Source organism: Pectobacterium wasabiae CFBP 3304, assembly GCF_001742185.1.
GTDB lineage: Bacteria > Pseudomonadota > Gammaproteobacteria > Enterobacterales > Enterobacteriaceae > Pectobacterium > Pectobacterium wasabiae.
Genome location: NZ_CP015750.1, coordinates 3,684,932 through 3,742,602 on the forward strand (window position 1 = coordinate 3,684,932; position 57,671 = coordinate 3,742,602).

Consider the following 57,671-nt stretch of genomic DNA (forward strand, 5'->3'; position numbering starts at 1 on the left):
GAGAGAATGCGTTATCAAACTGGTCGAGATTACGTGCAACGGACTGTACGCTGCCAAAAACCACTTTTCCCTGACTTTCGCGCTGTTGCAGCCCCGCAGCGAAGATATCCGCTGCCAAATCCCAGGCGCAGTATTTGGCATGATTTTGCGCCACCAGTTCCTTGACGTGTGCGAGCACTAGCACACGGCCGCGTGCTAGCCGTGCCAGTTCGGCGATGACCAGACTTTTCCCTGCGCCAGTAGGCAAAACGATGACGGCCGGTTGGGTATGATGGCGAAAATAGTCGAGCGTGGCGGAAACTGCCTCACGTTGGTAAGGCCGTAGTGTGAATGACATCGCTAGTGCTGGCAGATTTTACTGGCGCTGGTGGTGAACCCTGCATCCTGCGGGATAAACTTTCCGCGTTCAGACAGAAATTGCACCAGCATTGAAGCCGTCATGTTTTCGGCGGAACAGGTATGGAAACGCGCTGCGCTGCCGAAACGGGTTTCTATGGTGGTAATTAACTGCTCGGTGGTAAATGATTCACCAGACGCGAGCATCATTTGCAAAACTTCATGACCGTGAATAGATGACATGGGGTTGTCCTTAAAATGTAAGAAATTGCCCCTATTATGCCTGTTGAACATACCCAGCGCGAGGGACTCTCAGCCTGAAAATGGGCTAAAAGAGCGGCGCGCAGACGGTGAATAGCAGGACGAGCGGGCAAACCCCCGTTATACTATCCCCTCACAATTTAGGGTCTCACGATTTGAGTCCGGCAGTTATTTGATATAGGTAGTCAGTTTTAATGCGATTGGACAAATTTTTATCCCAACAGTTGGAAATTAGCCGTTCACTGGTGGCGCGTGAGCTCCACGCACAGCGCGTTACCGTTGATGGTGAAGTGGTAAAAAGCGGTGCATTCAAGTTATCTCCCGAGCATAACGTTGAATTCGATGGCAACCCACTGAAACAGCAGAGCGGCCCACGTTATTTCATGTTGAATAAGCCTCAGGGCTACGTTTGTTCAACGGATGATCCCGATCATCCTACCATTCTTTATTTTATGGATGTGCCGGTGGCGTACAAATTGCATGCGGCGGGGCGGCTGGATATCGATACCACAGGGTTGGTACTGTTAACTGACGATGGTCAATGGTCGCATCGTATTACCTCGCCTAAACATGAGTGTGAAAAAACCTATCTGGTGACGCTGGAACAGCCGCTGGCAGAGGATACCGCCGCGCAATTTACGGCAGGCGTACAGTTACATAGCGAGAAAAATCTCACTAAGCCCGCTTCGCTTGAGAAGATAACGGATCATGTCGTGCGGTTGACGATTAGCGAAGGTCGCTATCATCAAGTGAAAAGGATGTTTGCTGCGGTGGGGAATCGCGTCGTTGAGCTGCATCGCGAGCGTATTGGCGGCATTTCTCTGGATAGCGAACTGGAACCGGGGGAATACCGTGAGTTGAGTGCTGAAGAGGTCGCCAGCGTAAAATAATACTATTCAGAACGACCTTCTTTCTTATCTGGAGTTATTAGTGCAATTACGCCGACCCTCTCATATCGGGCTGATTTTTATTCTTGGCCTGATTTCGATGTTAACGCCGTTAGCTATCGATATGTATTTACCAGCGTTGCCGACCATTGCTAACGAGTTTGGCGTGGGGGATGGGCATGTCCAAATGACGCTCAGCACCTATGTGCTGGGTTTTGCTATTGGCCAGATGTTTTACGGGCCGATGGCGGACAGCCTGGGGCGCAAGCCTGTCATACTCGGCGGCACACTGGTTTTTGCGTTCGCTGGCGTGGTCTGTGCGCTGGCGCAAACAGTGGAACAGTTGATCTACATGCGTTTCCTGCACGGGGTTTCCGCTGCGGCGTCTGCGGTAGTGATTAATGCACTGATGCGCGATATGTTCTCGCGGGATGACTTTTCCCGCATGATGTCGTTCGTCGTGTTGGTGATGACCGTTGCCCCCTTAATCGCACCGATTGCTGGTGGATGGCTGTTGCTGTGGTTTAGCTGGCATTCCATTTTTTGGGCGATCTCTGGGGCGGCGTTTCTCGCATCTGCGCTGATTTTCTTTTTTATCAAAGAAACGTTACCGCCTGAGAAGCAGCAGAAATTTCATCTGCGCACCACCATCGGGAATTTCGCCGTTCTGTTCCGCCACAAGCGGGTGTTTAGCTATATGGTAGCGAGCGGGCTTTCGTTTTGCGGCATGTTCTCCTTCCTGAGTGCCGGGCCGTTTGTGTATATCAATCTGTATGGCGTTTCTCCTCAGAATTTTGGCTATTATTTTGCTCTGAACATCGTTTTTCTGTTTGTGGTGACGTTGTTTAATAGCCGTAATGTTCGGCGACTGGGTGCCATGGCGATGTTTCGCACGGGGCTGGTCATTCAGTTTGTGATGGGGATCTGGCTGGTGGTTGTCTGCCTGTTCGATCTTGGCTTCTTACCGCTGGTATTTGGTGTCGCGCTGTTTGTCGGCTGCATTGCGATGGTGGCGTCGAACGCGATGGCGGTTATTCTTGATGACTTCCCGCATATGGCAGGGACGGCTTCATCGTTGGCTGGCACGCTGCGCTTTGGTCTTGGTGCGATTGTGGGGGTTCTCCTCTCACTGGCTTCATTCAACAGCGCCTGGCCGATGGTGTTATCGATGGCACTTTGTTCTATCGGTGCATTTCTGCTGTATCTGTACGCACACCGCTCCGCCCCCGCCCCGTCCTGATTTTTCCCTTCTTTTCAGGTGTAGGTAAGGTATTCCTGCACCTGAATGCGTTCTTCTGTTCTTCTTTTCCCTCTGACGGCAATAGTCCGCCATTCTCTTTTGTTTTGTTAATGTAAAGAATTTGACTAATAAGTGAATAAATAGGTCGAAAGGGGTTGAGATATTAAATGGAAAAGGTTACATATAGCCGGAAAAGAAGAGCAATTCGTGATCGGTTTGGCATTAATAGCGCTTGCAATCGGGCTTGTTAGCCACTAACACGATATGTAAAACGTGTGTTTGTTGTTTTTTTGTTCATCAAAAGTGGCGAGAAATGGTGTGAACACGCTACTATGATAAATATGTTACTATTTTGTGAATTATTACCTGAGGGAAAAGTAGTGGACAGTTTTCAACTTTCGGTAGTTCATCGCTTGCCGCAAAGTTATCGCTGGTTATCGGGTTTTGCTGGTATTAAGGTTGAACCGATTCCGCTGAGCGGCAGAGAAGAAGACAATAACCTGATTGGTCTCAAACTGTTGAGCCATGATGGCGATATCGCATGGGAAATCATGCGTCAGTTGAATCAATCCCTGTCTGAAATACAGGTTGAATGCGCCGTTCTGGAATGGGAAGGCGAACCGTGTCTGTTTTTACATCGTAACGACGAAAGTACCGCAATGTGCCGCTTGAAGAATGTCGGTGTTGCTATCGCAGAATCGGTATCGGCACAATATCCGTTTTAAACCGCAGCGTCAGTAAGGTGGCGCTGCGGTTTTCTCCCGTTTGTTTCTGCTGTTTTTCTGCCGTTCAGGATGAGAACTGTAACAATTCCCGCGTGTACTGTTCGGCAGGGTGCGTGAATACCTGTTTACATTCACCCTGCTCGACGACTTCGCCCTGTCGTAACACAATAACCTGATGACACAGCGAGCGAATAATCTGTAAATCATGGCTGATAAACAGGTAGGCGATTTTGTGCTTTTCCTGTAATGACTTCAGCAGCGTCAGTATTTGTGCCTGAACCGTCCTGTCCAGCGATGACGTTGGTTCATCGAGGATCAGCAGTTCTGGTTGCAGTATCAGTGCACGAGCGATAGCGATACGCTGGCGCTGACCGCCGGAAAATTCAGACGGATAGCGCCAGCGAGTAGTGGGATCCAGTCCCACTTCCTGCATCACCGCCACCACACGCTGTTCTCGCGCCTCTTTGCTCAACGTGTGATGGACAGTTAATCCCTCAGCAATAATTTGTTCCACATTTAGCCGCGGGTTCAGCGCGGAATTGGGGTCCTGAAAGACGACCTGAATCCGATGACGAAAGGGCAGCATTTGCTTACGGGTGAGCCCCTGCAAGGGCTGACCATCAAACCAGATATCGCCACGCGATTGAATCAGACGCAGCAGCGCTAATCCAGTTGTGCTTTTTCCTGAACCGGATTCCCCCACCAACCCCAGGCTTTCACCGCGCCGTAAGGTAAAGTTAATATTGTTAACTACCTGCTTTTCGTCAACGATACGGCGCAAAAGGCCGCGTTTGATGGGAAATGATACGTGCAACTGTTCCACCCGCAGGAGCGGTTCACCGTCATCCGCTACCGGAAGCGGCTCGCCTGATGGCTCTGCGTCCAGCAATTGGCGCGTGTAAGGATGCTGTGGTGCGCTGAAAAGCTGCTGACAGCTATTGTGCTCCACGGCCTTACCCGCTTTCATCACCGATACATTATCCGCTAACTGGCGGACGATATTCAGGTCGTGGGTGATGAACAGTAAGCTCATCCCCAGTTCCTGTTTCAGCTCGTTCAGCAATTTCAGTATTTGCGCCTGAACGGTAACGTCCAACGCTGTCGTAGGCTCATCGGCAATCAGTAAATCGGGCTGAGTCAGCAGCGCCATCGCAATCATGACGCGCTGACGTTCCCCACCGGAAAGCTGGTGTGGGAAATCATTCAACCGATTTTTAGCCTGACGGATGCCCACGCGATCCAGGCAGGAGATGACTTCGCTACGGGCTGGCTCGGTGCGCATTCCCCGGTGTAATGAAAGCACTTCAATCAGTTGCTTCTCAATACTTTGCAAGGGATTGAGCGATACCATCGGTTCCTGAAAGATCATTGCGATCCGATTACCGCGTATCTGACGTAGCGTTTTTTCATCGGCATGCAGCAGTGATTGCCCTGCGAAACGGATATCCCCTTGCGGATAAACCACGGGTGGGGAAGGGAGCAAACGCAGCACTGACAGTGCGGTGACGCTTTTCCCCGAACCTGATTCACCGACCAGCGCCAGCGTCTCGCCTGCATTGACCGCAAGTGAAAGCTGGTCGACAACGCGCTGCTCCTGATCGCCTTTGCGGAAGGCAATGCTGAGATTATCTATCTGCAATAACGGTGAACTGGACATATTAATGCGCCTTGCTGGGGTCAAAGGCGTCGCGTACCGCTTCGCCGATAAAAATGAGTAAGGAAAGCACGATGGAAAGCACCATAAACACGGTAATGCCTAGCCACGGTGCCTGAAGGTTATTTTTTCCTTCCAGCAATAAGGTGCCTAATGATGGCGAGCCCATAGGCAGACCAAAACCGAGAAAATCCAGCGACGTCAGTGTGGTAATCGAGCCGCAGAGAATAAAGGGCAAGTAGGTCAGCGTCGCGACCATCGCATTTGGCAGCATACAGCGGAACATAATGGCACGGTCGCTGACGCCCATTGCCTGTGCTGCACGAATGTAGTCAAAGTTTCGGGTACGCAGAAATTCAGCTCTGACCACACCAACCAGACTCATCCAGCCGAACAGCACGGTAATGCCTAATAGCCACCAGAAGTCCGGTTGGATCACGCTGGATAGCAGGATGATGAGAAACAGCGTCGGCATGCCAGACCACACTTCGATAAAGCGCTGGCCCCATAGGTCGAAACGTCCGCCGTAATACCCCTGTGTTGCCCCGACGATAATACCAATCACGCTGGACAGAATCGTGAGCGCCAGGCCGAATAGCAGTGAAATGCGGAAGCCATAAAGTACCTGTGCGACCACGTCTTTCCCCTGGCTGTCTGTTCCCAGCCAGTTCTGCCAGGAGGGCGCGGACGGGAAAGACGCGGTAGTTGCGTAGTTTATGGTGTCGTAGCTATAGTGAATCAGTGGCCAGATGGCCCAACCGTGGCTGTTGATACGTTCGGCGATATAGGGATCGCGGAAGTCAGTTGCGGTATCTAGCTGCCCACCGAATGTTCTCTCGCTGTGGTCAATGAGCACTGGCGTATAGAACTGGCTGTCATATTTCACCAGTAGCGGTTTGTCATTGGCAATCAATTCGGAAAATAGGCTGAGGATAAACAACACCATGAAAATCCACAGCGACCAGTAACCGCGACGATTACTTTTAAAACGCGCCCAGCGCGCCTGATTAATCGGGCTTAAGCGGCTCATTAGCGTCCCTCAAAATCGATACGTGGATCCACCAGCGTATAGGTTATGTCGCTGACGATATTCAGCAATAAGCCAATCAACGTGAAGATATACAGCGTGCCGAACATGACGGGATAATCGCGTTGCAGCGTCGCATCATAGCCCAGCAGACCCAACCCGTTGAGAGAGAACATCACCTCAATCAACAGTGAGCCGGTGAAAAACATGCTGATAAAGGTGGCGGGGAATCCCGCAATCACCAGCAGCATGGCATTACGGAACACGTGGCGGTAGAGAATGCTCTTTTCATCCAGCCCTTTAGCGCGCGCGGTCACGACGTATTGCTTACGAATTTCATCCATAAAGGAGTTCTTGGTGAGCATCGTTAAGGTGGCAAAACCACCAATCACGGAAGCCAGAACGGGTAGCGCGACATGCCACAAATAGTCGGTAATTTTGCTATACCACGGCAAGGTATCAAAATTGCTGGAAACCAACCCTCGAAGCGGGAACCAGTCCAGATAGCTGCCGCCTGCGAACAGTACAATCAAAATGATCGCAAATAAAAATGCGGGAATCGCATAGCCAATGATGATGAGCGTGCTGCTCCAGGTGTCGAATGGCGTCCCGTTCCTCACCGCTTTTTTGATGCCAAGCGGAATGGAGATCAGGTAGACAATCAGCGTACTCCATAGCCCCAGCGTAATCGAAACTGGCATGCTCTCCTTAATGAGTTGCATCACCGAAGATCCACGAAATAGGCTGTCACCGAAGTCAAAACGAACATAATCCCACAGCAGTTTAAAATAGCGCTCATGGATCGGTTTATCGAAGCCATAGCGTTTGGTGATTTCCTCGATGACTTCTGGGTCGAGTCCGCGTGAACCCCGGTAGGCGTTCTCGATATTAGGGGCACCGCTGGTGCCAGTACGGGCCATTCCGGCATCCATTCCGCTATTGGCGGTATAGCCGCTGCCGTGTCCCATTTCGATCGCCGCGATGGCCTGATCGACCGGGCCACCTGGGGCAATTTGTACAATGAAGAAGTTAATCGTAATAATCGCCCACAGGGTTGGAATGACCAGTAAGAGGCGGCGTAACAGATACGTTCCCATTTTGATTCCTTAACGTCGCTCTGCGGGCAGCGTGGCTGCCTGTTTGGTATCGAACCACCAGCCATCAAAACCAAGCGAATAAGCTGGGCGTACCGCAGGCATGGCAAACTTGTTCCAATAGGCGAAGCGGTCATGGTTGGAATACCACATCGGGATCATAAACTGATTCCAGGTCAATACCCTGTCCAGTGCGCGGCCTAATGACAGCAGTGGTACTTTTTGTCCTTGATGCTTAACGATGTCTTCGATGAGTGAATCGATAGCGGGATCGCTGACGCCAGGTCTGTTATAGGTCGAATCGATATATTGCGAGCTCCAGCGCATTTGCAGATCGGCGCTAGGGTAGAGAGAGGCGCCGTATAACGTGGCCGTCATATCGTAATCGCGCTTGCGGATACGATTATTGAACTGCGTGCTGTCGATGTTACGTACATTCATGGTAATGCCCAACTTTTTCAGGCTTTGCTGAAAAGGCAGGACATACTGCGAGTTGCCGGCGCTTGGTAGTAGCAGCTCAAACGTAAATGGCTGCCCGGTTTGGCGATTAACCAGTTTTTGATCTTTCAATTCCCAACCTGCGTCTTCCAGCAATTTGATGGCCTTAAGCCAGTTTTGTCGGTCATAGCCGCTGCCGTCGGAGGAGGGCGGTTGATAGCTGGGGCCAAAGACTTCGGCAGGGACTTTATCTTTGAGCGGCGTCAGCCAGGCCAATTCCTCGGCGCTAGGTTCACCTTTGGCGGCATACTCGGTGTTTTGGAAATAGCTGTCGGTACGTTGATAGGCGTTGTAATACAGCGCCTTGTTCATCCAGTTAAAGTCAAATGCCAGGGCGAGCGCCTGACGTACCCGACGATCCTGAAACTGCGGTCGCTGGATATTGAATGCCAACCAGCGTGTATCCTGAGCGGATTGATTGACCTGATCCTGCTTGATGATGTAGCCGCGTGCAAAATTGCCGCCCTGATATTGGGCCGCCCAGTTTTTTGGCGATCCTTCCTCACGCAGATCGAAGGCTCCGGCTTTAAAGGCTTCCAGCGCTACGCTGTCGTCCAGATAGTAGTCATAGCGAATTTTATCGAAATTATACTGGCCTTTATTTACCGGTAGATCGGCCCCCCAGTAGTCTTTCACGCGCGAATAGGTGACATATTGCCCCGTTCGATAGGCGGTGATGCGGTAAGGACCACTAGCCGGAGGCGGATAGGAGAGTGGTTCGTTGAATTTATGATTCTTCCAAAACTTCTCCGGCATGATGGGTAGCGTCAGCAGGCTGAACATACGGTTTTTGTCGGATACGGGAAAATCAAAACGCACGGTCAGTGGTGCAACAGCTTTGGCGGTAACGCCTTTAAAATAGATGCGGAACTGCGGTACACCCTGCGTCATAAACATGTTGTAGGTGAACGCCACGTCAGCGGCGGTGATCGGTGAGCCGTCATGAAAGTGGGCTTTGGGATTCATCTCTATTTCAATCCAGCGGAAATCCGCCGAATGGCGTGTCGTGAGCGCGACCAGCGGATAGTAGCTGCCGGGCTCGTCATCAGAAGACGTGAAGAGTGAATCGTAGAGTCGTTCTGTACGCGCTGCCGCTACGCCACGTAGCGCGAAACGGTTGAAATTGTCAAAAGTACCCAATGCGCTGAGGGTGATGTTGCCGCCTTTGGGGGCATCAGGATTAACGTAATCAAAATGGCTGAAGTTCTCGGCATACTTTGGTTCACCCAAAAGCGCAAAGCGGGTGCTGTTTTCAATCGTCTCGGCATGCACAAAAGGGGCCGTGCAAAGCAATACGGCAGCGATAACGCGTTTTAACATCTGACGGTAATCTCCTGCGAGTGGACGTTATCTGGTTGGGCGTTGTCTGATGCAGACATACCATACCGTAATGTCAACAATGCCGATTTCCTCGGCATAAAGTTCTTGAAATAATTAACATTCCCATCGGGAAGTTGCGTGTTTTCTTTTTATCATGAAATCAGGTGATAAACCTACCTTAATCACGGCCTGTTAATGTTTCAGGTTGTTGAGTCAGTCATATTTTGCGCAGTATGCAGAAGGGCAAGGTACGGGGGGGATACGCTGGGATAAAAAAACGCCGCTTAGGTGATAAGCGGCGTTAGTGTCGTTTCGTTGGCTAGTTAAACAATACCACAGCAAGGGACAGATATTGTTTAGCTGGTTTTTCCTTTACTCAGAACGCGGCGCCCTTCTTGATAACGCTTGTTCCAGTAGTCTTCCGTCATTTTGGAGATGATGACGCCACTGCTGGTTGATGCGTGGACGAACTGATCGTTGCCGAGGTAAATGCCAACATGGCGTCCGGTTGAACCTGCACGGAACAGAACAAGGTCGCCAACGCGCAGTTTGTTGCGCTGAATTTGCTGGCCCATCTCTTGCTGTTCATAGGTTGAACGCGGTAAATCCATGCCAAATTGTTCGCGGAAAGTGCGCTGAACGAAAGCTGAGCAGTCAATGCCACGGCGACTATCACCGCCTAAACGGTAACGAACACCTTTCCAACTGGCATATTGGTTAAGCAACTTGGACTTGATGTCCACGTTACGAACCAGTGCTTCAAATTCATCCTGAGAGGCTTGCAGTAAAAGACCATCTTTATCATTAACTGCATGCATATCAGTTTGAGCTTTATGGTTATATGCACTATTACTTCCACATGCGGAGAGCATCATTGCTACCGCTACGGCAGGCACTGCCCGCCAGATATATCTCAGAATCGGTTGAGACTTGACCATTATTGTTATGTTCCCTTGCTGTCCTTAACGATAAATATCGCTATGTAGTGTCCCCATTTCACTGGGGCATAATAAATGCCAAACGAAAACGAGATTCAGACTAAATCAGAGTTTCTTCTTAGCCAAACATTCATCAGCGAAAGTGTGCCAGAATGCACATTATTTCTCTTGCTGCGGGTAGTTCAGTGTGCGCCAAAAAGCAAACTTGAACGAGACTACCGCAACAGCAGGGGGATTGCGAGAAGTTTTAACTAATTTATTTATAAGATTTAATGATGTGTTCAGCTAAAAAATGTCGATGTAAAAAATCTGAAATCATGTGGATTTATACTGTCGATTTTTTAGGTAATAGTCGATTTAGCAAGGCAATAGCCGCATCGCTTGCTTGCGTTAATAACCACCAACTCAGGCCGACCAGAACAACCGAGAGCGAACCGACGGCAATATCGGTAAACCAATGTGCGCCGATCATGATGCGAGGTAAGGAGAAAACCACCATGATGGTCAGGCCGATAGCGAAAGCAGTGCGGGTAAAATAGCGCAGCATAAAGGCAGCAAAGATCATTAGCATCATACCGTGGTCGCCGGGGAAACTGTCCGATGAAGCATCTTTGGTCGGAATGCCCGTTAAGTCTGAAACACGGTTGACATCGCTAAAGTAGAGCGTCGGGCTGGCATGTTGAACAGGGAGCAAATGCCCTGCTTGATTCAGCACCACGGCAGTTAACAGCATGATAAAGCCAATGATCAACAAGCGGCGGCGCTCTGTGGGAGTGGCTTTCAAATAAAACGACAAATACAGTAATCCCATCGCAATGAGCGCACAGCCATCAAAGGCACGATTATTGGTAATAGCAACCAAATGTAAAAATGCCGGGCTATCAACCAAAAGATGATTGAAATAGAAGAAAACAGTACTGTCTACCGTGAACCAAAAACCATGATTTTCTGGTAAATACCAGGAAAAAAACAGACCAATGCCCAAAACATTGAGCACTAAAATAGAAGAAAGACGAGCAAATGACATAAGGCAAAGCATCCAAACAAAGACGAAAAACGCCAGTCTAGTCCACGTTAGCTAAACGAGCCTTTAACAGCGCGGTTTGTAATGTATTCCATTCTGCCGGCGTTTCATTGATGACTTCGATACGGCTATCAATCGGTGCCGCCGATCGGGTTTCTATATGCAGATCGTGTCCCTGACGATTGACGACGAGCGTTCCCTCTTTTATACGCATCACCCCTTTAACCCGGCTCACGGGTGAAAGGCGAACCCAGTCCAGCAGGGCGGCGGTGTCAAAAGCAGTGTCAGGCTCGAATATCCAACCGCAGGCGTGATAGCCCTGGCCCTGATTGAGAGAACGTCGCCAGGATTGTCCATCCGGTAGCTTCAGCGCAGCCAAACCATTTGTTGGCTTATGTGAATGGTGGTGGGTGCCATCGGGCAGTTCGCGCACGTTGTGGCGTGCTTGATCGAGTTGCTGCCGGTCAACGTTTCCCTGGCTAACTTCGATAATTTGCCGACCATCACCACTTGTCTGTTGCCACTGCTGTAATGCCGCGAGATCGTCGATGGTATAAGTATCACGCTTGTTGGCGATAATCATGTCAGCGGCAGCGAGCTGGTCGCGGAAATTTTCATTTTCCGTGTAGCGTGTGTCGCTTAATTGGCGCGCATCCAGCAGACACAGCGTAGCCTGCAATGTCAGCCAGGGCTGATAGATATCACTCGTCAGCAAGGAAAGAATTTGTTTTGGATGACCAAGCCCGGTGGGTTCGATGAGTAATCGATGGGGTTTTTTCTGTTGCAGCAGCATATTCAGGCCAACCTGCATCGGCAAACCATTTACGCAACACATACAGCCGCCAGGAATCTCTTTCAGAACTGCACCGCTATCTGCCAGTAGCGCGCCGTCAATACCCACTTCACCAAATTCATTGACCAGCACCGCCCAGACTTCGTCTTCAGGCTTTTGCGACAGAAGATGGCGAATAGTGGTCGTTTTTCCACTACCCAGAAACCCGGTGATCAAATTGACTTTTGTTAGCATGGCAGGTTCCTATGCGAATGGAAGGTTGAGATGTGCCGGATGGATCATCCGGCGACACGTGTCGTGCTGATGGCGCAGTTGATGTGGTTAGTCTGCGCGGCCCATGTAACGACGTTCTGGGATATGAATACGGATTTTTTCACCCGCACTCAGATATTCTGGAACAGGGATGACCAAACCGGTGCTCATGGTGGCAGGTTTGTTACGTGAGCTGGCAGAGGCACCTTTAATGCCCGGCGCCGTCTCGATGATTTCCAGATCTACCGTCTGCGGCAGTTCCAGCGCGATGATTTGGCCGTCCCAACTCAACACCTGAATCCCCGGCATACCACCTTCAGGGATAAACAGCAGTTCTTCTTCTATTTGATCTTTTTTGAAGAGATAAGGGGCGTAGTCTTCATCATCCATAAAGACGTATTCGTCACCGTCAATATAAGAGAAGGTCACCGTGCGGCGGGTCAGCGTGATGGTGTCGATAATATCATCGCCTTTAAAACGCTCTTCCACTTTCAAACCCGTGCGGACGTCAGAAAAACGCATTTTATACAATGTACTGGCACCGCGGGCGCTGGGGCTCTGGACGTCAATGTCCTTTACCAGCAATAATTTGTCATTATAGTTAACAACCATTCCGCGTTTAATCTCGTTCGCTCTTGCCATAAAAATTACCTGTTATAAGGAGTGTGATTTTTGTGGCGACACGTTACTCGCGCCGGAGAATTCAGGCAAGTATATACTCGTCATCCTTCAAATTTCATGTACGTTGGCTACGCTACTCGGCACACTTGCGTATGCCTCGCCCCGTTGGGGCCGCTGCAAGCAGCGTTCAAACCTGCCTCCGGCAGATTTGTCTGTCACCCGAATCACTTACTTGTGTAAGCTCATCGGGATGAAATGAGAGACATCCTGTCTCTCACCGAAGGCCAGCCGTTGGCTGGTCAAATTCGTTCCTGACGAATTTGTCCTTCGCTTGCCGCCTGCCTGAAATTCGAATTATTTAGAGTATAAGGAAAAAAGGGCTGATATTGGTTTTTTACTGTGGGGCTGCTATCGTGGCGAACTCTATCCCTTGTCAGCCCACCGAAGAGCTTACTGATGGACTGTCGCCCCCATTGCGGTGCTTGCTGCATCGCGGCATCGATTTCAACGCCAATGCCTGGCCTGCCGCACGGCAAGCCTGCCAACACGCCTTGTATTCATCTTGATGAGGCGATGCGCTGCGGGCTATTCCATTCCCCGCTGCGGCCTGCGGTTTGTGCAGGGCTAAAGCCGCGGGCGGATATGTGTTTCAGCCATCGCGATGAGGCAATGATTTACCTGCTCAAACTGGAAGCCGATACCGCACCCTAACTTGTGGTGGTCAGACATCTTTGATGCGCCACATACAATAGATGGAGCCGACTATCATCAGCAGGGCGAAGAAGAACACGGCATGATAGCTCCAGATTTCAGCAACGATCCCAGCCAGTGAACCGGAGATGATCCAGCCAACGCGCGTGGTATTGGTAAACAGCGTCGTCGCTGCACCGGCCTGTCCAGGCATTAAATCCTGAAAGTAGAGCATACCGATCCCAGCCAGAATACCGATGAAGATGGCGTTCAGCACCTGTAACGCCAGCAGCGCGATTTCACCATTCAGAAACAGTAGGCCACCGAAGAACAGTAAACCGGAGGCGACGGCAAGCCGCATTAGGAGTCGTTTACCGAAGCGTTTGGCAACGTAGCCTGCAATCAGCATCACCGGAATTTCCAGCCCGGCAGCTACGCCCATCATGATACCTGCCAGTTTTTCTGGTAGATGCAGTTCATGCACCAGATACAACGGCATATTAATGAGGTAAATCCCGTTGCAGGTCCACATCAAGGTACACGCAACGAACAGCAGGAGCGTGTCCCGGCGGTTGCGGCGCGGCGATTCCAGCGTGGAAGTCGTTTTCTCCACGGCTTTGGGCATGGATGGAAGAAAGAGTTTGACCAGGATGCCGCACAAGACAAAGACAACGGCGGCGGTCAAATACATCGTCGTGAAGCCGAATCCGAGTGCCAGCGCAAAGGCGATGGGGGGGCCGACAACCCAGGCGAGCGAAATTTGGGCACGAAGAATTGAGCTGAACATCGCTGCTTCACGACCCGTTTTATCCGCGTGCTCTCGTGCCAGTGCAAAAAGCTGCGGGTTTGCCGTCGAGCCGAAGCTGCTCAATAAGACGCCGATAAAGAGCAGAATAAAGTAGTTCCGGTTCCATGCAAACAGCATGCAGGCCAGTGCGCCGAGCAGGCAGCAGATGAATATCAGTGATTTGCGATCGCCCTGACGATCCGAGCGCGTGGCCAGTATTTGGCTAACGATAATGCCGATAACCGCGCTACCGGTATAAAACATGCCCACCATAAAAGGACGAGCCTGTACTTCGCTGGAAAGAAAAAGGCTGAGTGTGGGAAGTTGCAGGGCGCCTGCCGTTCCGGTCAGAAAGGCAATAACTAAAAATGCTGACGATGTCAGATCAAGCGAACGTCGTGTTGTGTTTGCAGGAGTGAACATAAATTGATAGCGCTTGGAAAATAGGCAGAGACTGTCGAGCGCGACATACTACTCGCGTTTATAATGAAACCGAAATCTTGTTTCATTATTTTTCGTCAGCATGACTTCAGCCATTTGAGGTTTTTTGTTGGCGGGCAGCGCGTCATCCACGTTAAAATGTGCGTTATGTCAAAATTTTGTTACGTCAGCAGCGTAGAAAGCTTGCATAAATGACGCAATAGAATGAGACTTTTGAAACGTTTCAGCGGGATTTTTTTTGAAACGCCCTAATAATCGCCACATTTTTTTCTCATAAAAGCTGAAACGATTCAACTTTCAGCGGGAGAGGAGAGCCATGTTCCAGTTGTCACAGCAAGATATTCATTTGGGCGCAGCGGCCAGCAACAAGCAGGAAGCTATCCAGCTTGTTGCTTCAGCATTGACCGATGCCGGGTGCGTTAACGCAGGGTATGTCGACGGCATGCTACAGCGCGAACAGCAAACCTCTACCTATTTGGGAAGCGGCATTGCTATCCCTCACGGCACAACCGATACCCGCGATCTGGTATTGAAGACCGGGGTTCAAGTATTTCAGTTTCCTCAGGGTATCGCCTGGGGAGAAGATCAAACCGCCTATGTAGTGTTAGGTATTGCCGCTCGCTCTGACGAACACTTGGCTTTGCTGCGTCAGTTGACTCACGTTTTGAGCGACGATCGCATAGCGGCACGTCTGGCAAGCACCACCTCAGCAGAAGAACTGCGTAGCCTGCTGATGGGCGAGCAGCAACTAGCGGAGTTCCGTTTTGACACCTCGCTGATTGCGCTGGATGTGGCGACCGATAATCTGCTGACGCTTCAGGCACTGAACGCCGGCCGTCTTCAGCAGGTTGGTGCAGCAGACGCCAGCTTTGTCAGCACCACTGTCAGCAATAAGCCACTGAATTTGGGACAGGGTGTGTGGTTCAGCGATAGCGCTGTCGGTAACCTCAGCAGCGCGGCTGCGGTGGCACGTCCAGCCGCGCCTTTCAGCGTTGATGGTGAAAACGTGGCCCTGCTGGTAACCGTTGCGGCGACTGACGATCAAGCTTTTGCACCGATTGATTACCTGAGCAACCTGCTGATTGCGCAAAAAGCGGAACGTCTGCTGACGGCTGATGCACCGACGCTGCTGGCACTCTTGACCAGCGATGTGCCGGAAGAGAGCGAAGTGCTGACGGCAGAATTTGCCATTCGTAACGAACACGGCCTGCACGCCCGTCCGGGCACCATGCTGGTAAACGTGATCAAGCAGTTCACCAGTGAAATTACGGTGACCAATCTGGATGGCACAGGCAAACCAGCAAATGGCCGCAGTCTGATGAAAGTGGTCGCGCTGGGCGTGAAAAAAGGTCACAAACTGCGTTTCACCGCCAGCGGTAGTGATGCAGAACAAGCGCTGGCTGCGATTGGCGAGGCGATTACGTCCGGTTTGGGCGAGGGGGCAGCATGAGCAGGAGAGTAGCCACAATCACCCTGAATCCAGCTTACGATCTGGTTGGCTATTGCCCTGAAGTTGAGAAAGGCGAAGTCAATCTGGTTCAGACAGCGGGTCTGCACGCCGCGGGCAAAGGTATCAACGTTGCCAAGGTGCTGAAAGACCTCGGGATTGATGTCACGGTAGGTGGCTTTCTGGGTAAAGACAATCAGGATGGTTTTCAGCAATTGTTCAGCGAGCTGGGCATTGCCAACCGTTTTCAGGTTGTGCCGGGGCGCACGCGTATTAATGTCAAATTAACCGAAAAAGATGGTGATGTAACCGACTTCAACTTTTCTGGTTTTGAAGTGACACAGCAAGACTGGCAGCGCTTCGTCAATGATTCGCTGAGCTGGCTGGGGCAGTTCGACATGGTCGCGGTGAGCGGCAGTTTGCCTGCGGGTGTCGATCCTGATGCGTTTACCGACTGGATGTCGCGTCTGCGCACGCAGTGTCCGTGCATTATTTTCGACAGCAGCCGTGAAGCGCTGGTGGCGGGACTGAAGGCCTCTCCTTGGTTGGTGAAACCAAACCGCCGGGAGCTGGAAATATGGGCTGGGCGTAAATTACCTACGCTGGCTGATGTGGTGGATGCTGCTCACGCGCTGCGTGAACAGGGTATCGCGCACGTTGTGATCTCACTGGGCGCAGAAGGCGCACTGTGGGTGAATGCATCTGGCGCGTGGTTAGCGAAACCACCGGCCTGTGATGTGGTAAGTACGGTAGGGGCGGGCGACTCCATGGTTGGGGGGTTGATTTATGGCTTATTAATGCGTGAGTCCAGTGAGCACACTCTGCGTTTGGCTACGGCAGTTTCGGCTCTGGCCGTCAGCCAAAGTAATGTAGGTATTACCGATCGTCCTCAGTTGGCCGCAATGATGGCGCGTGTCGACCTGAAACCCTTTAATTGATACAGCAGGAGACAAACAATGAAAACGCTGCTGATTTTGGATAAATCACTGGGCCTGGCGAGAAGCCAACTGGTGAAGAACCTACTCGGCGCTGCCGCTGCGAAAGCAGGGGTGACGTTTACAGAACATGCTAACGACGCTGAACTGGCGATCGTTCTGGGTGCATCCGCTGCGGCGGACAGCGCACTGAATGGCAAGCAGGTCTATGTCGGTGAGATCGAACTGGCTGTTTCACAGCCGGACGCTTTTTTAGCAAAAGCGCAAGCTGAAGCAACGACATATCAGACTGTCGCGTCAGCTTCCGTTCAGCCACCCGCGGCTGCCAAGCGTATTGTGGCGATAACGGCGTGCCCGACTGGCGTCGCGCACACGTTTATGGCAGCAGAAGCGATTGAAAGCGAAGCCAAAAAACGCGGCTGGTGGGTTAAGGTTGAAACACGCGGCTCCGTTGGTGCAGGTAATGCGATTACCCCAGAGGAAGTGGAGCAGGCCGATCTGGTGATCGTTGCGGCAGATATTGAAGTCGATCTGGCGAAGTTTGCCGGTAAGAAGATGTATCGCACTTCTACCGGGCTGGCGCTGAAAAAGACGGCACAGGAGTTAGACAAGGCGCAGGCTGAAGCCAAAGTGTATCAGCCATCCGGACAATCCAGCGTGGCAAGCGCGAGCGAGTCGGGTCAGAAAGGCGGAGCAGGCCCATATCGTCACCTGTTGACCGGCGTGTCTTACATGCTGCCGATGGTGGTGGCGGGTGGTTTGTGTATCGCGCTGTCATTTGTCTTTGGTATTGAAGCCTTTAAACAGGAAGGTACGCTGGCCGCAGCGCTGATGAAGATCGGTGGCGGTTCTGCCTTTGCGCTAATGGTGCCAGTTCTCGCGGGCTATATCGCTTTCTCCATTGCGGATCGTCCTGGCTTAACGCCGGGTCTGGTTGGCGGGATGTTGGCGGTCAGTACAGGAGCTGGCTTCCTTGGCGGGATTATTGCCGGCTTCCTGGCAGGTTATATTGCCAGAGCGATCAACAATAAACTGATTCTGCCGCAAAGTTTGACTGCGCTAAAACCGATCCTGATCATTCCGCTGTTCGCTACATTGATCACCGGTCTTATCATGATTTACGTCGTCGGTACGCCGGTGGCGAAAATCCTGACGGGCCTGACAGGCTGGCTGCAATCCATGGGCACGGCGAATGCGGTGATCCTGGGGGCGATTCTGGGCGCGATGATGTGTACGGATATGGGCGGCCCGGTTAACAAAGTGGCTTACGTCTTCGGTACGACCTTGCTCAGTAGCCAGATTTACGCACCGATGGCTGCCGTCATGGCCGCGGGTATGGTGCCACCGCTGGCAATGGGTCTGGCAACTGTGCTGGCAAGTAAGAAATTTAACCCGACCGAGCGTGAAGGGGGCAAAGCGGCGTTTGTGCTGGGCCTGTGCTTTATCTCCGAAGGGGCAATTCCTTACGCCGCGCGCGATCCAATGCGCGTTCTGCCTTGCTGTATCGTCGGTGGGGCACTAACTGGCGCACTGTCTATGGCGGTAGGCGCTAAGTTAATGGCACCACACGGTGGTCTGTTCGTCCTGTTGATTCCAGGCGCGATTACCCCGGTTATCGGCTATCTGTTAGCGATCATTGCGGGAACGGCGGTAGCGGGCGTGCTGTACGCTCTGCTGAAACGCTCTGATGAACAACTGGCGAAAGCTGCATAAGTCTGATTATCGTTATAAATTTCACGATGCAGGCGGGGACGGGGACGTTAACCGTCACGCCAGCAAAATTGAAGAAAGTGTAATGCCATAACACAGGGATGTGGATGAGATAGCGCCAGTTGGTATTCACCATCTGGCGCTTTTTTTACAGGATAAAAAGACTAATCAGCACTGGGCTTCAGACTTGAGCCAGGCGATTTCGTCGGTCCAGATATCGGGATTGACCGTTTCCAGAATCATCGGGATACCGTCAAAACGGGGATCTTTCATGATGTAGCTGAAAGCGGTTTTACCGATATTACCTTCTCCCAGACTGTGGTGTCGGTCAACGCGGCTACCGAACGTGCTTTTCGCATCATTCAAATGCATGCCGCGCAGATAGCGGAATCCAACAATACGGTCGAATTCAGCAAAGGTCGCTTCACAATCCGCTTCCGTTCGCAGATCGTAACCGCCAGCGAAAGCGTGGCAGGTATCGATACACACGCCAACGCGGCTTTTATCTTCCACGCCATCAATGATGGCCGCCAGATGTTCAAAGCGAAAGCCCAGGTTACTGCCTTGTCCGGCGGTATTTTCAATCACGGCGGTGACACCGTCCGTTTCCGCCAGCGCGATGTTGATGGATTCGGCAATACGTGCCAGACAGTCCGCTTCCTCGATCTGTTTCAGATGGCTACCGGGGTGAAAGTTCAGCAGGCTCAGCCCAAGCTGCTGGCAGCGGGACATTTCATCAATAAACGCGATGCGTGATTTTTCCAATGCTTCCTCTTCTGGGTGACCCAGGTTAATCAGGTAGCTGTCGTGGGGCAGAATCTGTGCTGGTGTATAGGCATACTGTTCACAGGCAGTTTTAAAACGGTCAATGACCTCTGTGCTGAGCGGTGCAGCCTGCCATTGGCGCTGATTCTTGGTAAATAAAGCGAAAGCCGTCGCTTTTATCTCATGCGCGCGGATCACGGCCTGATCGACCCCGCCTGCTGCGCTAACGTGCGCCCCGATGTATTTCATGTTGGTCTCCTCTGATCTCGGGGACATTATGGCATCGTCGCGTATACCCGTCATACTTCAAGTTGCATGTGTGTTGGCTGCGCTCACTCACCCGAATCACTTACTTGAGTAAGCTCATCGGGATTCCCTCACTTGCCGCCTTCCTGAAACTCGAATTATTTAGGGTATAGGTTAATCAGACGTTAATGGGTAAATAATTTATCGTTAGCGGAATAAGTGTTCGAAGAACAGATTGATTCCCGCCCCACCGATTATCAGCCAGATAAACAGAATCAGTGCCAGCAGCAGTGGTTTTGCCCCTGCCTGACGGATGGCACTGAATCGGGTCGTCAGGCCGAGAGCCACCATCGCCATGGTCAGCAGCACATTATCCAGTTGGATCAGTTGTGTGACGAGGACGGGAGAAAGTAGCGGGAAAGAATTGAACCCAGCCACGGCGATAAACCCCAGCGCAAACCACGGGAACATCAGTGGCATGCTTTCTTCCACATCACTTTTTGGCATCGCTTTCTTCAGGCAGAACCCAAGAATGAGAAGGAAAGGTGCCAGCATCATCACTCGCAGCATTTTGCTGATAACAGCGATGTTTTCCGTCGCACCATCGACGGCATGCCCTGCGGCAACGACCTGAGCCACTTCATGTATCGTTGAGCCAAAATACAGGCCGACGATCTGCGGCGTGGCCTCAATCCAGTGATGTTCGAGATTGAGCTGATAGAGCCATGGATACAAAAACATAGCTGTCGTACCGAAAATCACCACGGTGGAAACCGCGACAGCAGTCGCATTGCTGGATGCTTTGACGACGGGGGCTGTCGCCATGATCGCCGCCGCACCACAGATACTGCTGCCCGCACCGATGAGAATCACGGTTTCATTGTCGAGCTTCAGACAGCGCTTGCCTATCCAGCAGGCGAGCAAGAACGTCAGCGTGACGACGGTGAGATCGACGGCAATGCCGGTAACGCCCACGGCAGCAACCTGCTGAAAGCTGAGCCGAAACCCATAAAGTATGATGCCCCAGCGCAATAAATGCTGCTTGGCCCACTGTACGCCGGGGTCGCATAGAGGATGAATTCGCGGATACACGCTATTCCCCAGCACGATCCCCATTAGGATCGCTAATGTCAGTGAGCCGGGTCCCCAGTGGGCGATTTTCGGAATATTTGCCAGCCAGAGAAGTGAAAAAGTTATTAAACTGATTAACAGCAGGCCAGGTAATCGCGCTTTTGCTCCATGGTGTGGGGTTATCGCTTGTAATGTTGCAGGAAGAGCCATGAGTTTGGTGCCTATTCTGACCGTACCGATTGAGAAGCCAGCTTATAATCCATGAGATTAAAAGAGAAATTGATTATATATTTATAACCTATAGGTATTTCAGATAAAGAGCGCACTATGCATATCACGTTACGTCAGTTGGAAGTCTTTGCCGAAGTCCTGAAAAATGGTTCAACGACACAGGCCTCCGTTGTGCTTGCACTTTCTCAATCGGCTGTCAGTGCCGCTTTGGCTGATTTAGAAGGGCAATTGGGGGTTCAACTCTTTGATCGCGTGGGTAAACGTCTGGTTGTCAATGAGCATGGTCGCTTGCTTTACCCCAAAGCGCTGGCGTTGCTTGAACAATCGATGGAGATTGAACAGCTCTTCCGGCGTGACAATGGGGCGTTGCGTATTTATGCCAGCAGCACTATCGGTAACTATTTATTGCCTGCGATGATTGCTCGTTATCGTCATGACTATCCTGACATTCCACTGGAACTGCACGTTGGCAATACTAAAGATGTCATAACCCGCGTGTCCGAATTTAGTGTTGATTTGGGCTTGATTGAAGGGCCTTGCCATCACCCTGATTTAATTACGCAACCCTGGTTGGAAGATGAGTTAGTGGTGTTTTGCTCCCCGGAACACCCGCTTAGTCGGGGGGCAGTGTCACTAGCCGCGCTGGCGGATGCGCATTGGATCTTGCGTGAACGCGGTTCGGGCACGCGCGAAGTGCTGGATCATTTGCTGCTGACGCACCTGTCGCATTTTCATCTGGTCATGGAGTTAGGCAATTCGGAAGCAATTAAGCATGCGGTTCGCCACGGAATCGGCATCAGTTGCCTGTCGCGGCATGTGATTGCCGAGCAGTTGGCGGCGGGCACGCTGGTGGAATTGAAGGTGCCATTGCCTAAGCTCACGCGTACCTTGTATCTGGTTCATCACCGACAGAAGCATCTTTCGAATGTATTGCGGCGTTTCCTGAGTTATTGCTGCGAAACGGTATAGCGGAGCTATTTTCTGCTGCTAATAATCGGGCGTGAGTTATTAAGCTCTCTTATAACTCGACGATCTTAACTATCCAGAGCAAGTCTATTTGTTACAATCCCGCCTCGATTTTTAGCACGAGCACGCGGGATAACAATGGCTCAGCACGATATTCAACAAACTACACAGGGCGCACCGACCCTGCGCCGTGAACTGAAAGCACGGCATTTAACGATGATCGCGATTGGCGGATCGATTGGCACCGGGCTATTTGTCGCTTCGGGCGCAACGGTTTCACAAGCGGGCCCGGGTGGCGCACTCTTGTCCTATGCCCTGATTGGGCTGATGGTTTATTTCCTGATGACTAGTCTGGGCGAACTGGCGGCATTTATGCCAGTTTCCGGTTCATTCTCTACCTACGGTTCCCGCTATGTTGAAGAAGGTTTCGGCTTTGCGTTGGGCTGGAACTATTGGTACAACTGGGCGGTAACCATCGCAGTCGATCTGGTTGCGGCGCAGTTGGTGATGGGATATTGGTTCCCCGAGGTATCGGGCTGGATCTGGAGCGCCCTGTTTCTGGCACTGATGTTCCTGCTTAACTACATTTCCGTGAAAGGGTTTGGCGAAGCCGAGTACTGGTTCTCACTGATTAAAGTGACGACGGTCATTATTTTCATCGCCGTTGGCGTAATGATGATTACGGGCATTATGAGCGGTGCGGAAAATGCAGGGTTCCACAATTGGCAAATCGGTGATGCACCGTTTGCAGGGGGATTCTCCGCCATGATCGGTGTGGCGATGATTGTTGGTTTCTCTTTCCAGGGTACTGAACTGATTGGTGTCGCTGCCGGTGAATCTCAGGATCCGGGGAAAAATATCCCCCGCGCGATCCGCCAGGTTTTCTGGCGTATCCTGCTGTTCTACATCTTTGCGATTCTGATTATCAGCTTAATCATTCCTTATACCGACCCGAACTTGCTGCGTAATGATGTAAAAGACATTACGGTAAGTCCGTTCACGCTGGTGTTTGAGAATGCGGGTCTGCTGTCTGCTGCTGCGGTCATGAATGCGGTGATCCTGACGGCGGTGCTGTCGGCGGGTAACTCCGGGATGTACGCCTCTACGCGTATGCTGTTTACGCTGGCGTCGGAAGGTAAAGCGCCGCGCATTTTCGCCAAGCTGTCAAAAGGCGGCGTGCCGCGCAATGCGTTGTACGCAACAACCGTGGTGGCGGCGTTGTGTTTCCTGTCTTCTCTGTATGGCAACCAAACGGTTTATTTGTGGCTGCTGAATACCTCCGGTATGACAGGCTTTATTGCCTGGCTGGGGATCGCGATCAGCCATTACCGTTTCCGTCGTGGCTATGTGATGCAAGGTCATGACCTGAATCGTCTGCCTTATCAGTCGCGTTTCTTCCCATTAGGGCCGATCTTCGCGTTTGTGCTCTGCCTAATCATCACGTTGGGACAGAATTATCAGGCGTTCCTGGAAGATAAAATCGATTGGTATGGTGTGACGGCCACGTACATCGGTATTCCGCTGTTCCTGCTGATTTGGCTCGGCTATAAGGTGTATCGCGGAACGGGCTTCATTAAATATCAGGATATGACGTTCCCGGATCATAAAGACTAATCGTGATAATGCGGTCAACGTGGCCGCTTTTTACCTTGTCATTTATTTTCACGCCGCTGATGAAATTTTTATCAGTGGCGTTTTTTTTCTTCAAAATCGCCTTTCTATATCAAATATTTTGAATTTAATTGCCGCAGCGTATGGCCTGCTGATTGTTTCTTATTCTTCTTAGTGAATGCGTTATTACTACGAAAATCGGCATTTATAAACGGAAGTTAAACGAAAGATAAAATGCTAATACTTATCATTTACGTTTCAATGCATTCCTTTACACTATTTTTTGCAAAAAAACTCAATAAAATAACGAGGGATCATGAAAGGGCGTTCTTTGATTAATCTTAAGAGTGCAGTGGCTCTGGCTCTAGCAGCAACAGCAACAAACGCAGCGGTCGCAGCAGGTAATAATGATGTTTTGGTGGTCACTGCGAGTGGCTATGAGAAAAAATTAACGAATGCGCCAGCTTCCATCTCGGTCGTTAGCGAAGAAGAACTCTCGCAAAAAAGTTATCACGATCTGGGCGAGGCGTTAAGCGGCGTGGAAGGCGTTGATGTACGCAGCGGAACGGGTAAAACCGGCGGCCTGGACATCAGCATCCGTGGCATGCCCAGCAAATATACGCTGATCCTGATCGATGGCGTGCGTCAGAATGCCAGCAGCGATACCACGCCGAACGGCTTTGATACCATGAATACGGCGGTGATGCCGCCGCTGTCAGCGATTGAGCGTATCGAAGTGATTCGCGGGCCGATGTCGACGCTCTATGGCTCTGATGCGATTGGTGGCGTGGTTAACATTATCACCAAGAAAGACAGCAAGCAGTGGCGCGGCAGCGTTAACCTGTCACATACAGTGCAAGAACACCGCAAATGGGGCGACAGCTCCACGCTGGGGATCTATGCTTCTGGGCCCTTGGCGAATGATAAATTTAGTTTGGCGGTGCGCGGCAATCTGGAGCATCGGCAGGGCTCCAGCGTAACCTCGCTGAGCGATAGCGGTGACACCCGTGTTCCGTTCCCGACCAAAACCGATAACTATAATGTCGGCGCTAAGCTGAGCATGAAGACCAGCGAGGCTAATACGCTGTGGATTGACGGTGATGTATCACGTCAGACTTACGATAACCGCAGTAGCCAACTGGGTCCGATTGGCGTGGGTGGCGGTGGATACCGCGATGAACTGCGCTTTGAGCGTAATAAACTGGCGGTTGGGCACGATACCGATCTGTCATTTGGCCGCTGGAGCTCAAACCTGTCATATGCCACCACGGAAAATACGGGACGTATACTGACACCGCGCCTCTTAAATTCTGCTAACGCAGGCTTCTCTGGTAGCGATCGTGAATTGAAAAATACCAACACTATCTTTGATACGATGCTGGTGTCACCGGTAGGGGACGACCATTTGCTAACTGTCGGTGGACAGTTCTGGGATGCACGCCTTAAAGATGGCATCGTGCTGGTAAACAGTGGTGAAACGTTCGAACAAAAAAGCTGGTCGCTGTATGCGGAAGATGATTGGCAGTTACTTGAACCATTGTCTCTGACGCTAGGTGCCCGCTATGAGAAACACGATAGCTTCGGTGGTCATCTGAGTCCGCGCGCCTATCTGGTATGGAATGTGGCGGATGACTGGACGGTAAAAGGTGGCGTCAGCACCGGGTACAAAACGCCTTCTCTGGCACAATTGCATAATGGCGTCAGCGGCGTGGCAGGGAATGGATGGACGACAGTCTTGGGTAACCCCGATCTGAAGCCGGAAGAAAGTACTAACTTTGAGACAGGCCTGTACTATGAGAATGCCGCGAACGTAAGAGCGAACATTACTGGTTTTGTGAACCATTACAAAAACAAAATCGACAGCTATACGATTAGCAGCAATAAAATTACGTTGCCAAATGGTAGGGAAGTTACGGAACGCGTTGAGTCCAGCCGCAACATTGGTAAAGCCAGAACGCAAGGTATTGAATTCGCAACCTCTTTCCCTGTAGTTGTTCCTGAATTAACGCTGGGGCTGAATTACACCTATACGCACAGTGAACAAATCGGTGGGGATAACCCCGGAGCGGCCTTCACTAACACGGCTAAACATATGGCGAATGCCCGTCTGAATTGGCAAATTGACGAGCAGTGGGCAACTTGGCTGGCCGCTGAATATCATGGCAAAACGCCGCGTTTTCTCAGCAATTATGCCAATCTGAGCGATGATGAGAAACTGGTGAATAACGCGCGTGGTTCCGAACTGAAGGCGTGGACAGTGGTGAATTTGGGTGCCTCCTACAAAGTGACAAAGGATGTTACGTTGAATGGTACGGTAAACAATTTACTGGATAAGGACTTCTCCCAGGTACAATCGTATAACGGGTACTATGCGGGTGATTACTTCGACTCCAGTCGTTCTACGACGGGTTATGTCACTCCGGGGCGTAACTACTGGATGTCAGTCAACGTCAACTTCTGATAGTCATTCTGCCCCGAAACGGGTTCCTATCCGTTTCGGGGGGTTAACATATCCCACCTATCTACCTACTCATCCACATTTCTGATTCATTCCGCTGACGCTAATTCTGCCCACGTTTCACTGTACGTTTATCTTTTCTATTTTGATTATGGCTTGCGGCCCTATTTTTTGTGATATTTCTGAATATCGCCGCTAACAATGTCGATGAGTGAAATTCATTATATTAGGTATTGTTAATTGCTTTAATGCTGACTACGCTTCACGTTACGGAGTGATGGATTTCCGATGAGGCAGGAAGAGTAACGTTATTAATGCGTTCGTTGTTCTGCGTCACACAGGGAATTTAATTCATTAGTTTTTGTATGAGAATACCTGTCGTGATTGCCGATTGTGGAGAACCTTGATATCTGCAATCGAAAATCAGTGTATGAATAGCAACCAGGGCGCGATGATGTTAAAAATTACATTTTTGGATAAAGGCTCTCTGCCTGAAACCATTTTCCTGAAAAAGACAAATTTTAGGCGTCCACAATGCCGCCATGAATGGATTGAATATAGCTATACTTTGCCCGAGCAAGTTATCGATCGAGCAAAAAACACCCACGTTATCGTCACAAATAAAACCCTACTAACGCGAGATACTTTGGCGGCGTTACCTGCGCTGAAACTGATTGCCGTGACGGCAACGGGAACTGACAATATCGATCTGGCTGCCGCCAAAGAGTTGGGTATCACGGTCAAAAATGTACCGGGCTATTCTACGCAAGCGGTGTCTGAGCACGTTATTGCCATGATGTTCGCGCTGAAACACAGCCTTATGGCGTGGTATCGCGATCAACTGAGCGATCGCTGGGCCAGCCAGTCGCAATTTTCTTACTTTGATCATCCGGTTAAGGATATCGCGGGCTCTACGTTGGGCATCATCGGTGCGGGTACGATTGGGCAGGAAGTGGCGCGTATGGCCCAGGCGCTGGGAATGAAGGTGATTTTTGCTGAGCACCGAGGCGCCTCGCCGTGTCGTGCGGGATATTTGCCGTTTGAGGACGTTCTGCGACTGGCGGATGTGATTTCACTTAACTGCCCGCTAAAGGCGAGCACGCGACATCTGATCAATGCGGAGACGCTCGCGCTGTGTAAGCCAACCGCGTTTATTATCAATACCGCCAGAGGGGGGCTGATTGATGAGAGTGCACTGGCTGTAGCATTGCACGAGCGCAGTATTGCCGGTGCTGCGTTAGATTGCCTGACGCAGGAGCCGCCGGAAAAAGACAACCCGCTGATGGTGGCGGCGAAAACCCTGCCTAATCTTCTGATTACGCCACATATCTCCTGGACGTCGGCTTCATCGCTGCAACTGTTGATGGAAAAGACGATTGAAAATATTGATGAATATGCCCAGCAGAACGGACACCGATAATAATGTGTAATTTGATTCAGTCAGGTATTTGAGGATATTGCCGGTAGCGAAAATATGATATTCATCAATTTTAACTGATTATCAAAATTTATTGTTCCATCGCGTATGTCATTCGCGCTACACCATAAAAAACGAAAGTAGTACATACCGACGTAAAGCAAAACGTTATTATTCTCGTTACACTTCAAGCGACCTGCACATTGGCTACGTTCAGTCACCCGAATCACTGACCTGCATCGGTGGTTCGGGATTAAATGAGAAACATTCGAACGCTTATCTTAGTTTTTCATCTTCCTGAAAATGGAATTACTGAGGATGTTTCTGTGATTATTCTTATTTCTGATGGAAATATTTATTTATTAATAATAACGACCGTACATATACCCTAAATAATTCGAATTTCAGGCCGGCGGCAAGCTGCGGTCCTTTAGGGCGAAGTCCACGACGGGCCGAGTATTTGAGCGCAGTCAACGCACATGCAACTTGAGGTATGACGGGCATAACGTAATAAGCTGAGTAGATGAGGGACGGCGATCCGCCCCAAATTCTGATGAAAGGGGCGGACACGAGCAGTACTAGCGTTTCTGGATATACGTCATTGCCAGCGCGAGCGCCAGAACCAGACCTTTGATGATATCCATGGCGTAATAAGGAACGGAGAGCATTACCAGTCCATTCTGTAGGACGCCAAGTATGACGGCTCCGAGTAGCGTACCCAGCGCATTCGGTTTGCCGGACCCCGCTAGCGAGAAACCGATGTAGGCTGCGGCAACCGCATCCATTAAATAGCCGCCGCCAGCATTGACCTGTGAAGAGCCGATGCGTGATGCGAGTAAGATGCCGCCCAGCGCCGCGAGTAGTGAAGAGAACACATATGCCTGTACCCGATAACGCGCCGTGCGAATGCCCGCCAGCCGGGCTGCTTCTGGGTTGCCGCCAATCGCGTACATCCGGCGACCGTGCTTGGTAAGGGACAGATATAGCTGCACCAACACCGTCACTGCCAGCATGATGACAACAATCACTGGCACTTGGCCCAACGTGGCAAAGAATTCGGGAATGATGCCTTCTGCCATTTCGCCGCTGGGCAACACCATGTTCTGCGTGATGGATCCACCATAGCTATACGTCATTGCCACGCCCTGAATGACGAACAGGCTGGCGAGCGTCGCCAGCATATCGGGGATCTTCAGTACGACGATGAGAAAAGCGTTGAATAGCCCGACCAGTGTACACAGCAGAAGCGTCAGAACAATCGCGCTAGTGGTGCCAAACCCGTGCCAGACAAAGAGGGAGATCACTAACGCATTCGCTAATGAGGCCGTTGATCCCACGGAAAGATCAAACCCGCCTACAGAGAGCGAGATAGAAACACCAATCGCAATCACCGTCACAATGGCGATAGAACGCAGGATATTAATGATGTTATACGGGTCGAGAAAGTTGTCCGATGCGAGTCCGAAGAGGGCAATCAATGCAACAACCGTGATCAGCATGCCCCACTTGTAGAGAAACTCGAAAACGTGGTGACGGAAGGGGAGCGCCCCGTTAGATGAAAGTGGGTGACTCACGTGGGAGTTCCTCCAGTTGAATATAAAAGTAGGGTTTCTTCGTCAATGTCAGCGGCGTCTAGCTCTGCGACAATGCGTCCATCCCATAGCACGCAGATGCGATCGCAGAGTCCGACCAGTTCGGAGAACTCGCCCGACGCATAAATAATGCCTTTGCCCTGACGGGCGAGGTTGTCAATCAGCGTGAACAGATCCTGTTTGGCCTTGATATCCACGCCTTTGGTGGGCTCATCAAAAATCAGAACCTGTGCTTCGCTCCGTAGCCACTTGCCGATGGCCACTTTTTGTTGGTTACCACCCGATAGGCGCGCTAGTTTTTGCGCCGGGCCAGTGGTGCGAACCGCAAGCCGTTCAACGATCTGTTTCGCCCAGCGCAACGCTTTGCCTCGGCTGAATAAGCCCCAACGGGAAAAGCTGTCGGTGGCGGTGATGCTGAGATTCATGGTGACGGATTCATCAATAAAAATGCCTTCCTTGCGCCGCTCTTCAGGAACCAGCGCCAGACCTTGCTCGACGGATTGATGAGGTGACTGCGGCTTCCAGGGTTTACCGCGATATTCTCCCTGCACGATCTGGCAGGGTTCTGCGCCGAACAGCGCTTTACACAACTCGGTTTTACCCGCACCCGCCAGCCCGGCAATCCCCAGAATTTCCCCTTTGCGCAGCGTGAGAGAAATATTGTGCAGCAGCGTTTCGTCGTGCAAACCCGTGACCTGAAGCAGCGTTTCGTTTGAAGGCGTGGTACGGCGCGCTGGGAAGATATCGTCAAGTCGATGTCCCAGCATTCTTTCTACAATTTCCTCGCCGCTCAGCCCCTGCATCGCGCCGCTGCTGACAAACTCGCCGTCACGCAGAACGGTCAACGTATCGCAGATTTCGCTCAATTCATGAATACGGTGGGAAATAAACACGATCCCGATGCCCTCTGCCTGTAACCGACGCACCACCTGGAAGAGACGTGCGCTTTCGGCCTGATCCAGCGGAGCGGTAGGCTCATCCAGAATCAGGAAACGACATTCGTGGGATAACGCGCGGGCGAGCAAAATTTGCTGTTTCTCAGCCAGTGAGCAAGTATCCAGCCGTTGACGAACATTAAGGTGAACGCCAAGCTGATCGAGCAGCACCTGCGCCTGACGATATATCTGCGGCCAATTCAGCAGGTGTCCGTCCTGTGCCAACGTGTCCAGCATAATGTTTTCCGCCACGGACAGTGTGGGAACCAGCGCGACATCGACTTCCTGCTGCACCAGATGAATGCCGTATCGCTTGGCATCTCGCGGCGAATGGACATCGGCCTGCTTGCCATTGATCAGAATATCGCCCTGATAGTGATCGTAAGCACCCGACAAGATCGTCATGAGCGTGGATTTACCCGCACCGTTTGCGCCAGTCAGGGCGTGAATCGAGCCGCCTTCCAGAGTGAAATTAACCTGCTTGAGGGCGTGGAAGCCAGAAAAGGAGATGGAAATATTGCGCATTTCCAGCCGACTTTGGGAGGTAGAGGTCATGGTCGGTAACGCTCTTGGCGGTTAAGGTCATGAAATAACGGAAAAGAAAGGTAGCATATATCCCAGAGAATTTAATACCGCTTCAAGTGTTTGAGAGTCGTTGGCTATGAACGAAAAGGCATAAATTAAGTAAAAAAGTTCTTAAGCTGCCGCAAGCAAGTGAATAAGATGGGATTATCAACAGGGTAGCCCAGCAGCAAACATTAGACGAGAGCCGTGTCCAAGATAAGGGGCGGCGAGGAAGATTTAAACATGCACACCACGACAGTTCGCGTACAGGTTGGTCCCGCCAACTATTTCTCTTTTCCCGGCGCTATCGATAAGCTACTGGAGTTTTACCCACCGGACGTGCTGAAAAATGCGCTGTGGATCTACGGTGAGCGTGCGATCGCCGCGGCTCGACCTTATTTACCGATCGAGTTCGATGCGCCGTCAGCCCGACGCGTTCAGTTTGGTGCACATTGCAGCGAGGGGGAAGTCGCAAAGCTGGTGGCGCAAGCAGGCGAGGCATGTCAGGTCGTCATTGGCGTCGGCGGTGGGGCAGTGCTGGATACTGCGAAGGTTGCCGCGCGCCATATTGGTGTGCCGCTGGTGGCAATTCCGACCATTGCGGCAACCTGTGCGGCCTGGACGCCGCTGTCCGTCTGGTATAACGATGCCGGGCAGGCATTGCGCTTCGAGATTTTCACCGATGCTAACCATTTGGTGTTGGTTGAACCGCGGATTATGCTAGCCGCTCCGGTAGAATATCTGCTAGCAGGGGTAGGGGATACGCTGGCGAAGTGGTATGAGGCTGTTGTTCTCAGTCCCCAGCCTGAAACGTTGCCTCTTTCTGTCCGTCTTGGCTTACAGACTGCGCTGGATATTCGCAATGTATTATTGCAACAAAGCGCAGCGGCATTAGCCGCCGTCAAGCGTGGCGAGCTAACACAGGATTTTCTGGACGTCGTGGATGCGATCATTGCCGGGGGCGGGATGGTTGGCGGATTGGGTGAGCGATACACCCGCGTAGCGGCGGCGCATGCGGTTCATAACGGCTTGACGGTGTTGCCGCAAACCGAACGTTTCCTGCACGGCACCAAAGTGGCCTATGGCATCCTGGTACAAACTGCCTTGTTGGGTGATCGCGAAACGCTGCGCCAGTTGAAGGCGGCGTTCAAGGTGTTTGGTTTGCCGACATCGCTGGCTGAATTGGATGTGGATATTCACGATCGCGCGGCACTTCAGGCGGTTATTGCCCGAACTTTGCAAACGGGTGAATCTATTCATTATCTGCCGTTGACGCTCAATGAAGACGTCCTGCTGGCGGCGTTTAACACCGTTGAGTTGATTGGGGAATAATCGGGTAGAAAGAGAAGGGCGGAGAGTATTCTCCGCCCTAAGGACTATTTTTTATCTTTAAAAACCAGGGCTATTTATCTTCAAAAACTACTGCGTTTTCTCGTAGGGGAATGAATTTTTTATAAAGTTGGCGTAGTAACGGTACTTCGTCTTGCTTGCCAGCAGTTCTTCATAAATCATGCGTGCTACGCCGCTATAGAGATAGATGCTTCCATTGAGTAATTCGACTTCTAACTGACTTTTTTCTGCATCGTATCCGACTGAAAACAACTCTGTTGATGAAACACGTTTTCTCTGCAAAATTAATCACTCCCAACATATCAATGCCGCATCCTGACGCTATATCCTCCTCTCGAATGCCATAACTATATCGTGTTATAGCTCGAAGTCTATCGGAGTAAATTGCAGCATATCGTTATTAGATCGTGAATAACCAGTAAACGCTCACAGAATTTCTGCTCCGTCGCTTATTTAACAATCTGTTATTCATCGTCGATGAAGCGGTGTCTCGATCGCACCGTTAATCCTGAGCCAGAGCCCGTTGAAAACTTGGCTGGTTTTCTATCCGCGCAATGTATTGTTGGATATGTGGATAACGGCTGAAGTCCAGACGCGTCTTCGCCAAAACCAGCGGAACTGCCATTTGTATATCGGCCCCGCTGAGCGACTCTCCTGCAAACCAATCTTGTGTACTCAAATGTTGTTCGATGAACTGAAGTTGCGTCGTGAGCCGCGGCACAATAAAGGCCAGTTCGATGCTTTGCACAATTTTTCGTGCCACAGGGCGGATGAAGAATGGCATCGGCGCAGACTCTGTTTTCGTCAATACCAGGCGCATCACCAGCAGTGGCATGAGCGAGCCTTCGGCAAAATGCAGCCAGAAGCGATAATCCAGCAGCGCTTGCCCGCTCTGTGGGCGAAGCCTGCCGTTGCCGTAAGTCTCAATCAGGTATTCCACAATGGCCCCGGATTCGGCAACCGTTAGTTCGCCATCGGTAATCACTGGCGATTTCCCTAACGGGTGAATCTGTTTGAGCGAGGCGGGCGCGCTAAACGTTTTTGGGTCACGCGCGTAGCGAACAATTTCATAGTCAACGCCCAACTCTTCTAGCAACCAGGTCACGCGAGTCGAACGGGATTTTTCGAGGTGATGAATCTGTATCATCAATATTTCCTTTTTTGTTTGTCTTGGTTCTGTCATTCAGCACGGGCAGGCGCAATAGTTTTTACTGCGAATTGCTGTAACAGGGAAGGGAGATCGCACTCGGGAACGTTTGTACCCCGAGTGCGGTTATCAACTAGACGAGCATAGCACCTTTATTAGTATCGCTATTATGCGTACAAATAGTGGGCGTGGAAGCGCAGGTGATCTTCGATGAAACTGGCGATGAAGAAATAACTGTGATCATAACCGGACTGGGTCCGCAGCGTCAGCGGCCATGCATACTGGCTTGCCAGTGCCTCCAATTTTGCCGGTTGCAATTGGTCAGGTAAGAACTGATCGCAATCGCCCTGATCGACCAGTAGTGGCAGTTTCTTCTGGCTATTGGCCAGCAGATGACAACTGTCATACTGCAACCACTGCGCTTCATCCTCGCCAAGGTAAGCGGTAAGCGCTTTACGCCCCCACGGAACCTGGCTTGGGTTTACGATCGGTGCGAATGCCGAGGCCGACAGGTATTTCTCTGGGTTGCGCAGTGCCAGCATCAGCGCACCGTGTCCACCCATCGAATGCCCACTGATGGACTGACGGCTATTGACGTTAAAATGCTGCTGGATCAACGCCGGTAATTCGCTGCTGACGTAGTCATACATCCGGTAGTGTGCCGCCCAGGGAGCCTGCGTGGCATTCACATAGAATCCCGCGCCCTGACCCAGATCGTACCCGGCATCGTCTGCTACGCCATCACCGCGCGGGCTGGTATCTGGCATCACCAGCACCAGACCCAACTCGGAGGCAACGCGTTGCGCGCCCGCTTTCGTCGTAAAATTTTCGTCGTTACAGGTTAATCCAGACAGCCAGTAAAGCACGGGTGGTGGCGTGTCATCCTGCGGCGGTGGCAGATAAATGCTGAACGTCATAGCGGTGTTCAGCGTCTCTGACACATGGCGATAGCGCTGTTGCCAGCCGCCAAACATACGGTGTTCTTCCAGCAGTTCCAGTGATGAGTTCATCGCTGTACAGCCTCCTTTCTATTTCTGACAGTGGCGCAATTAACCGAAATGAATCACAGAGCGAATCGATTTGCCTTCGTGCATTAAATCGAATGCCGTGTTGATGTCGTCCAGCCCCATGGTGTGGGTGATGAAGTCATTCAGCGGGAACTCGCCTTTCAGGTAACGATCGACAATGCCCGGCAGCTCGCTGCGACCCTTCACACCACCGAAAGCAGAACCGCGCCATACGCGGCCGGTTACCAGTTGGAACGGACGGGTCGCGATCTCTTCGCCTGCACCTGCCACGCCGATGATGATGGATTCACCCCAGCCTTTATGACAGCACTCTAGCGCGGAACGCATGACGTTAACGTTACCAATGCACTCGAAGGAGAAGTCCACGCCGCCATCGGTCAACTCAACAATGACATCCTGAATCGGCTTATCGTAATCCTTCGGATTGATCAGATCGGTGGCACCCAGTTTGCGCGCCAGATCGAATTTGCTGGTGTTGAGATCGATACCGATGATGCGTCCGGCACCGGCCATTTGCGCGCCGATAATCGCCGATAAGCCAATGCCGCCGAGGCCGAAAATAGCAACCGTATCGCCAGCTTTAACTTTGGCGGTATTCAGTACGGCCCCCATACCGGTGGTGACACCACAGCCCAACAGGCAGATTTCTTCCAGCGGCGCGTCTTTATTGACTTTCGCCAGCGAAATTTCAGGCACGACGGTGTGCTCTGCGAAGGTGGAGGTTCCCATATAGTGGAAAATGGGTTGGCCATTTTTGGAGAAGCGGGTGGTGCCATCCGGCATCAGGCCTTTGCCCTGCGTGGCGCGAATGGCCTGGCATAGATTGGTTTTGCCGGAGCGGCAGAATTTACATTCGCCGCATTCTGCGGTGTATAGCGGAATGACGTGATCGCCAACGGCGACGCTGGTTACGCCTTCGCCAATGGCTTCCACAATCCCGCCGCCTTCATGACCTAGGATCGCCGGGAATATGCCTTCAGGATCTTTGCCGGACAGTGTATAGGCATCCGTGTGGCACACGCCGGTTGCGACGATACGCACCAACACTTCACCTTTCTGCGGTGGCATCAGGTCGACTTCTTCAACTGACAGGGGTTGGTTTGGACCCCAGGCGATGGCGGCGCGGGTTTTAATCATTTGCATGGTGGTGGCTCCTACTAGCATACGGTTATGGGTTGTAAGTTGAATGATAGGACGCGGTGATTCATCACGGTGTCGTCCCTCTTGAAAATGGTCGCTCAGGGAAAATAAGGCGTTATTCCTGCTGAGCCGATTGTTCAATAATGAGCTTTTTCAATGCTTCAACATTGGGGCCGAAAGCATCGCGCCGCCATATCAGCCAGGTGGAAACGGCCGCGATGTCGGGTGGTAATTCATGCACCTGAACGCGTGTACCAGCGGGCAGCGATTCGAGGACGGCATAGGGGAGCATAGCGAGTCCGGCTCCGCTGGTGACACAGGCAAGCATGGCGTGGTATGAGTGAATTTCCATGATAGTACCGGGCACGATGCCATCTTGTTTGAACCAGTTTTCGAGGCGCTTTCTATAAGCGCTGCCAGGGCGAAAGGCAAACAGCGTATCCTGGCTGGCACCCCGCGCATGGGTAATCAGCGAGTGCGCAGTGTCGGATATCAGCACTAATCGTTCCGCAAAACATGAACACCCATTTAGCTCATCATAGACAACAGGGCCATCGACTAGCGCTGCTGCCAGCGTTCCCGCCCGCACGCGCTCGATAATTTCCCCTGATGTTCCAGTATTCAGGGACAAAGAGACATTGGGGTAGCGTTGATGATAAGCCGCTAATAGCGTAGGCAAACGTGTCGCCGCTGTGCTTTCTGTCGAGCCTAGCGCGAAATTACCCGCGGGCTCGCCAGTGCGCGTCATGCTGATGGCTTCCTCGCTGAGCGCCAGAATGCGTTGTGCATAACATAAGAAATTGTGCCCAATCGGGGACAAACGTAGACGCTGTTTCTCACGGATAAACAGATCGGTGCCCAACTCCAGCTCTAACTGGCGTAGCCGTGTGGTCAGATTTGAGGGCACCCGATGGAGCTGCTCTGCGGCACGCGCAACGGAGCCCGTTTCGGCGACGAGACAGAACATGCGGAGCTGGGTCAAATCCATGGTTTTCTCTTTTTGTAATGAACTGCTATCTGATTATTCACTTTTTGTGAAGTGTAGCGGTAAGCCATGCATTTCGCAACTGGCTTACACCATGCTGATGCTAAGGCAGCGGAAACCCAGCGAAAGGAAATGTGTTCTGGAGGATGAAAATGACGGCCGTAATTATCATCAGGATTAATATCTGGGCGTAGAAAGAGAAGAAAGCGATAAAATGATCGCGGCCTAAATTAATAGCACTGCAATCAACGCTTGCAGCCAATAGGGACATATTTTCGAGGAAAGAGGGTAGAATGAAAAAATAAGAATAATCACAGAAAAATAAATTTGGATTTACCGCCGATGGAATAGCGGAGGAGAGAAAATAAATAGATAATTAAAATAAATAGTTAAATGCATAAGTAAATGCTTGTAACCAAGCAATAGCCAAAAACTATCATCATTCTTTTTTTTGATCGCATTTGTTGATGGGAAAGCGTAAAGTGCCCGCCCAAAGTGCCGATAATGATAATGTATGGTAGGAATATCTTATCGTTATTGTAACTAAATGTATCTTTTTGTCATTAAAAGAAAATAACTCTACCTAATGAGAGCCTCTGCTCTTCATTAAATGACGTAACACCCGGCGTATTTCCAATTAAAAATGTGCAGCCATGTTGCAGAAAGCGCAGAGGAAAATCGCCAGATAATTTATAGGAGTTTTCTGTGAACTTTTTAAAAAATATCACCATCAGGGCAATGCTTTTAACAATATTGGGGCTGTTTCTGATTGTATGGGGTGGAGCGGCTTTCTTTACTTCCACGTCATTAAACAGCATGACCAAACTATTGGAATCCGGTGAAACTCAACGTAAGAACGTCGAGATACTGGTAAAAGGCAATGACCAATATTTTCGTACGGTTACTCGCTTGTTACGCTCGATGGATTTCCAGCAAACGGGTGAAACGGCAGATGCAGAAAAAGTATTTACGGCAGCGACAACCGCGTTAAAAAACACCTCAGATCAACTGAGTGCGTTTAAAACGGTGGGGCATGACGGTGTTGATAAAGCAACGGCGGACAACATGATCGCCGCGTGGACTCAACTGCTGGATAACGGGTTGACGCCGATGCTGAACGCCGCGCGTGATAATCGTCAGGAGGAGTTTCGTCAGCTTTTCCGTACCGCGTATCCGCCGCTGAGTGTAGCGTTTGGCTCTAATATGGAGAAATATCAGACCGCGATTATGTCATCGTCAGAGACGTCAATGAGCAAGGTCTACGGTCTGGTTAACTGGAGTAACTATATTCTGCTGGGTGCAGTGGTTCTTGGGTTGTTGATTCTGCTGGTGACGGATCGCTATCTGGTTCACTATCTGGTCAAGCCGTTGAATATGATCAAAGGATATTTTCAGGTGTTGGCAGCCGGGCAGCTTGGTCATCCACTTGACGAATTTGGCCGTAACTGTGCTGGGCAACTGATTCCTTACCTGAAAGAGATGCAGGGGAGTCTGGTTAATACCGTTTCCATCATCCGTGACAGTTCTGCATCGATTCATCAGGGATCGAGTGAAATCAAAAGCGGTAATAACGATCTGTCTGCGCGCACTGAGCAGCAGGCCGCGGCGCTGGAGCAGACGGCTGCCAGTATGGAAGAGCTGAGTGCGACGGTGAAACAGAATGCCGATAACGTTCATCAGGCCACTAAGCTGGCGCAGGATGCTTCTGTTGCGGCGAAGAAGGGCGGCGACGTTACGGCCGATGTGATGGCAACGATGGCGAGTATTACGACGAGCTCGAAGAAAATTGCCGATATCACGAGTGTGATCAACGGCATTGCCTTCCAGACCAATATCCTGGCGCTGAATGCGGCGGTAGAAGCCGCTAGAGCCGGTGAGCAAGGTCGCGGTTTTGCGGTGGTAGCGGGTGAAGTCCGCAATCTGGCGCAGCGTAGTGCTCAGGCGGCGAAAGAAATCGAAAGTCTGATTACGGAATCGGTTCAACGTATCAACGTAGGGTCAAATCAGGTTACACAAACTGGCGAAGCGATGGATTCCATCATTTCCGCGATTACTCGCGTGAATGACCTGATGGGCGAAATTGCATCGGCATCGGACGAACAGAGTCGCGGTATTACCCAGATCGGTCAGGCGGTTACTGAGATGGATGGCGTCACGCAGCAGAACGCCTCATTGGTACAGGAGTCTGCGGCGGCGGCGGCATCGCTGGAAGATCAGGCTCGTCAGTTAACTGAGGCGGTATCGGTGTTCCAACTGTCAGGCTCAGAGGCGCATCGTCGTCCACAGCAACGCCTGGCGGAGAAAACGCCAACTGCGCAGAAGCCGATGTTACTCGCTGCTGCTGGCGGTAAGAAAGGCAATGCCAACGACAACTGGGAAACCTTCTGATAAGCCGTGTCGGGGCGTTGATGCTATAGAAATCAGGTGATTTATCGTTAAAAGCACTGGGATTATTTTCTCAGTGCTTTTTTATTTATCGCTGCTGCGTTGTTTTTCTGTGTGTATTCTTTGACCTTCGTTACTGCGTACAGACACACCCACCGTGCTTGATAACTTGAATCTATTTCAACAATCATGACATACAATCGCTGGATAATCGTTACTCTCTCAACTAGAGTGTTGACGGCGCTAGGGTCTGACCAAGACCGTGATAGCGCGATAGGCATAGTTACACCTGCAGGAGAATAATAATGTCATCATTAAGTAAAGAAGCCGTTATGGTCCACGAAGCATTGCTGGCACGCGGTCTGGAAACGCCACTGCGCGGGGCATTGTTGGATCGGGATACGCGTAAGCAACGTATTGCCGAGCACATGACGGAAATTATGAATTTGTTGAGTCTCGATCTGAGCGATGACAGTCTGGCTGAAACGCCGACGCGTATCGCCAAAATGTACGTTGATGAAATATTCTCCGGTTTGGACTACGCCAACTTTCCCAAAATCACCATCATTGAAAACAAAATGAAGGTCGATGAAATGGTCACCGTGCGGGATATCACGCTGACCAGCACCTGCGAACACCATTTCGTGACGATCGATGGGAAAGCCACGGTCGCATATATTCCGAAAGATGGCGTCATTGGTTTGTCGAAGCTTAATCGCATCGTCCAGTTTTTCTCCCAGCGTCCCCAGGTGCAGGAGCGCTTAACTCAGCAAATTTTGGTCGCGCTGCAAACGCTGCTGGGCACCAATAATGTTGCCGTCTCGATTGATGCCGTGCACTACTGCGTGAAGGCGCGTGGTATTCGCGATGCGACCAGCGCCACGACCACGACATCGCTCGGTGGGTTATTCAAATCCAGTCAGAACACGCGTCAGGAATTCTTGCGCGCGGTACGCCACCATAATTAAGCCACCTCTCATTGGCGATGATGAAGCAAATACATGCTGTCATCGCCAAATGGGTCGTTGCCAAATCAGCAAGTCTCTTCGCTTTTTCTCCATTTGTGCATACAATCGCTACTTCGATGATTTTAAAATGTAATTTGTATGCCTTCTCATTCTCTATCGTCATCACATTCTGCTTCTTCACGGATCGTTACGCTAGATTTTGCACGCGGCGTCGCTATTTTAGGCATTTTACTGCTCAATATTACGGCGTTTGGCTTGCCCCATGCCGCCTATTTAAACCCCGCCTGGCACGGTGAACCTGCGTTATCTGATGTTTTCATCTGGGCCGCACTGGATCTGCTGGCGCAGGCGAAATTTCTGACGCTGTTTTCCCTTCTTTTTGGTGCCGGGTTGCAACTGCTGCTATCTCGGGGATGTCGTTGGATACACGCACGGCTATTTTGGTTGCTAGTCATCGGTTTTATTCATGCCATTTTTCTGTGGGATGGCGATATTCTGTTTGATTATGCCCTGATCGGACTGGTGTGTTACCACATCATTCGTCATGCGACGAGCAGTCGACAACTCATTATCATGGGCTCGCTTCTCTATCTGGTGGCGATCGTCGTCCTGTTTGTGTTGAACCATATTTTGACTCTGCAACCGGGGCGGTTCTGGTTGCCGAGCGTGGCGGATATCACCTATGAAACTTACTGGCGGACATTAGGTGGGCCCGAAGCATGGAAAAATCGTTTTGATCTCTTAACGGAAAGTCTTTTGTCGTTGGGAGTGCAATATGCCTGGGTATTAGCAGGAACGATGCTGTTGGGGGCCGGGTTGATGCGCAGCGGCTGGCTGAAAGGTGAGTCCAGTACCGCACACTATCGCAACGTTGCCCTGTGGCTGATTCCGCTTGGTGTGGCAATTAACAGCATTGGCGTGGTTAGCCAGTGGCTGGTGGGGTGGGAGTATCGCTGGAGCGGGCTGTTATTGCAGATTCCGCGCGAACTCAGTTCGCCATTGCAGGCGATAGGGTATCTCGCACTGTGCTATGGTTTTTGGTCCACACTGTGCCAATGGCGAATCACGTATTGGATTACGGATATCGGGCGTATGGCGTTAACTAACTACTTGCTGCAAACGCTGATTTGCGTGGCGTTGTTTAACCAGTTTGGCCTGTTTATGGCCTTCAACCGCCTGCAACTGCTGGCATTGGTCCCCGCCATTTGGGTCATCAATCTGGTGTTTTCCCACTACTGGCTGCGCTATTTCCGTCAAGGGCCGCTTGAATGGTTATGGCGCAAACTCACCAATGCGGCAGGGAAAACGGCGTAAGAAGGCAGGCTACGGTGTGGCTTGCTCGCTTTGTGGCACGAGTTCCGGAACTATACCCGCCGGTTGGTCAGGTTTGAGCTGATTAACTGGCGAGGCCAGCACCTGTTCCGGCAGGACGGCAGGGTAATCTGGGGTATCTTCCGGGATCCTATGCTCTGCTGGGATCGGTACTTGTGGTCCTAAAAAGCGCGGCTCGCGCTTGAGAATATACAGATCGAACAGTGCACCCAAACGCGCGCCAAATTCACGAACCCGCACGATCATCATATTTTTGGGAGAAGGCACCGCGTAACACTGTGCCTGAATACCGAGGTGCAGCGCGATGAATAACGCACGCTCGCAGTGAAAGCGCTGGGTGATGATGGTGAAATCGTTGGTATCGAACACCTTGCGCGTTCTGACGATGGAATCCAGCGTGCGGAAGCCGGCATAGTCCAACACGATATCTGAAGGTGGCACGCCTGCGGCGATCAAATCGCGGCGCATTGTCATCGGCTCATTGTAACTTTGCAGCGCGTTATCACCGCTTAATAGTAGATAGCTGACTTTACCGCTGTTATAAGCGTTAATCGTTCCTTGTATACGGAACTGGTAATACTGATTGAGCACACCGGTACGGTAGTACTTTGCGGTCCCCAATACCACGCCGACCTGACGTTTCGGCAAGCTCTGAAGCTCATCGTAAATGAATGGTGCTGTTTTCCAACTAATCCAGCGGTCGAGCGCAAAAGCAGAAAGCATCAGCACGCCAATGAGGGCTAACAAACTAAGTGTCAGGCGTTTCCACATGCTTATGCCTCGGGTAAGGCGAATATATTTATCATGCCTCAAGGCTACTTTACCTGACAGGGGGACGCAAGATGCAGGCGAAGAACGGGCGGTTTATTGATTGAATTTTCAGCATTCAGGCTGAGATGAGGTGAAAATAAACGCCAGCCTTTCGGATAGAAAAGCTGGCGGGGTGAGAACATTAAACGCGGCTGCCCCAGAGATCGTACTCGTCTGCGTGCTCGATTTTCACTTTGATGATGTCACCGACTTTCACGCCCGTTTCGCCGTTCAGGTAAACCGCGCCGTCAATTTCGGGGGCGTCAGCCATGCTACGGCCAATCGCGCCTTCTTCGTCGATTTCATCGATCAGCACCAGCACTTCACGGCCAATTTTATCCTGCAAACGCTGGGTGGAGATCGCCTGCTGAAGTTGCATGAAGCGGTGGAAGCGTTCTTCTTTAACCTCTTCCGGCACCTGATCGGGCAATGCGTTTGCCGATGCGCCTTCGACTGGACTGAATTTGAAACAGCCCACGCGGTCGAGTTTGGCTTCCTGTAGGAAATCGAGCAGCATCTGAAAGTCTTCTTCCGTCTCGCCGGGGAAGCCGACAATGAAGGTTGAACGCAGCGTTAAGTCCGGGCAGATTTCGCGCCAGCGCTTAATGCGCTCCAGCGTTCTTTCTACTGCGCCGGGGCGCTTCATCAGTTTGAGGATCTTCGGGCTGGCGTGCTGGAGCGGGATATCCAGATACGGCAGGATTTTGCCTTCCGCCATTAATGGGATCACATCGTCTACGTGCGGGTAAGGGTAGACATAGTGCAGACGCACCCACACGCCCAGCGACGCCAGTTGTTCACACAGGCTGGCCATGCTGGTTTTGACCGGTTGCCCGTTCCAAAAGCCGGTTCGCTGCTTCACATCTGCGCCGTATGCTGAGGTATCCTGAGAGATCACCAGCAGTTCTTTTACACCAGCATCCACCAGACGCTTCGCTTCATCCAGCACCGAACCGATTGGGCGGCTATCGAGATCGCCACGCATGGAAGGAATGATGCAGAACGTGCAGCGGTGGTTACAACCTTCTGAAATTTTCAGATACGCGTAATGGCGCGGCGTGAGTTTTACGCCCTGTTCGGGGACCAGGCTGGTAAACGGGTTGTGTGTCGGTTTGGGGACGTATTGATGTACGTGCGACAGCACTTGCTCGTAGCTGTGTGGGCCAGTAATTTCCAGAACTTTGGGGTGCACTTCGCGTATTTGATTTTCTTTGGCACCCAGACAGCCCGTTACGATAACTTTACCGTTCTCATTCAGCGCTTCGCCGATGGCTTCCAGCGACTCTTGTACGGCGCTGTCAATAAAACCACAGGTATTGACGATCACCAGCTCAGCGTCATCATAACGTGGCACGACCTGATAACCTTCAGTACGCAGTTCGGTCAGGATCCTCTCGGAGTCGACGAGGTTTTTCGGGCAGCCGAGGGAAACAAAGCCGATACGGGGTTGTTGCATATTATTCGCTCACAAAATAAACAGAAAATAAAAACCGGAGGATTCTACACCATAGTTGATTATCCTTACAGTCAGTGGTGTAAAACTCAGCATTTTATCGCTATTAGGGTGGCGTTTTCGTGGAAGGCGCTTCGCAAAGAGGCGCTAAATAACAAATGTGCGTAGAACGTTATGGTATACTTTTCCGTCATTACCCTGATTCAGGAGGCATGATGATGCAGCGAATTAAAGTTGTGCGAAAGCATCAGCGCAAAAGCAAAATTGATGATAATCGAACCTTGATGCAGGTCGGCGTCCGTGCCTCAAAGCAGGCGATTAAAGAAGCGTTAGATTCCGGTGTATCAATCGCTTATATCAAGGATGGACGACTGGTCAGCCAAGCCCCTGATGGCACGCTCTCGGAAATTAAACCTGTAAACGGTCAGCCGCCTCTCAAGCTCAGGGAACTACTTTGCCGAGCTTGAGATTGGTTGCAGGCCGAATGGGTCGGGTAAAACGACACTGACGAAAGAACTGCGAGAAACGTATGCGGTTCCTCTGGGGCAATACCTTAACCCCGATGATATTGCAAAACACATTGATCTACCGGCATTACTGAGCGGAAAAATTGATAAGACGCTGTTGCCTGATGAATCTGCTGCCAGACTGGCGCAGAAAATTTCCTTAGGTCTGAGAGAGGACTGGATTCGCGATCGACTTTCTTTTACCTATGAATCAGTGATGAGTCACAAAAGTCATCTTGAGTTTGTAACGTTGGCGAGAAAAAACGGCTATAAACCCTACCTCTACTACGTTTGTACATCAGACCCAGCACTCAACGGGGAGCGAGTTACTCAGCGTGTTGCATTAGGTGGACACAGTGTTCCAGAGGAAAAAATTTTTAGTCGTTATCAGCGTAGCTTAGAAGTTCTTTCTGAGATGATTAAGCTCTGTCATCGTGCTTACTTTTTCGATAATTCAACGACGACGCTGACGTTTCTTGGTGAGGTGACGCCGGATGGCTTCCTTGATGTCGTCGAAGAGTCGTTTGATAACGTGCAGCCTATGTGGTTGTACAAGAATGTGATGTCATCGTGGGATGAAAACAAAATCAGGATGATTCAGCCGAGATAATCTAACTTATTCATTTCCGCTGTTTTAGCGCCTGGCCCCTCTAAATTTCTTCAATAAATGTAAACCTTGCCCCGTTTTTTTGCACAAACATCGCCTGCGGCCTAAATTTACAGGACTTTTGTTGGATGGAGACAACGCGATGCCCTCTTGCTTGATGCCTAGTCATTCTGCTTCATACACCGTGTTACGACGATTTTCTACTGCGCCACATTGGTTGCTGCTTAGCGCAACGTTGCTGTTTTCCAGCCAGCTATGGGCGGCGGAACCAAAGGTGACGGAATTACAGGATAAGCTGGATCACCCGTGGTCATTGGCATTTTTGCCGGAGGATCAGGGGATTCTGATTACGGAACGTGCCGGGAATTTACGCTTATGGAAAGCGGGCAGCGTGCTGTCTGCACCGATAACGGGTGTACCGAAGGTTTTCGCGAAATCACAGGGTGGATTACTGGAAGTCGCACTATCACCGGATTTTGCGCAGAATCGACGTATCTACCTGAGCTTTGCTGAAGAGGGGAGCGATGGCAAAGCGGGAACCGCTGTCGGTTATGGCAAACTTTCTGAGGATAATAAACGGTTAGAGAATTTCACAGTCTTCTTCCGTCAGGAACCGAAACTGTCGACGGGTAATCATTTCGGCGGCAAACTGGCTTTTGATCAACAAGGGCATCTGTTTATTGCGCTGGGCGAAAATAACGAACGCCCGACTGCACAGGATCTGGATAAATTACAGGGTAAAATTGTTCGCCTGACAGCGGATGGCAAGGTGCCGTCCGATAACCCGTTTGTGAATACGCCTAACGCACGGCCGGAAATCTGGTCTTACGGGCACCGTAATCCACAGGGGTTAGCGATTAATCCGTGGTCTGGCGTGCTGTGGGAAAATGAGCATGGCCCGAAAGGCGGCGATGAAATTAACATCCCCAAAGCGGGCGCAAATTACGGCTGGCCGATTGCGACACATGGCATTAACTATTCCGGGTTGAAAATTCCAGAAGCGAAAGGAAAAGAGATCGCAGGGATGGTAAATCCTGATTTTTATTGGGAAAAGTCACCGGGCATCAGTGGAATGGCGTTCTATAACAGCGATCGTTTCCCGCAGTGGAAAAATTCAGTCTTTATCGGCGCGCTGGCAGAAAAGAACCTGATTCGCCTGACGCTTGAGGGCGACAAGGTCGCGTCACAAGAGCGTTTGCTGAGCAATCGTGGTGAACGTATCCGCGACGTAAGGCTGGGGCCTGACGGCTACCTCTATTTGCTGACCGATCATGACAATGGCAAATTACTGAAGGTCGGGCTGGAGTAAAAACACAGGCACCTTGCGGTGCCTGTGTTCACTCAAGACAGCGGGATCATGACGTGTTTCTGATACGCCGGGCGTTCGGTGAGTTGCTGATACCAGCGTTCCAGATGAGGATGTGCCTGCCGTTCAATCGACATATTCAGCCAGCCGTAGACAACGCAGCCTAACGGAATATCGCCAACGCCAAACCGATCGCCAGATAGCCACGGCTGATTAGCCAGAACGGTATCGACAATACCGAACAGACGTTCGCATTCAACGATGCCTTTCTGTACCAACGCCATATCGCGTTTTTCTGGCGCGACGCGCACCATATTGATGAATACTGGGCCGAAAGACGCCGCAAGCGAGCTGGTCCAGTCCATCCACTTTTCAGCATTTGCACGCTTGCCCGCATCGGTGAGATACAGCGAGTTTTGACCGTACTGCGCCGCCAGATAACGCACGATGGTATTGGATTCCCACAGCACCAGATCGTCGTCCTGCAAGCAGGGGATAAGGCCATTAGGGTTCATCGCCAGATAATCAGCATCATGGTTACGACCGAATTGTCCGCCAGCCGCGACATGTTGATAAGGCAGCGCAAGTTCTTCTGCACACCACAGGACTTTCTTTACGTTGGTCGAATTATCACGACCCCAAATCGTTATCATAGCTACCTCTTTCTTCGTTAAGTCATGCACGGTTATCCGCGACAGCCGATGAGAAATAATGATATGCCTTTTTAGTCTTTATGATTTAACTTGTCATTCTTAATAATGACAGCAAGTTACATTCAGACAGGAAAGTTACACCATGAAATTGACGCATTCTGTTCGTGTTGCACTGGGTATCACTCTGCTTGCCGCCGGTATGCAACTTGCTGTGGCAAGCAGCGATCCGCAGACGATCACGTTTGGCGTGGCACCGGGGCCGTATGGTGACATGGTGAACCTGGCGATCAAACCTGAGCTGGTGAAAAAAGGCTACAAGGTCGTGGTGCGTGAGTTCAGCGATTACGTTCAGCCTAATCTGGCGCTGGCCAACGGCAGCATCGACGCCAACCTTTTCCAGCATACGCTCTATTTAGAGAAATTCGCCGCCGATAAAGGGTTAAAAATTTCTCCGCTGATTATCGTACCGACGGCCAGCATGGGTTTCTATTCGAAGAAGATCACATCGCTGGATGAGCTGAAAAAAGGGGATGTGGTCACGCTCTCTAACGATGCCACCAATCTGGCGCGCGGCCTGCGCTTCCTGCAATCGATCGGGCTGGTTACGATTAAGGCCGATATCGATCCGACTAAGGCTTCAGAGAAAGATATTCTTGAAAATTCACGCGGGCTGGTCTTCAAACCGATGGAAGCGGCGCAACTGCCGCGTACCCTGGATAGCGTGACGGCATCGCTGGTGAACGGTAATTTTGCGCTGGCATCCGGCATGAAACTGTCGTCGGCCATCAAGCTGGAAACGCTGGACGAGAACCTGAAAAACATTATTGCCGTGCGTACCGACGATCTCGATAAGCCGTTCGTTAAAGACACTAAAGCAATTGTGGAGTCACCCGCTTATGCTGCGGTGATCAACGATCCAGCATTGATGTATAGCCAATTCCAGAAACCGGAGTGGATGCAGGCGAAAACGCCAGCGCCCGCCCAGTAAAGCTTCAGGTTGCACAACATACCATTTAGCCGGTCTATGACCGGCTTTCTTCCTGTGCGCTCTGGTCAGGAGTTTGCGGATAATGATTCAGTTAGAAGAGGTAAGCGTTGACTTCTCTCACGGGAAGCAGCCAGAAAATCGTGCGGTAGATAACGTATCGCTGCACATCCAGCGCGGAGAGGTTTACGGTATTGTTGGCACCAGCGGTGCGGGGAAAAGCACGCTGCTGCGAACCATCAATCTCTTGCAGCGACCGACATCAGGACGTGTACGTGTCAACGGTATACTCATCAGCGAATTAGTTGGGCAACCGCTGCGAGAACAGCGGCAAAAAATCGGCATGATCTTCCAGCATTTCAACCTGATGCAAACACGTACCGTGACAGAAAACGTCGCGTTCAGCCTGAAAGCCGCCGGAAAATCCAATGCAGAAATCGCTGTGCGCGTGCCGGAAATTCTGAATCTGGTTGGGCTGGTGGATAAAGCGTCGTCTTACCCGGCGCAGCTCAGCGGCGGTCAGAAACAGCGCGTGGGTATCGCCAGAGCGATTGCCAACGATCCTGAAGTTTTACTGTGCGATGAGCCAACCTCGGCGCTCGATTTGGAAACGTCAGCCGCTATTTTGGCGTTACTGAAAGAGATTAATGAGAAACTGGGTATTACCATCGTACTGATTTCTCATGAGATGAGCGTGATTAAGGCTGTCTGCGATCGGGTGGCGGTGATGACGGGCGGCCGCGTTGTGGAAGAGGGCGAGGTTTTCGATATCTTCGCTACGCCGCAGCACGCCTTTACACGCCAACTGGTGTCTCATACGTTGGATCTCGCGTTGCCGCCGCGTTTGCTGGTGGATTTGCAGGGCACATTATTGAAGATTCTGTTCGTTGGTGAATCGGCGGAGCAACCGGTGTTGTCGGATGTGGCGACGCGTTTTGGCGTATCCGTCAATATCCTGCATGGTAAGATCGAATACATCGGCAACCGTGCGTTAGGCATACTGGTTGCGCTATTGACTCATCCTTCCGACCTCGGAAAAGTGGCAGAAGCGGTGGAACATATTCAGGTAAGAACGGCGCATGTGGAGGTGTTACATGGCTGATTTATGGATCGATCTGGTCGCCGCGTTCGGTGAAACGTTCCAGATGGTAGGGATCTCCACGCTGTTTGCCGTGATCGGTGGTTTACCGCTGGGGCTGCTGATCTATGTTACGGACAAGAATCTGTTCTGGCAAAACCGCGCCGTCTATCTGTTTGGCACGGTGTTGGTGAATATCATTCGTTCTATTCCCTTCGTTATTCTGCTGGTGTTGCTGTTGCCGCTTACGCAGATTTTGTTGGGCAATACCATTGGTCCAGTGGCGGCGGCGGTGCCGATGTCGGTCGCGGCGATCGCATTCTATGCCCGTCTGGTGGATAGTGCGCTGCGTGAAATTGATCCCGGCATCGTGGAAGCGGCTGAAGCGTTCGGTGCCAGCCCAATGCGTATTATCGGCACGGTGCTGCTGCCAGAGGCAAAAGCGGGACTACTGCGTGGCCTGACAATTACGTTGGTAAGCCTCATCGGCTATTCGGCGATGGCGGGCATTGTCGGCGGCGGTGGCGTGGGTGATTTGGCGATCCGCTTCGGCTATTACCGATATGAAACCGAGGTCATGGTGATTACCGTGATTGCGCTGGTTATTCTGGTGCAGGTAGTACAGACATTGGGTGACGGATTGTCGAAACGTGCAGATAAGCGCGAACGCCGTTAAGGGTATTTTTCTGCGAGGCGCGAGGAAAGATTGCACTGCTATAGATCCTCGTGCCATTTGCTACTTCTTTGATAGGCGTGCCGCCTGAATTTTCAGATATTCCTTACTTGTCCCTAAGTCCTTTTTTTCTCTGCACTTTTTTAGACGCTTTCATTTCTTTGACTATCTTTACAGAATGAACGGTTTTCATCCTCGAGATGACGCGTTACTTTTGTATGTTACTAAAGTTTTCAAAATATATGAAAATTAAGAATTTTTAACGACTGATGGACATCGCGGCGAACTCATGAAAACAACCCCTTTTCTGACCAGACTCACGTCTTTTTCTGTAGGTACGGTATTGCTTGTTGGTTTGGTGCCATTTACCTATGCGGAACAGTTGCCTGCGGTGCCGCAGATTGACGCCAAAGCCTTTATCCTGATGGATCATGCCAGCGGTAAAGTGCTGGCGGAGAGCAACGCCGATGAGCGCCTTGATCCTGCCAGCCTGACCAAAATCATGGCGAGCTATGTGATTGGGCAGGCGATTAAATCCGGTAAGATTCGTCCGACGGATGAAGTGACTGTCGGAAAAGATGCCTGGGCAACCGGTAACCCAGCGCTGCGCGGTTCGTCGCTGATGTTCCTTAAGCCGGGCGATCGCATCCCCGTTTCTGAGTTAAATAAAGGTATTGTCATTCAGTCAGGTAATGATGCCAGTATCGCATTGGCGGATTACGTGGCGGGCAGTCAGGATGCGTTTGTCAGCCTGATGAACAATTATGCGAAAGCGCTTAACCTGACGAATACGCATTTCCTTACCGTACATGGCCTCGACGCGGCAGGGCAGTACAGCACCGCGCGTGACATGGCGCTGTTAGGACAGGCACTGATTCGAGATGTGCCAGAAGAGTACGCGCTGCACAAAGAAAAAGAGTTTACCTTTAATAACATTCGCCAGCCCAACCGTAATCGTCTGCTGTGGAGCACCAATCTGAATGTGGACGGCGTAAAAACCGGCCATACCAACGGAGCGGGGCACAATTTAGTGGCCTCGGCAACGGAAGGCAATATGCGCTTGATTTCCGTGGTGCTGGGGGCGCAAACGGATGCCATTCGTTTTCGTGAAAGCGAAAAACTGCTTACATGGGGCTTCCGCTTTTTTGAAACGGTAACACCTATCAAGGCGGATGCGCCTTTCACTACGCAACGGGTGTGGTTTGGTACTGAGAAAGAGGCACGGCTTGGCGTGGCGCAGGATGCCGCGTTGACCATCCCAAAAGGGCAGATGAAGAATCTGAAAGCCAGCTTCACGTTGAACCAACCGCAACTTTCTGCACCGCTTACCAAGAATCAGGTGGTTGGCACTATCGATTTCCAACTGGACGGAAAAAGCATTGGACAGCGTCAACTGGTGGCGATGGATGATATCCCCGAAGCGGGTTTCTTTAGTCGCCTCTGGGATACGGTGATGATGAAGGTTCAGCAGTGGTTCGGTGGGTTATTCGGTTAATTTCCTGGATGGATTAACTGAATGCCGTTGTCAGAGATGTAGCGTAGGTACTGTTCGTCCGGGGCGCTGTTGGAAATGATCGTATCAAACAGCGTCATCGGGCCGATACAGGCGCGTTTTATCTGACCGAACTTACTGCTATCTGCCACAATAATGATGCGTTGTGCGGTCGCCATCGCGCGTTGCTTCATGCCCAGCTCGGCAAAGTTAAAGCAGGTCGCTCCTGCGTTAAGCTCAATACCCGCCGCAGAAATAAACGCTTTATTTGGGCAGATGTTGTCCAGTTCACAGCGCTGGTTAAGCGGAGTAAAAATCGCGTTATCAGGATGATATTCCCCACCGCATAAAATCACTCGACATGCCTTTTTTTCCTGAAGCGCCAAAAAGGTGTTCAGAGAGTAGCAGATCGCGGTAAAAGGCAGCTCATCAGGTATCGCATCAATGATGAAGGGAATGGTGGTGCCACAATCAAAAAAAACGGTATCGTTTGCCTCCACCAGATGGGAAGCGGCAACACCGATAGCCTGCTTTTCTTTTACGTGCTTGGTCTGTTGGTCGGAGACAAAATAGTGAGTGGCTCCGTTATTCTTCAGATCGCTAACAACGTAGCCGCCGAGCAGTATGACGTTGGTGGAATCTGCATTCAGATCGCGGCGCACGGTCATCTCTGATACGCCGAGTAGCTGCGCGGCGTCTTTAAGATGGAGTCTATCGGTTTTCTTTAATGCCTGAGCCAGTCTGCCGATTCGTTCGTCGCGCCGCGTTTCCATAAAATTCCCTGCTAATAAGCTATTTTTCGTTGTTAGTAGTTTCCTGCTGCGGCAGCGTCGCCTGAAACGATAGCAACGCCTGAACTCGTGCCGATACGCGTAGCACCAGCTTCAATCATTCGTTGTGCCGTTTGGCGATCGCGAACCGCACCGGATGCTTTTACACCCATCTCGCTGCCGACCGTATTGCGCATCAGTCGAACATGTTCTTCGCGTGCGCCGCCGGTGCTGAAACCGGTAGACGTTTTGACGAATGCGACATTCAACTGACGGCATATTTCACACACCAGCACAATTTGTTCGTCATCAAGCAGACAGGTTTCCAATATTACCTTCAACGGTATAGCGGCGCAAACCTCACGCACGGCCTGAATATCTGCTTTGACGGCGTCAATCTTTCCGCTTTTCAGCCAGCCGACGTTAATCACCATGTCGATTTCCTGAGCGCCAGCGTCAATGGCTGACTTGGCCTCAAAAGCCTTGCTGGAGGTCAGGCCGGCGCCGAGAGGGAAACCGATCACGGAACACACTTGTACCTCTGAATCTTTCAGTTTCTCAGCGACTAAGGGAACGTAACCGGAATTAACACAGACGGCATAAAAACGGTGCGCTATCGCTTCTTCGCACAGCGTGATGATTTGCTGTTCGGTGGCATTGGCTGCCAGCAGTGTGTGGTCGATATAGCGTGCATAGTCAGTCATGGCGAATCCTTGGTGATGTCGATAAAAAATCGGATGCAATGATTATGACACTCAATGATTTTAATGTCGCAAAAATAACAAAGAAATTAACTTTTGTTATTTTAATAACAAAAAATGAAGCGAATGTGATGATGGTTGCATGAGGACGGGAAGAGGAAACGGCTTTGAATAGTGTATACCAGAAAAGAAAACGCCCATCGTTCTTGAACCTCAAAGGCGGGAACGATGGGCTTCCTCAATAAGGGGAATCAAAGAAAAGCAGTGGCACTTATTCAGACTATAGGCCAAATAAAAAGTTCTGACCTTTCTCGAAAAAATTCACAATTTTTTACCGGTTTTTAACCGGGTAATTCAGGCCAGATAACCACGATAAGTGAGCCTGCTAATGTGAATAGCACGTTAGCGATGGCATAGGTACCCGCATAGCCGAGTGCGGGAATATTACTGCGTGCCGTATCGCTGATGATCTCCATGGCTGGCGCACAGGTGCGAGCGCCCATCATGGCACCAAACAGCAGTGCCCGGTTCATTTTCAATACATACGCGCCGAACAGAAAACAAATTACCACCGGCACCAGGCTGACAATCAGCCCTGAAGCCAGCATCTGGATGCCGACTTCTCCCAGGCTGCTGTTGATGGTGCTACCGGCACTCAGACCAACCCCCGCCATAAAGACCATCAAGCCAAATTCTTTGACCATATTGAGGGCACCTTGCGGAATATAGCCGAAGGTAGGGTGGTTGGCGCGCAGGAATCCCAGCATAATACCCGCGAAAAGCAACCCGGCAGCATTACCGATGCCGAATGTGAAATTGCTGAATTGGATGGTGATCAGCCCGACCATCACGCCGATAACGAAAAAAGCGCAGAAGGCCAAGAGATCGGTGACCTGACTGTGGATAGAAATAAACCCGATTCTGTCGGCAATGCTTTTCACCCGGCGGGCGTCACCGCTGACCTGCAAGATATCACCTTTATTCAGCACGACGTTATCGTCAATCGGCATTTCGATCTGGCTGCGGACGATACGGTTAAGGAAACAGCCGTGATCGGTCAGCTTCAACTGGCTCAGGCGCTTGCCGACGGCATTGTGATTCTTGACGACGACCTCTTCCGTCACGATGCGCATGTCCAGCAAATCGCGGTCGAAAACCTCCTTACCATCGCGGAAATTGGAGTTCAGACGAGAGTGCGCATCGGGATAACCGACCAGTGCGATCTCATCGCTGATTTGCAAGACGGCATCACCGTCGGGGTTTGCCAGGATTCCGTTGCGTCGAATGCGCTCAATGTAGCAACCGGTCTGACGATAGATCCCCAGTTCGCGCAAATTTTTGCCCGCCGCCCAGTCAACCAGTTCTGGCCCGACGCGATAGGCGCGAATCACTGGCAAATACACTTTTCTTTGGCTGTCTACATCCAGCCCGCGCTCGCGCGCAATTTGCTGCGCACTAGTAGGGAGATCCTGATGTTGGAGTTTGGGCAGATAGCGTGCACCAAAAATGAGGCTGACCAGCCCAACCAGATACGTTAGCGCATAGCCTAGGCTCAAATGATCTTGTTCAATACCGAGTTGACCACCCAGGCTGGCGGTATTGCGCAACGTGTCACCTGCACCGACCAATACCGGCGTTGATGTCATAGAGCCGGCCAGCATCCCTGCTGTCAGGCCGATTCCCCAGCCAAAGAGTTTGCCTAAGCCTAATGCCAGTAACATGGCGCTGCCGACCATCACCAGCGCCAGCATGAAATAATTTTTTCCGTCGCGGAAGAAAATGGAAAAGAAATTCGGCCCAGCTTCCACTCCGACACAAAAAATAAATAACATAAAACCGAGACTCAGCGCTTCGGTATTAATCGAGAAATGTTGTTGCCCGAGTAATAAAGAAACCACTAAAACGCCAATGGAATTACCGAGTTGTACTGGGCCGAAGCGCAACTTCCCCAGACAGAGTCCTAATGAAAGAACTACAAATAAAAGCAGGATGTAATTACCGTTTAACAAATCAGCGACGTTTATATTCATGAAATGTAACTTGTTGTTTACCAGTAAGTTCTTGATGTTATTCATTATAGCGGCTAGATTTAGCCATGAAATACATGAATTCCCGTGACGGTATGCAATACACGTCAGCTGAAAGGAATCAGCCTCACCAAGTATAATTTATCCGATAAAATTGTTCAGTGTAATTATTGTTTAATTTAATGATTGTGGTGTCGCTATTGATGAAATATGGCGGGTTATCGTCTTTTTCTGCGAGCAACCTGAGCGTCGAATAAATCGTAGCGAAGCCTCATGTTTTTCATATCGGGGAATAGATACACCTTAAATAATTCGAGTTTCAGGCAACCAATGTCCATGCAACTTGAAGTATGACGGGTATAACCAATCATTTTTACCATACCGCATGTTCTTGGTATCGGATTGATGCAGGTTGGGAGGCATATTGAGAGGGGCGGTTTATGACACGAAATAAAGGTTGGATCAGCGCGATCTGCTGTTTTCTATTATTCACCATAGTGTTTCTCAGTCAAAAAATTGACGTATCGGATGTCGCGGTGAACGACGGATTGCGCGGTAGTCCTGGTATGCTGCTCTTTCTGCTGCCGGGTATGGTTGCCTGTCTTCTTTCTGCACGTGGCCGCTTGCTTTACCCGCTGTTTGGCGCACTGGCGGCGATGCCCGTGTGCTTACTGGTGCTCCATCTGTGGAATACGCCGATGCGTTCTTTCTGGCAAGAACTGGCTTATGTGATGAGTGCGGCCTTTTGGTGCGTATTGGGTTCGATGGGCGCACTGTGTTTGCGTAGCTTATATCGACGCTATCTTCGTTGAATTAGAGCTGAAGACGACCTATAAAATAAAAAAGCGCGGACGTTCGCCGCGCTATCGTCCGGCCAGTCTGATGATTATGACTGAAACAGGGATAGATGCTCTTTGGCATAGGCTTCAAAATCGGTGCAGCCGCCAATGTGTTTTTCATCCAGGAAAATCTGCGGTACGGTTTCAACTGGTTTACCTACCGTTTTGGACAAATCCTCTTTTGAGATACCTTCTGCGTGGATGTCTACATAGCGGAAGCTGAAATCATCACGTTGCTCGGTTAGTTTCTCTGCCAGTTCTTTCGCACGTACACAATAAGGGCAAGCTGGGCGCCCGAAAATTACAGCGAACATGTAAACTCCTTTGTAAAATTAGAAAAATGCTCTCATTCTGGAAACGTGTAGCGTGACGCTGGTTGCACATAAGGTCACGGCCAAAAGTGTTACGGTTAATGAGGTTACTGCGAATGGCGTTACTATGCCCGCATTCATCGATGAAAAAAAGTAGTCATTACCTGTTACAACGATTTGTTCAATCTATTAGGTTACACCCAATGAACCAAATAGATGTACTTTACTGACCCAAGGATGCCAGCGTGACACCGACCATTGATTTACTAAAACGCCACCGTTCTATCCGCGCGTTTACCTCTCAGACCGTGACAGATGAACAACGCCACGCCATCATTACTTCCGCACAGAGCGCGTCTAGCTCCAGCTTTTTACAATGCAGTACGATTATCCGCATTACCGATCCTGTCGTGCGTGAAACGCTGGTTCACTATACTGGCGAGCAAGGTTATGTGGCTCAGGCCGCGGAGTTTTGGGTCTTTTGTGCCGATTTTCATCGGCATGTGGAAATCTTCCCACAGGCTGAAACCGGGCTGGCCGAGCAGTTGCTGATTGGCTGTGTCGATACCGCTATCATGGCGCAGAACGCACTAGTCGCTGCTGAATCGCTAGGGCTCGGTGGGGTTTTTATCGGTGGGATCCGCAATCGCATTGCTGACGTGACGCGGTTACTGCAATTGCCGACGCAGGTGATACCGCTGTTTGGCTTGTGTCTGGGGCACCCGGACGCCGAACCGTTGCTGAAACCGCGCATGCCAACGGCCATGATGCTGCATGAAAATGTTTATCAGCCGCTCGATCGTGATGTGTTGGCACAATACGATAAGCAAATGGTGGAGTATTACCTGCAGCGCACCAGTCGCCGTCGTGAAAGCTGGAGTGAACACGTTGAACTGACGCTGAAAAAAGAGTTGCGTCCATTCATGCTGGATTACTTACATCAACAAGGATGGGCGATACGCTAGTATCGGTAGGATATTTATGAAGATAGCCATTCTGTCTCGTGATGGAGCGTTATATTCCTGCAAACGCCTGCGTGAAGCCGCCGAGGCGCGTAAGCATAGCGTTGAGATTATCGATCCGCTTTCCTGCTATATGAATATTAATCCGGCGGCACCGTCGGTGCATTACCGTGGACGCCGGCTGGATAAATACGATGCGATTATTCCGCGTATTGGCTCACAGATTACATTTTATGGCACGGCGGTACTGCGCCAGTTTGAAATGCTGGGGAGTTACCCGCTGAATAATTCTGTTGCGGTGATCCGCGCCCGTGACAAACTTCATTCACTGCAATTGCTTGCCCGTGAAGGGATTGACCTGCCGATTACCGGATTTGCTCATTCACCGGATGATACTGGCGATCTGATCGCGATGGTGGGTGGAGCACCGCTGGTCGTGAAGCTGGTAGAGGGTACGCAGGGGATTGGCGTGGTATTGGCGGAGACACGTCAGGCGGCGGAAAGTGTGATTGATGCCTTTCGCGGGCTGAATGCGCATATTCTGGTGCAGGAATATGTGAGTGAAGCGCAGGGTAAAGATATCCGCTGCCTGGTGATCGGTAATCGGGTGGTTGCGGCGATAGAACGGCAGGCGAAGGCGGGGGAGTTCCGTTCAAACCTGCATCGTGGCGGATCGGCGAATAACGTGAAAATTACCGCACAGGAGCGTGCGATTGCTATCAAGGCGACGAAAACGCTGGGGCTGAATGTGGCGGGTGTCGATATTTTGCGCGCAGAACGCGGGCCGCTGGTAATGGAAGTGAATGCTTCGCCGGGGCTGGAAGGGATTGAAACGACGACCGGGTTCGACATTGCGGGCATGATGATTGAGTTTATTGAGCAAAATACTCAGAGGCGTGTCGCAACATCGGCAACAATAAGTAAAAGTTAGCTTTCTGAAACCGAGACTGCGCCGTAAAATACGGCGTTTTCCATTGGCGCGTGGGCATTGGCGGCGGTCATGACGGTGCGACGTCGTGTGGCGGAACGAGGAAAACGGGCCGTGGTGCGCTTTTATCATGGCATCGTTGCATAATATTCCGTAAGCTATGTGCCGTTTTTAAGATGGTTTCTGTTTTGAGACTGTCTCTGTTTTAACATCGCTTCTGTGCGAGTGGTGTTCTCTTTTCAACAACGCTGTCTTTACGGTGGCAAGTATGAGGCAAACATGATGGATTCACTCATCGTCCCGGATTTGGCTATGCTACGGCGGTGGCTGGATCAACTAAACATTCTGTATTTCGAGTGTGATTCCTGTCAGGCGCTCCATCTTCCTCATATGCAAAATTTTGATGGCGTGTTCGATGCGAAAGTTGATCTGGTAGATAACGTGATCTTGTTTTCCGCACTTGCCGAAGTGAAGCCCAGCGCACTGATCCCTTTGGTTGGCGATCTGAGCCAAATCAACGCCAGCTCCTTGACCGTCAAGGCGTTTATCGACGTTCAGGACGATAACCTGCCGAAGTTGATTGTTTGCCAATCGGTTAGCGTTGCCGCAGGTATGGCGTTGGAACAGTTCAGACATTTCATGCAGCAATCTGAAGAGCAGATCTCAATGGTGATCCTTGAGGCTAGTGCTAATAATCTG

Annotated in this window: 53 protein-coding genes (2 of these 53 running past the window's edge); 26 read left to right on the plus strand and 27 right to left on the minus strand. The window is 51.0% G+C overall.

Annotation, left to right across the window (positions count from 1 at the left end):
• Both A7983_RS16810 and A7983_RS16815 read right to left on the minus strand, forming a co-directional pair.
• Window positions 1–337, minus strand: the beginning of a protein-coding gene (locus A7983_RS16810; protein ID WP_005967247.1) for a DEAD/DEAH box helicase. The gene continues 1,424 nt to the left of window position 1, outside the view; only the first 337 of its 1,761 coding nucleotides appear in the window; it begins with the start codon at window positions 335–337; the stop codon falls past the left edge of the window.
• A 2-nt stretch (window positions 338–339) separates the two neighbouring features.
• Window positions 340–579, minus strand: coding sequence for a YecH family metal-binding protein (locus A7983_RS16815; protein WP_005967249.1), 240 nt, complete (start codon window positions 577–579; stop codon window positions 340–342).
• Between the two features lie 212 nt (window positions 580–791).
• Between A7983_RS16815 and rsuA the strand changes: the two genes are divergently transcribed.
• The 3 genes from rsuA (at window position 792) to A7983_RS16830 (ending at window position 3,449) form a co-directional block, all read left to right on the plus strand.
• Window positions 792–1,487, plus strand: coding sequence for a 16S rRNA pseudouridine(516) synthase RsuA (gene rsuA / locus A7983_RS16820; RefSeq protein ID WP_005967251.1), 696 nt, complete (start codon window positions 792–794; stop codon window positions 1,485–1,487).
• A gap of 40 nt (window positions 1,488–1,527) precedes the next feature.
• The gene (locus tag A7983_RS16825) at window positions 1,528–2,724 is read left to right on the plus strand and encodes a Bcr/CflA family multidrug efflux MFS transporter (RefSeq protein ID WP_005967253.1); all 1,197 of its coding nucleotides are present in this window, start codon (window positions 1,528–1,530) and stop codon (window positions 2,722–2,724) included.
• Window positions 2,725–3,104: 380 nt separating this feature from the next.
• Entirely contained in the window at window positions 3,105–3,449 is a 345-nt protein-coding gene (locus tag A7983_RS16830; RefSeq protein WP_005967255.1) for a YejG family protein, read from the plus strand.
• A gap of 64 nt (window positions 3,450–3,513) precedes the next feature.
• Here the strand turns inward: A7983_RS16830 and yejF are convergent, their stop codons facing one another.
• The 8 genes from yejF to yeiP all read right to left on the minus strand — a co-directional run bounded on the left by yejF (window position 3,514) and on the right by yeiP (window position 12,691).
• Window positions 3,514–5,106: a microcin C ABC transporter ATP-binding protein YejF gene (gene yejF, locus A7983_RS16835; RefSeq protein ID WP_005967257.1), complete on the minus strand. Its 1,593-nt coding sequence runs from the start codon at window positions 5,104–5,106 to the stop codon at window positions 3,514–3,516.
• A gap of 1 nt (window position 5,107) precedes the next feature.
• Complete coding sequence (locus A7983_RS16840) at window positions 5,108–6,133, minus strand: ABC transporter permease (RefSeq protein ID WP_005967259.1); 1,026 nt, start codon at window positions 6,131–6,133, stop codon at window positions 5,108–5,110.
• A complete protein-coding gene (locus A7983_RS16845; protein ID WP_005967261.1) occupies window positions 6,133–7,227 on the minus strand; it encodes a microcin C ABC transporter permease YejB in 1,095 nt (364 codons plus the stop codon). The genes A7983_RS16840 and A7983_RS16845 overlap by 1 nt, the downstream gene beginning before the upstream one ends.
• A gap of 9 nt (window positions 7,228–7,236) precedes the next feature.
• Window positions 7,237–9,042 (minus strand): extracellular solute-binding protein, encoded by a 1,806-nt coding sequence (locus A7983_RS16850; protein ID WP_005967263.1) that lies wholly within the window; start codon window positions 9,040–9,042, stop codon window positions 7,237–7,239.
• 356 nt (window positions 9,043–9,398) lie between these two features.
• Window positions 9,399–9,980, minus strand: a complete 582-nt coding sequence (mepS, locus tag A7983_RS16855; RefSeq protein ID WP_005967268.1) for a bifunctional murein DD-endopeptidase/murein LD-carboxypeptidase — start codon at window positions 9,978–9,980, stop codon at window positions 9,399–9,401.
• Window positions 9,981–10,305: 325 nt separating this feature from the next.
• The gene (locus A7983_RS16860) at window positions 10,306–11,007 is read right to left on the minus strand and encodes a phosphatase PAP2 family protein (RefSeq protein WP_005967270.1); all 702 of its coding nucleotides are present in this window, start codon (window positions 11,005–11,007) and stop codon (window positions 10,306–10,308) included.
• A gap of 37 nt (window positions 11,008–11,044) precedes the next feature.
• A complete protein-coding gene (locus A7983_RS16865; protein WP_005967272.1) occupies window positions 11,045–12,031 on the minus strand; it encodes a CobW family GTP-binding protein in 987 nt (328 codons plus the stop codon).
• 87 nt (window positions 12,032–12,118) lie between these two features.
• A complete protein-coding gene (gene yeiP, locus A7983_RS16870) occupies window positions 12,119–12,691 on the minus strand; it encodes an elongation factor P-like protein YeiP (RefSeq protein ID WP_005967274.1) in 573 nt (190 codons plus the stop codon).
• A gap of 435 nt (window positions 12,692–13,126) precedes the next feature.
• Here yeiP and A7983_RS16875 point away from each other — a divergent pair, with 435 nt between their 5' ends.
• Window positions 13,127–13,381, plus strand: a complete 255-nt coding sequence (locus A7983_RS16875) for a hypothetical protein (RefSeq protein ID WP_005967276.1) — start codon at window positions 13,127–13,129, stop codon at window positions 13,379–13,381.
• Between the two features lie 10 nt (window positions 13,382–13,391).
• Here A7983_RS16875 and setB read toward each other — a convergent pair whose 3' ends face one another.
• Window positions 13,392–14,570: a sugar efflux transporter SetB gene (gene setB, locus A7983_RS16880; protein WP_005967277.1), complete on the minus strand. Its 1,179-nt coding sequence runs from the start codon at window positions 14,568–14,570 to the stop codon at window positions 13,392–13,394.
• Between the two features lie 334 nt (window positions 14,571–14,904).
• Here setB and fruB point away from each other — a divergent pair, with 334 nt between their 5' ends.
• Genes fruB through fruA form a run of 3 tightly spaced genes read left to right on the plus strand, consistent with a single transcriptional unit; the run spans window position 14,905 to window position 18,683 of the window.
• The gene (gene fruB, locus A7983_RS16885; RefSeq protein WP_005967279.1) at window positions 14,905–16,038 is read left to right on the plus strand and encodes a fused PTS fructose transporter subunit IIA/HPr protein; all 1,134 of its coding nucleotides are present in this window, start codon (window positions 14,905–14,907) and stop codon (window positions 16,036–16,038) included.
• The gene (gene fruK / locus A7983_RS16890; protein WP_005967280.1) at window positions 16,035–16,973 is read left to right on the plus strand and encodes a 1-phosphofructokinase; all 939 of its coding nucleotides are present in this window, start codon (window positions 16,035–16,037) and stop codon (window positions 16,971–16,973) included. Before fruB ends, fruK begins: the two co-directional genes overlap by 4 nt.
• A gap of 18 nt (window positions 16,974–16,991) precedes the next feature.
• Entirely contained in the window at window positions 16,992–18,683 is a 1,692-nt protein-coding gene (gene fruA, locus A7983_RS16895; protein ID WP_005967281.1) for a PTS fructose transporter subunit IIBC, read from the plus strand.
• A gap of 165 nt (window positions 18,684–18,848) precedes the next feature.
• On the opposite strand, the gene nfo is transcribed toward fruA, so the two are convergent.
• Window positions 18,849–19,694, minus strand: coding sequence for a deoxyribonuclease IV (gene nfo / locus A7983_RS16900; protein WP_005967282.1), 846 nt, complete (start codon window positions 19,692–19,694; stop codon window positions 18,849–18,851).
• A 204-nt stretch (window positions 19,695–19,898) separates the two neighbouring features.
• Window positions 19,899–20,972, minus strand: a complete 1,074-nt coding sequence (locus A7983_RS16905) for a YeiH family protein (RefSeq protein WP_005967284.1) — start codon at window positions 20,970–20,972, stop codon at window positions 19,899–19,901.
• A gap of 117 nt (window positions 20,973–21,089) precedes the next feature.
• Here A7983_RS16905 and yieE point away from each other — a divergent pair, with 117 nt between their 5' ends.
• From yieE to A7983_RS16925, 4 genes are all read left to right on the plus strand, one after another.
• Window positions 21,090–21,962, plus strand: a complete 873-nt coding sequence (yieE, locus tag A7983_RS16910) for a DNA-binding transcriptional regulator YeiE (protein WP_005967286.1) — start codon at window positions 21,090–21,092, stop codon at window positions 21,960–21,962.
• A gap of 135 nt (window positions 21,963–22,097) precedes the next feature.
• Complete coding sequence (locus A7983_RS16915; RefSeq protein ID WP_005967288.1) at window positions 22,098–23,573, plus strand: amino acid permease; 1,476 nt, start codon at window positions 22,098–22,100, stop codon at window positions 23,571–23,573.
• 313 nt (window positions 23,574–23,886) lie between these two features.
• Window positions 23,887–26,031 (plus strand): TonB-dependent receptor, encoded by a 2,145-nt coding sequence (locus tag A7983_RS16920; protein WP_005967291.1) that lies wholly within the window; start codon window positions 23,887–23,889, stop codon window positions 26,029–26,031.
• 427 nt (window positions 26,032–26,458) lie between these two features.
• A complete protein-coding gene (locus tag A7983_RS16925) occupies window positions 26,459–27,448 on the plus strand; it encodes a 2-hydroxyacid dehydrogenase (protein ID WP_039477220.1) in 990 nt (329 codons plus the stop codon).
• Between the two features lie 575 nt (window positions 27,449–28,023).
• Here A7983_RS16925 and A7983_RS16930 read toward each other — a convergent pair.
• Both A7983_RS16930 and A7983_RS16935 read right to left on the minus strand, forming a co-directional pair.
• Window positions 28,024–28,944: an ABC transporter permease gene (locus A7983_RS16930; RefSeq protein ID WP_235778027.1), complete on the minus strand. Its 921-nt coding sequence runs from the start codon at window positions 28,942–28,944 to the stop codon at window positions 28,024–28,026.
• Window positions 28,945–29,015: 71 nt separating this feature from the next.
• Window positions 29,016–30,527 carry a sugar ABC transporter ATP-binding protein gene (locus tag A7983_RS16935; protein ID WP_005967297.1) on the minus strand — a complete coding sequence of 504 codons (1,512 nt, stop codon included), beginning with the start codon at window positions 30,525–30,527 and terminating at the stop codon, window positions 29,016–29,018.
• A gap of 252 nt (window positions 30,528–30,779) precedes the next feature.
• Here A7983_RS16935 and A7983_RS16940 point away from each other — a divergent pair, with 252 nt between their 5' ends.
• Window positions 30,780–31,868 carry an oxidoreductase gene (locus tag A7983_RS16940; protein ID WP_005967299.1) on the plus strand — a complete coding sequence of 363 codons (1,089 nt, stop codon included), beginning with the start codon at window positions 30,780–30,782 and terminating at the stop codon, window positions 31,866–31,868.
• Between the two features lie 87 nt (window positions 31,869–31,955).
• Here the strand turns inward: A7983_RS16940 and A7983_RS16945 are convergent, their stop codons facing one another.
• From A7983_RS16945 to ptrR, 5 genes are all read right to left on the minus strand, one after another.
• Window positions 31,956–32,168 carry a KTSC domain-containing protein gene (locus A7983_RS16945; protein ID WP_005967301.1) on the minus strand — a complete coding sequence of 71 codons (213 nt, stop codon included), beginning with the start codon at window positions 32,166–32,168 and terminating at the stop codon, window positions 31,956–31,958.
• A 220-nt stretch (window positions 32,169–32,388) separates the two neighbouring features.
• Window positions 32,389–33,033 (minus strand): glutathione S-transferase family protein, encoded by a 645-nt coding sequence (locus A7983_RS16950; RefSeq protein ID WP_005967303.1) that lies wholly within the window; start codon window positions 33,031–33,033, stop codon window positions 32,389–32,391.
• Window positions 33,034–33,200: 167 nt separating this feature from the next.
• Window positions 33,201–34,043: an S-formylglutathione hydrolase gene (gene fghA, locus A7983_RS16955; RefSeq protein ID WP_005967305.1), complete on the minus strand. Its 843-nt coding sequence runs from the start codon at window positions 34,041–34,043 to the stop codon at window positions 33,201–33,203.
• A gap of 39 nt (window positions 34,044–34,082) precedes the next feature.
• Complete coding sequence (locus A7983_RS16960; protein ID WP_005967307.1) at window positions 34,083–35,204, minus strand: S-(hydroxymethyl)glutathione dehydrogenase/class III alcohol dehydrogenase; 1,122 nt, start codon at window positions 35,202–35,204, stop codon at window positions 34,083–34,085.
• 112 nt (window positions 35,205–35,316) lie between these two features.
• The gene (ptrR, locus tag A7983_RS16965; RefSeq protein ID WP_005967309.1) at window positions 35,317–36,189 is read right to left on the minus strand and encodes a putrescine utilization regulator PtrR; all 873 of its coding nucleotides are present in this window, start codon (window positions 36,187–36,189) and stop codon (window positions 35,317–35,319) included.
• Window positions 36,190–36,891: 702 nt separating this feature from the next.
• Here ptrR and A7983_RS16975 point away from each other — a divergent pair.
• The 3 genes from A7983_RS16975 to yeiB all read left to right on the plus strand — a co-directional run bounded on the left by A7983_RS16975 (window position 36,892) and on the right by yeiB (window position 40,853).
• Window positions 36,892–38,574, plus strand: a complete 1,683-nt coding sequence (locus tag A7983_RS16975; RefSeq protein WP_005967311.1) for a methyl-accepting chemotaxis protein — start codon at window positions 36,892–36,894, stop codon at window positions 38,572–38,574.
• Window positions 38,575–38,876: 302 nt separating this feature from the next.
• Window positions 38,877–39,539: a GTP cyclohydrolase I FolE gene (folE, locus tag A7983_RS16985; RefSeq protein WP_005967317.1), complete on the plus strand. Its 663-nt coding sequence runs from the start codon at window positions 38,877–38,879 to the stop codon at window positions 39,537–39,539.
• Between the two features lie 138 nt (window positions 39,540–39,677).
• Window positions 39,678–40,853 (plus strand): DUF418 domain-containing protein YeiB, encoded by a 1,176-nt coding sequence (yeiB, locus tag A7983_RS16990; protein ID WP_005967318.1) that lies wholly within the window; start codon window positions 39,678–39,680, stop codon window positions 40,851–40,853.
• A gap of 9 nt (window positions 40,854–40,862) precedes the next feature.
• Here yeiB and sanA read toward each other — a convergent pair whose 3' ends face one another.
• Together sanA and rimO are read right to left on the minus strand one after the other, a co-directional pair.
• Entirely contained in the window at window positions 40,863–41,642 is a 780-nt protein-coding gene (gene sanA, locus A7983_RS16995; protein ID WP_005967320.1) for an outer membrane permeability protein SanA, read from the minus strand.
• A 181-nt stretch (window positions 41,643–41,823) separates the two neighbouring features.
• Complete coding sequence (gene rimO, locus A7983_RS17000) at window positions 41,824–43,137, minus strand: 30S ribosomal protein S12 methylthiotransferase RimO (RefSeq protein ID WP_005967322.1); 1,314 nt, start codon at window positions 43,135–43,137, stop codon at window positions 41,824–41,826.
• A 209-nt stretch (window positions 43,138–43,346) separates the two neighbouring features.
• Here rimO and A7983_RS17005 point away from each other — a divergent pair, with 209 nt between their 5' ends.
• The 3 genes from A7983_RS17005 (at window position 43,347) to A7983_RS17015 (ending at window position 45,556) form a co-directional block, all read left to right on the plus strand.
• Window positions 43,347–43,601 (plus strand): hypothetical protein, encoded by a 255-nt coding sequence (locus tag A7983_RS17005; RefSeq protein ID WP_133169869.1) that lies wholly within the window; start codon window positions 43,347–43,349, stop codon window positions 43,599–43,601.
• A 1-nt stretch (window position 43,602) separates the two neighbouring features.
• Window positions 43,603–44,250, plus strand: coding sequence for a zeta toxin family protein (locus tag A7983_RS17010; protein WP_328286672.1), 648 nt, complete (start codon window positions 43,603–43,605; stop codon window positions 44,248–44,250).
• 139 nt (window positions 44,251–44,389) lie between these two features.
• The gene (locus A7983_RS17015) at window positions 44,390–45,556 is read left to right on the plus strand and encodes a PQQ-dependent sugar dehydrogenase (protein ID WP_005967329.1); all 1,167 of its coding nucleotides are present in this window, start codon (window positions 44,390–44,392) and stop codon (window positions 45,554–45,556) included.
• A gap of 32 nt (window positions 45,557–45,588) precedes the next feature.
• Here A7983_RS17015 and A7983_RS17020 read toward each other — a convergent pair whose 3' ends face one another.
• Entirely contained in the window at window positions 45,589–46,206 is a 618-nt protein-coding gene (locus A7983_RS17020; RefSeq protein ID WP_005967331.1) for a glutathione S-transferase family protein, read from the minus strand.
• 142 nt (window positions 46,207–46,348) lie between these two features.
• On the opposite strand from A7983_RS17020, the gene A7983_RS17025 reads away from it, so the two are divergent.
• The 4 genes from A7983_RS17025 to A7983_RS17040 all read left to right on the plus strand — a co-directional run bounded on the left by A7983_RS17025 (window position 46,349) and on the right by A7983_RS17040 (window position 50,437).
• Entirely contained in the window at window positions 46,349–47,194 is an 846-nt protein-coding gene (locus A7983_RS17025; protein ID WP_005967332.1) for a MetQ/NlpA family ABC transporter substrate-binding protein, read from the plus strand.
• A gap of 82 nt (window positions 47,195–47,276) precedes the next feature.
• Window positions 47,277–48,293 (plus strand): methionine ABC transporter ATP-binding protein, encoded by a 1,017-nt coding sequence (locus A7983_RS17030; RefSeq protein ID WP_005967333.1) that lies wholly within the window; start codon window positions 47,277–47,279, stop codon window positions 48,291–48,293.
• The gene (locus A7983_RS17035) at window positions 48,286–48,945 is read left to right on the plus strand and encodes a methionine ABC transporter permease (RefSeq protein ID WP_005967334.1); all 660 of its coding nucleotides are present in this window, start codon (window positions 48,286–48,288) and stop codon (window positions 48,943–48,945) included. Before A7983_RS17030 ends, A7983_RS17035 begins: the two co-directional genes overlap by 8 nt.
• 286 nt (window positions 48,946–49,231) lie before the next feature.
• Window positions 49,232–50,437 carry a serine hydrolase gene (locus A7983_RS17040; protein WP_005967335.1) on the plus strand — a complete coding sequence of 402 codons (1,206 nt, stop codon included), beginning with the start codon at window positions 49,232–49,234 and terminating at the stop codon, window positions 50,435–50,437.
• On the opposite strand, the gene deoR is transcribed toward A7983_RS17040, so the two are convergent.
• The 3 genes from deoR to A7983_RS17055 form a co-directional block, all read right to left on the minus strand.
• The gene (gene deoR, locus A7983_RS17045) at window positions 50,434–51,207 is read right to left on the minus strand and encodes a DNA-binding transcriptional repressor DeoR (RefSeq protein ID WP_005967336.1); all 774 of its coding nucleotides are present in this window, start codon (window positions 51,205–51,207) and stop codon (window positions 50,434–50,436) included. The two genes, A7983_RS17040 and deoR, sit on opposite strands and share 4 nt — an antisense overlap.
• A 32-nt stretch (window positions 51,208–51,239) precedes the next feature.
• On the minus strand, window positions 51,240–51,908 hold the full coding sequence (gene deoC / locus A7983_RS17050; RefSeq protein ID WP_005967337.1) for a deoxyribose-phosphate aldolase: 669 nt from the start codon (window positions 51,906–51,908) through the stop codon (window positions 51,240–51,242).
• Between the two features lie 338 nt (window positions 51,909–52,246).
• Window positions 52,247–53,935 carry an aspartate:alanine antiporter gene (locus A7983_RS17055; protein ID WP_039477396.1) on the minus strand — a complete coding sequence of 563 codons (1,689 nt, stop codon included), beginning with the start codon at window positions 53,933–53,935 and terminating at the stop codon, window positions 52,247–52,249.
• A 437-nt stretch (window positions 53,936–54,372) separates the two neighbouring features.
• Here A7983_RS17055 and A7983_RS17060 point away from each other — a divergent pair, with 437 nt between their 5' ends.
• Entirely contained in the window at window positions 54,373–54,744 is a 372-nt protein-coding gene (locus tag A7983_RS17060; protein WP_005967339.1) for an inner membrane protein YbjM, read from the plus strand.
• A 74-nt stretch (window positions 54,745–54,818) separates the two neighbouring features.
• On the opposite strand, the gene A7983_RS17065 is transcribed toward A7983_RS17060, so the two are convergent.
• Window positions 54,819–55,085 carry a GrxA family glutaredoxin gene (locus A7983_RS17065; RefSeq protein WP_005967344.1) on the minus strand — a complete coding sequence of 89 codons (267 nt, stop codon included), beginning with the start codon at window positions 55,083–55,085 and terminating at the stop codon, window positions 54,819–54,821.
• Between the two features lie 242 nt (window positions 55,086–55,327).
• On the opposite strand from A7983_RS17065, the gene nfsA reads away from it, so the two are divergent.
• The 3 genes from nfsA to A7983_RS17080 all read left to right on the plus strand — a co-directional run.
• Window positions 55,328–56,047, plus strand: coding sequence for an oxygen-insensitive NADPH nitroreductase (gene nfsA, locus A7983_RS17070; protein ID WP_005967345.1), 720 nt, complete (start codon window positions 55,328–55,330; stop codon window positions 56,045–56,047).
• A gap of 16 nt (window positions 56,048–56,063) precedes the next feature.
• On the plus strand, window positions 56,064–56,975 hold the full coding sequence (gene rimK, locus A7983_RS17075) for a 30S ribosomal protein S6--L-glutamate ligase (RefSeq protein ID WP_005967346.1): 912 nt from the start codon (window positions 56,064–56,066) through the stop codon (window positions 56,973–56,975).
• Between the two features lie 279 nt (window positions 56,976–57,254).
• Window positions 57,255–57,671, plus strand: the 5' portion of a protein-coding gene (locus A7983_RS17080; protein WP_039477206.1) for a type III secretion system chaperone family protein. It continues 63 nt past the right edge of the window; the window shows 417 of its 480 coding nt (coding positions 1–417); its start codon is at window positions 57,255–57,257; the stop codon falls past the right edge of the window.

Excerpts from the sequence above, each read along its gene's own strand:
- A7983_RS16815 (WP_005967249.1), bottom strand. The coding sequence starts at position 579 with ATGTCATCTATTCACGGTCATGAAGTTTTGCAAATGATGCTCGCGTCT.
- rsuA (WP_005967251.1), top strand. The coding sequence starts at position 792 with ATGCGATTGGACAAATTTTTATCCCAACAGTTGGAAATTAGCCGTTCA.
- yejF (WP_005967257.1), bottom strand. The coding sequence starts at position 5,106 with ATGTCCAGTTCACCGTTATTGCAGATAGATAATCTCAGCATTGCCTTC.
- A7983_RS16840 (WP_005967259.1), bottom strand. The coding sequence starts at position 6,133 with ATGAGCCGCTTAAGCCCGATTAATCAGGCGCGCTGGGCGCGTTTTAAA.
- A7983_RS16845 (WP_005967261.1), bottom strand. The coding sequence starts at position 7,227 with ATGGGAACGTATCTGTTACGCCGCCTCTTACTGGTCATTCCAACCCTG.
- A7983_RS16850 (WP_005967263.1), bottom strand. The coding sequence starts at position 9,042 with ATGTTAAAACGCGTTATCGCTGCCGTATTGCTTTGCACGGCCCCTTTT.
- mepS (WP_005967268.1), bottom strand. The coding sequence starts at position 9,980 with ATGGTCAAGTCTCAACCGATTCTGAGATATATCTGGCGGGCAGTGCCT.
- A7983_RS16860 (WP_005967270.1), bottom strand. The coding sequence starts at position 11,007 with ATGTCATTTGCTCGTCTTTCTTCTATTTTAGTGCTCAATGTTTTGGGC.
- A7983_RS16865 (WP_005967272.1), bottom strand. The coding sequence starts at position 12,031 with ATGCTAACAAAAGTCAATTTGATCACCGGGTTTCTGGGTAGTGGAAAA.
- yeiP (WP_005967274.1), bottom strand. The coding sequence starts at position 12,691 with ATGGCAAGAGCGAACGAGATTAAACGCGGAATGGTTGTTAACTATAAT.
- A7983_RS16875 (WP_005967276.1), top strand. The coding sequence starts at position 13,127 with ATGGACTGTCGCCCCCATTGCGGTGCTTGCTGCATCGCGGCATCGATT.
- setB (WP_005967277.1), bottom strand. The coding sequence starts at position 14,570 with ATGTTCACTCCTGCAAACACAACACGACGTTCGCTTGATCTGACATCG.
- fruB (WP_005967279.1), top strand. The coding sequence starts at position 14,905 with ATGTTCCAGTTGTCACAGCAAGATATTCATTTGGGCGCAGCGGCCAGC.
- fruK (WP_005967280.1), top strand. The coding sequence starts at position 16,035 with ATGAGCAGGAGAGTAGCCACAATCACCCTGAATCCAGCTTACGATCTG.
- fruA (WP_005967281.1), top strand. The coding sequence starts at position 16,992 with ATGAAAACGCTGCTGATTTTGGATAAATCACTGGGCCTGGCGAGAAGC.
- nfo (WP_005967282.1), bottom strand. The coding sequence starts at position 19,694 with ATGAAATACATCGGGGCGCACGTTAGCGCAGCAGGCGGGGTCGATCAG.
- A7983_RS16905 (WP_005967284.1), bottom strand. The coding sequence starts at position 20,972 with ATGGCTCTTCCTGCAACATTACAAGCGATAACCCCACACCATGGAGCA.
- yieE (WP_005967286.1), top strand. The coding sequence starts at position 21,090 with ATGCATATCACGTTACGTCAGTTGGAAGTCTTTGCCGAAGTCCTGAAA.
- A7983_RS16915 (WP_005967288.1), top strand. The coding sequence starts at position 22,098 with ATGGCTCAGCACGATATTCAACAAACTACACAGGGCGCACCGACCCTG.
- A7983_RS16920 (WP_005967291.1), top strand. The coding sequence starts at position 23,887 with ATGAAAGGGCGTTCTTTGATTAATCTTAAGAGTGCAGTGGCTCTGGCT.
- A7983_RS16925 (WP_039477220.1), top strand. The coding sequence starts at position 26,459 with ATGAATAGCAACCAGGGCGCGATGATGTTAAAAATTACATTTTTGGAT.
- A7983_RS16930 (WP_235778027.1), bottom strand. The coding sequence starts at position 28,944 with ATGCTGATCACGGTTGTTGCATTGATTGCCCTCTTCGGACTCGCATCG.
- A7983_RS16935 (WP_005967297.1), bottom strand. The coding sequence starts at position 30,527 with ATGACCTCTACCTCCCAAAGTCGGCTGGAAATGCGCAATATTTCCATC.
- A7983_RS16940 (WP_005967299.1), top strand. The coding sequence starts at position 30,780 with ATGCACACCACGACAGTTCGCGTACAGGTTGGTCCCGCCAACTATTTC.
- A7983_RS16950 (WP_005967303.1), bottom strand. The coding sequence starts at position 33,033 with ATGATACAGATTCATCACCTCGAAAAATCCCGTTCGACTCGCGTGACC.
- fghA (WP_005967305.1), bottom strand. The coding sequence starts at position 34,043 with ATGAACTCATCACTGGAACTGCTGGAAGAACACCGTATGTTTGGCGGC.
- A7983_RS16960 (WP_005967307.1), bottom strand. The coding sequence starts at position 35,204 with ATGCAAATGATTAAAACCCGCGCCGCCATCGCCTGGGGTCCAAACCAA.
- ptrR (WP_005967309.1), bottom strand. The coding sequence starts at position 36,189 with ATGGATTTGACCCAGCTCCGCATGTTCTGTCTCGTCGCCGAAACGGGC.
- folE (WP_005967317.1), top strand. The coding sequence starts at position 38,877 with ATGTCATCATTAAGTAAAGAAGCCGTTATGGTCCACGAAGCATTGCTG.
- yeiB (WP_005967318.1), top strand. The coding sequence starts at position 39,678 with ATGCCTTCTCATTCTCTATCGTCATCACATTCTGCTTCTTCACGGATC.
- sanA (WP_005967320.1), bottom strand. The coding sequence starts at position 41,642 with ATGTGGAAACGCCTGACACTTAGTTTGTTAGCCCTCATTGGCGTGCTG.
- rimO (WP_005967322.1), bottom strand. The coding sequence starts at position 43,137 with ATGCAACAACCCCGTATCGGCTTTGTTTCCCTCGGCTGCCCGAAAAAC.
- A7983_RS17005 (WP_133169869.1), top strand. The coding sequence starts at position 43,347 with ATGATGATGCAGCGAATTAAAGTTGTGCGAAAGCATCAGCGCAAAAGC.
- A7983_RS17015 (WP_005967329.1), top strand. The coding sequence starts at position 44,390 with ATGCCCTCTTGCTTGATGCCTAGTCATTCTGCTTCATACACCGTGTTA.
- A7983_RS17020 (WP_005967331.1), bottom strand. The coding sequence starts at position 46,206 with ATGATAACGATTTGGGGTCGTGATAATTCGACCAACGTAAAGAAAGTC.
- A7983_RS17025 (WP_005967332.1), top strand. The coding sequence starts at position 46,349 with ATGAAATTGACGCATTCTGTTCGTGTTGCACTGGGTATCACTCTGCTT.
- A7983_RS17030 (WP_005967333.1), top strand. The coding sequence starts at position 47,277 with ATGATTCAGTTAGAAGAGGTAAGCGTTGACTTCTCTCACGGGAAGCAG.
- A7983_RS17035 (WP_005967334.1), top strand. The coding sequence starts at position 48,286 with ATGGCTGATTTATGGATCGATCTGGTCGCCGCGTTCGGTGAAACGTTC.
- A7983_RS17040 (WP_005967335.1), top strand. The coding sequence starts at position 49,232 with ATGAAAACAACCCCTTTTCTGACCAGACTCACGTCTTTTTCTGTAGGT.
- deoR (WP_005967336.1), bottom strand. The coding sequence starts at position 51,207 with ATGGAAACGCGGCGCGACGAACGAATCGGCAGACTGGCTCAGGCATTA.
- deoC (WP_005967337.1), bottom strand. The coding sequence starts at position 51,908 with ATGACTGACTATGCACGCTATATCGACCACACACTGCTGGCAGCCAAT.
- A7983_RS17055 (WP_039477396.1), bottom strand. The coding sequence starts at position 53,935 with ATGAATATAAACGTCGCTGATTTGTTAAACGGTAATTACATCCTGCTT.
- A7983_RS17060 (WP_005967339.1), top strand. The coding sequence starts at position 54,373 with ATGACACGAAATAAAGGTTGGATCAGCGCGATCTGCTGTTTTCTATTA.
- A7983_RS17065 (WP_005967344.1), bottom strand. The coding sequence starts at position 55,085 with ATGTTCGCTGTAATTTTCGGGCGCCCAGCTTGCCCTTATTGTGTACGT.
- rimK (WP_005967346.1), top strand. The coding sequence starts at position 56,064 with ATGAAGATAGCCATTCTGTCTCGTGATGGAGCGTTATATTCCTGCAAA.